Below are 56528 nucleotides of genomic sequence, written 5' to 3' on the forward strand. Positions count from 1 at the left end.
TGGCGCAAGCCGGATTTACCCCCGAACAGATCGCCCGCATCCATGCGCCGGTCGGGCTGGATATCGGGGCCAAAAGCCCGGCGGAGATCGGGGTGTCGATCATCGCGCAGGTGACCCGTGTGCTGAGGCAGGGGGCATGAAGTTCGGCCCTGTTCCGCTGGATCAGGCACAAGGCGCGATCCTGGCGCATTCGGTGCCGCTGCCACAGGGGCGGCTGCGCAAGGGCTGTGTCTTGGGTCCGGAGGATCTGGCCTGTCTGGCAGCGGTGGGCCTGACCGAGGTGACGGTGGCCCGGCTGGATGTATCGGACCTGCATGAAGATGCCGCCGCCCTTGCGATTGCGCAGGCCTTGGTGCCCCGGCCCGAGACGGTGGGCCTGCGGCTGCGCCCGGTGGGAACGGGTCGCGTGAATATCCACTCTGATGTAACTGGAATTGCAGAGGTTTTCGCAGATCGTATCCACGCCCTGAACCGGATCGATCCGATGATCACGCTGGCCACGGTGCCGCCATGGCACAGGCTGAAGCAGGATGAAATGGTCGCCACCGTCAAGATCATCGCCTATGGCGTGCCGCAGGCGGCGGTGGCCGCGGCCTGTGCCGCCGGTGCCGGGGCGCTGCGGATGCGCCCGGTCGCCCGGTCGAGGGCGGTGCTGATCCAGACTGCAACAGCGGATGACGACGGCGAAAAAGGCCATCGCGCGATCCACAAACGGCTGGAGGCGCTGCGGGTCGGGCTGAGCCACAAACAGGTGGTGCGCCACCACGAAGCCGATCTGTCACAGGCGCTGCTGGCAGTGGAAGGGGCGGAGCTTGTGTTGATCCTGACAGCCTCGGCCACGTCGGATATCGATGATGTGGCCCCTGCGGCGCTGCGCCGCGCCGGGGGCGTGGTGGAGCGTTTCGGGATGCCTGTCGATCCCGGAAACCTGTTGTTTATCGGTCAGTTGCGCGGCATTCCGGTGATCGGCCTGCCGGGCTGTGCCAAAAGCCCCGCGCTGAACGGGGCGGATTGGGTGATGGAGCGGGTGATCTGCGGTGTTCCCGTCACCGGTGACGATATCGCCGCAATGGGGGTTGGCGGCTTGTTGAAGGAAATCCCGCAACGCGGCCGTCTGCGCGAGGCGCGCCCCGAATGACAAAGGGGGCCGCTGCGGCCCCCTTTCTGCAATTCCGGTCGCTGACGCTTATTTCGGCGCGACCATCATCACCATCTGGCGGCCTTCCAGCTTGGGCATCGATTCAATCTTGCCAGCCTCACCCACATCGGCGGCGACACGGTTCAGCAGATCCAGACCCAGTTCCTGGTGCGCCATTTCGCGCCCACGGAAGCGCAGGGTGACCTTCACCTTGTCGCCTTCGCCCAGGAATTTCAGAACGGCGCGCATCTTGACCTGATAATCATGGTCATCCGTCCCGGGGCGGAACTTGATTTCCTTGATTTCAATGATCTTCTGCTTCTTGCGGGCTTCGGCTTCACGCTTCTGGGTTTCGTATTTGTACTTGCCGAAATCCATGATCTTGCAGACCGGCGGTTCCGCATTGGGCGAAATTTCCACCAGATCAAGCCCGGCCTCTTCGGCCATGGCCATGGCGCGAGAGGGCGTCACGATGCCCACATTCTCACCATCGGCCCCGATCAGGCGGATTTCCGGCGCGCGGATGCGTTCGTTCACACGGGGGCCCGTTTCGCGTTGCGGCGGGGCGTTGTGGGGTCTGCGGGCTATGGCTGTGATCCTTCTGGCCATTGATGATGCGCGCGCAAAATAAGGCCTGCGCGCGGTTACTTCAACCAGATTCCGGCAAGACGGCGCCGATGCGCCGCCAAAGGCAAAATTCCCCCCCGTGATCACAGTGCGCGGGCCTTTTCAATCCGGGGGGGCGATGCCATCTAGGGGCGGTACGCGGGGATGTGCCCCGCACTGACGGGAGTATCAGGATGAACAGCAAGGTTCTTATCGGTGGCGCAGTGATCGTGGCCGCTGCGGCGGGGTATTATTTCTTTGGGCAGGCCGAGGTCGAGAAGGCCGCCACCGCCACGACCGAAGCCGCAGGTGCCGCAGCCACCGCCACGACCGAAGCTGCCGGCGCTGCTGCGACCGCCACGACCGAAGCTGCCAGCACTGCCGCCGAAACGGCAACCGAGGCGGCAGGGGCTGCAGCAACGGCGGCGACTGACGCTGCCGATGCAGCCGCCAATGTCGCGGCAGATACCGCTGCTGCAGCGACCGCCGCCACAAACGAGGCCGCTGCGGCGACCACCGAGGCTGTGACCGCGGCGACCGAGGCCGCCAATGCTGCGGCCACCGCTGCCACCGAAACGGTTGAAGCAGCCACCACCGCCGCCACCGAAGCTGCAGACACCGCTGCGACCGCCGCCACCGAAGCTGCTGGCGCTGCCGCAGCGGTGGCCAATGATGCGGCCAGCGCGGCCACTGCCGCCGCGACCGAAGCCGCCGGTGCTGCGGCCACAGCCGTGACCGAGGCGGCAGGCGCTGCCAGCCAGGCCACCGACGCGGCTCTGGGCGATGCAGCGGCCCTGCTGAACCCGGCGCAATTTGATGCGGCAAAGATCACCGCCCTGATCGATGGGTCGTCGCTGGATGATGCCACCAAGACCACGCTGAAATCGGCAGTGGACGGGGCGGCGAAAAACCCGGCTCTGGTTGAGGCCGTGGTGACCCAGGTCAAGACCGCGCTTGGCATGTGATCGGCGCGTCGCACCAAAAGAAAGGGCCGCTCCGGGCATCCGGGGCGGCCTTTGCTTATGTGGAACGCGCTTCTGGTTCCCGGCGCGACGTGTCAGAAACTTCCGGTAATGAAATGAAATAGAACAGAAAAGCCGCAGATAGCAATCTGCGGCTTTTCTGATGTCGTTCGGTCAGATCACACGCCTTCGCCGACAAAGGCCTTTTCCACCACGAATTCGCGCGGTTCGGAATTGGCGCCTTCGCGCAGGCCAAAGCCTTCCAGAACTGCCATCACATCCTTGTTGAAGGCAAGGCTGCCGCAGACCATGGCGCGGTCTGTCGCCGGGTCCATTGGCGCGATACCCAGATCGGCAAACACCTTGCCCGAGGTGAGGTTGTCGGTGATGCGGCCCGTATGGTGAAACTCTTCGCGGGTGGTGGTGGGGTAGTATTTCAGCTTGTCGCCCACCAATTCGCCGATCAGCGGATCGTCCTTCAGGCTTTCCACCAGACGGCGGCCATATTCCAGCTCGGCCACCGTGCGGCAAGTATGCATCATGATGACTTCGTCGAATTTCTCATAGGTTTCCGGCTCGCGCATCAGCGAGGCGAAAGGGGCGATCCCGGTGCCGGTGGCCAGGAACCAGACCCGCTTGCCCGGCAGCAGCGCATCATGCACCAGCGTGCCCACTGGCTTGGGGCGCAGGATGATCTGTTCGCCCGGCTGGATATGCTGCAGCTTCGATGTCAGCGGGCCATCCGGCACCTTGATCGAATAGAACTCCAGCTCCTCATCCCATGCGGGCGAGGCGATGGAATAGGCGCGCAGCAAGGGTTTGCCATTGTCGCCCAACAGCCCGATCATCACAAACTCGCCCGACCGGAAGCGCAGGGATTGCGGGCGGGTCACGCGGAAGGAAAACAGGCTGTCGGTCCAATGCGTCACGGCAGTGACGGTCTGCGCATCGGGCAGGGTGACTTTGGCGGCGGCGATCTCGGACACGGGTTTTTGCTCGGTCATGGAATGTCGTTTCCTGAATATGTCAGGCAGGGGCGCAAGGAAAGCCGCAAATCAGGCGCGCAGGCGCGACTGATAGTCATGGGCCTTCCAGTCGGCGCGGAACTGCCACTGGCTTTCGGGTTGGCGGGCGGCCAGATCGTCGGGGATTTCGACCGCGTCAAAGCCCACCCGACGCGCCATCGCATATTGATCGGCAATCACCGGCCCAAGAGCCCGCAACTCGCCCACATAGCCCATCATCCGCAACCTGCGGGCAATGGTGAAGGCGCGGCCATCGTTGAAGGCGGGAAAGCCCACCCGGATCAGCGTCAGTTGCGCCAGAACGGGCGCCACCGCCGCCGGATCATCGGTATGGGCCAGATCGAGTGCCTGACCATCGCCCAGATCGGCCAGACCGGGGTTCACGCTATCTGCCACGGGGGTAAAGCCCGTATCGGTGACGATCACGCTCATACCGCGCTCTCCGTTGTGGTTTGGCCGCCCCGCACGGGCTTGCCGTTGATGAAATGGATGCCGCATTCGGTTTTCTGGCTGCCGCGCCAACGGCCCGCTCGCGGGTCCTCGCCGGGGGCAACCGGGCTGGTGCAGGGCGCGCAGCCGATCGACGGATAGCCCTTTGCCACCAGCGGATGCCGGGGCAGGCGGTTGTTGACCATGTACTCCTCAAGGTCCTCGCGGCCCCAATGTGCCAGCGGGTTCACCTTGATGCGGGTTTCGCCTTCGGCTTCGAAGAAGTCCACCTCTTGCCGCGTCGCACCCTGAAAGCGTTTGCGCCCGGTGATCCAGCCATCAAATCCCTGCAGCGCACGTTCCAGCGGTTCAACCTTGCGCACAGCGCAGCAGGCATCGGTGTTGAACTGGTGCAACGTGCCGTCGGGATCTTCGAACTCCACCTTCTTCGGATGGGCGCGGATCGTGCGCAGGTCGCACAGCGCCAGTTTTTCGGCCAGTTCACGCTGGTAATCCAGCGTTTCCTGGAACAGCATCCGGGTATCGACGAACAGAACCGGGGTTTCCGGGGCGATCACCGAAACCAGATGCAGCAGCACCACCGATTCCGCCCCGAAAGAGGACACCAGCGCCACGCGGCCCAGATCGGGGTCTTTCAGCGCATGTTCCAGCACCGCCGTCGCCCCGTGATGGCGATAGCGGGCATTCAGCGCCGCAACCCGCTCGGCCACGCTGCCCAGGGGCCCATGGGATGTGTCACGCGGCATCCTGTGTTCCTTCCGCCGGGTACAGGGCGGCCTTGAACGGCGCCAGACCCAGACGGCGATAGGCCTGCAGGAAGGTTTCGCCCGGCTCCTGACGCAGGTCCAGATAGGCCCTCACGATCCGTTCGATGGCAGGCACGATCTCGTCATAGGCAAAACCGGGGCCGGCACGTTCGCCGATCACCGCATCTTCGGTGCCATCGCCGCCCAGCGTGATCTGATAGTTTTCCACGCCCGCGCGATCCAGCCCCAGAATGCCGATATGGCCGACATGGTGGTGACCGCAGGCATTGATGCAGCCGGAAATCTTGATCTTCAGCGGTCCGATATCATGCTCGAGCTTCAGCGCGTCAAAGCGGGTGGCAATCTCTTGCGCCACCGGAATCGACCGGGCCGTGGCCAGCGCGCAGTAATCCATCCCCGGGCAGGCGATGATGTCGGAAATCAGCCCGACATTCGCGGTGGCCAGACCATGCTGCGACAGGATCGCATGCAGGGCGGGCAGGTCGGATTTGTGGACATGCGGCAGGATCACGTTCTGTTCGTGGCTGATGCGCAGTTCATCATGACCATAGCGTTCGGCCAGATCAGCCATGACACGCATCTGTTCGGCGGTGGCATCGCCCGGGGTTGCGCCATGGGCCTTCAGGCTGATGGTCACGATGGCGTATTGGTCATTGCGATGCCGGGCCAGATTGGTATCGGCCCAGGCCCGGAACACCGGATCTGCCGCATAGAAGGCGTCATAGCCATCAACCGGCGCATTGCGGAAGGCCGGAGGTGCGAAGGCCGCCTTGATCTCGGCCAGCAGATTTTGGTCATTGCCGCCAAACAGCGGGCGCAATTCGGCAAAGCGGGCTTCGATCATCCGGGTGATTTCGGCCTTGCCGGTTTCGTGCAGGGTGATCTTGATACGGGCCTTGTACTTGTTGTCGCGTCGGCCCAGCGTGTTGTACACGCTCAGCACAGCCTCGACATAGGGCAGCAGATCTTCTTCGGGCAGGAAATCGCGCACGGCCATGCCCACCATCGGCGTACGGCCCAGACCGCCGCCCACCAGCACGGTAAAGCCAAGCTCGCCTTGCGCATTGCGCACCAGCCGCAGCCCGATGTCATGCGCCCCGGTCACGGCACGGTCATTTGGCGCACCGGTGATGGCGATCTTGAACTTGCGCGGCAGGAACTGGAATTCAGGGTGATCCGTGGACCATTGCCGCAGCAATTCGGCATAGGGGCGGGGGTCTTCGACCTCATCCGCCGCGGCGGCGGCGAAATGGTCCGATGTCACGTTGCGCACGCAATTGCCGCTGGTCTGGATGGCATGCATTCCCACATCGGCCAGCGCCTGCAGCATTTTGGGCACATCGGGCAGCTTGGGCCAGTTGAACTGGATGTTCTGCCGGGTGGTGAAATGGCCATAGCCCTTGTCCCAGGTCTGGGCGATATGGGCCAATTGCCGCATCTGGCGCGGGTTCAGCGTGCCATAGGGAATGGCCACCCGCAGCATATAGGCATGAAGCTGCAGATAAAGCCCGTTCATCAGCCGCAGCGGACGGAACTCTTCTTCGGTCAGCGACCCGTCGATCCGACGCGCCACCTGCTGGCTGAACTGGTCCACGCGGGCCTGGACGAAAGCCTGATCGAATTCGGAATAGCTGTACATGTCGCTTGGGTCCTGGCCTTAATTCAGCTCGGTCTGCTTGCCATGGGCATAGTTCGAAGGGCCACGGGTACGGAACACTTCGCGGAAATGAACCGGTTCGGGGCCGTTGGGGCCGGGCCTGGCATCCGCCAGATAGGCCCCCACAACGATGTTCTTCTGTGCCATGCCGAACAGCAGCCGCAACTGGGCATGGGCCTCGTCCTCGATCAGCTCGGCCTCGTGATGGTGGCGCGACCAGCGGTCATCGGCGGTCAGATAGACCACGTCGCCATCAAGCAGATCGTTGGCGGTCACCACCTTGGGCGTGAAACGGGGCATGGCATGAGCCTTCGATAGAAGAATTTCCTCTTGCTATATAGAAGAATTTCCCTGATTTTGGCCAGATGCCCGCGCAGATAAGGACATTTGTTCTGTATATGCAGGCAAACTGAACCCTGTTCCCGCCAAAACGGAGATTTGCGGAATGTCGGCCCGTCTGGATGAAATCGACCGGAAAATCCTTGCCGAACTGCAGGAGGATGCCGAACAGTCGCTGGACGAAATCGCCCGCAAGGTGGGCTCCAGCAAGACCCCGGTCTGGAATCGCATCCGCCGCATGAAAGAGGCCGGGGTGATCCGCCGCCAGACCGCGATCCTTGACCCTGAATCGCTGGGGCTTGAGGCGTGTTTCTTCGTGCTGATCCGCACCAGCGAACATGAGGCCGACTGGCAGCGCCGGTTTCTGGAAACCCTGCGCGCCCGCCCCGAGGTGCTGGAGGCGCATCGGCTTGCGGGGGATATCGACTATATCCTCAAGGTTCGGGTCAAGAACGCGCGGGCCTATGACACCTTCTATCAGGCGCTGATTTCGCAGGTGAAGATCCACAATGTGACGGCATTGCTCAGCATGGAAGAGATCAAGTCGGAAACCGCGCTGCCCTTGTGACGCCCGATCCCCTTGACGCACGGCCCCTTGTGCCGTGCGCCCCTTGGGTCAATCCGCGCGGACCATCAGACGTGTCAGGCCATGGAAATGATACACATTGCCATAGCTGGGCGGCGCGGTCATGCGCAGGCGCGGCAGGCGGTCGAACAGGATGGGCAGGGCGGTCTGCAATTCCAGCCGTGCCAGCGGCGCACCGACGCAGAAATGCAGCCCCATGCCAAAGCTGAGATTGGGTTTCACCGGCCGCCCGGGCAGAAACTGGTCCGGCGCGTCCCATTGGCCCGGATCGCGGTTGGCGGCGGCCAGCAGCAGTTGCACCTCGGTTCCCTTGGGGATCAGGGTGCCCATCACCTCGACATCTTCATAGGCCCAGCGGGTGAAGATATGCAGAGGCGGGTCATGGCGCAGGATTTCCTCGACCGTCGCTTCCACGGAATCGGGGCGCAGCGCGGTGGGCGGTGTGGCCGTTTCCAGCAGGCGTTTCACCCCGTTGCCAAGGCTGTGCACGGTGGCTTCGTGCCCGGCATTCAGCAGCAGGATGCAGGTGGTGATCAACTCGTCGGTGGTCAGCTTTTCGCCTTCCTGTTCCGCCGCGATCAGGGCGGAAATCAGATCGTCGCGCGGCGTGCCGCGGCGGGCATCGACATAGCTGCGCATGAAGGCCACGAAGGCCTCGGTCGCGGCGACAGCCGCATCTTCGCGCGCGCGGTCGCGCCCGGCCATATACATGCCCACCATGGCATTCGACCAGCCCAGCAGATCATCTGCCATGTTTTCCGGTACGCCCAGAAGCCGGGCAATCACGATGACCGGCAGGCGCTGGCCGAACTGGCGCAGCAGATCAAATTCGCCTTCGGGCAGGGCATCAATCAGATCATGGGTCAGTTGCGCGATTTCCGGCTGCAAAGCCGCGATCCGGCGCGAGGTGAAGGCACGCAGCACCAGACTGCGCAGTCGGGTATGGCGGGGCGGCTCCAGTTCCAGCATGGAATGGGCTTCGACCGCATAAAAGGGTTTCAGATGATCGGGCACGGGGCTGCGTTTGTCGGCTGGCACCTCACGGCCAAAGCGCCGGTCGCGGAAAATCGCATTGCAGGCCGCGAAGTTGCCCGAACTGATCCGGTCATACTCCGCCCAGCGAAAGAACGGCCCCGCCGTACGGGCGCGTTCATAGAACGGATAGGGGTCTTGCACGAAAGCGGGATCGGTCGGGGATTGGGAAAGCGTTTGCATGCCGGTTCAGACAGGTTGGGATTGCGCGCGAGGGGCGCTTTGCGCGATCAGCACGCCCGCGCCGACAATGGCCGCGCCAAGCGCTTGGGTCCAGTTCCAATCGGCGCCCAGCAGCCAAAGGAAGATCATCACATAGAACGGGGCCGCGTTCATGTGCAGCGAGGCCTGCCCGATACCCAGATGGCCAACCGAGGCGATCCACAGAAGCTGGGTCAGCGACAGGCCAAGAATGGCAAAGACCGCCAATGCCAGGGCCTCGCGCGGGCCAAGCGCTTGCCATTGCACCCCCGGAAGGTCGGCCAGGTGGCCCACCAACGCCACGCCGATACAGGCGATGGCGGCTCCGGCCAGGGTCAATGTGGTGCGGCCCAGCGGTGTCAGCCCCGGCAGGACCGTGATCGTCAGCCGTGACCCCAAAGTATAGCACAGGATCGAGCCGAAGGCCGCCGCGGCCCCCAGCCCGAGGCGAAAGCTGCCCATCGCCTCGGCATAGGCCAGAAGCCCGCCGGTCAGCGACAGAACCAGCCCCGCCACCAGCCGCCCCGTCAGCCGCCGCCCGTCCAGCACACATTCCAGCGCGATGCCCAGCACCGGCATAGAGGCCGAAATCACCGCCACAGTCACCGCATCGGTGCGCGACTGCGCGATCACCAGCAGCACACCCGCCATGCCCAGCATCAGCCAGCCAATGGCGATGCCCCGGCCCCAGGGGGCAGCAGTCAGCGCCCGCCGCCCCTCGATGACCCACCACAGCGGCAAAAGCACCGCGGCTGCCAGCGCCATCCGCGCGGCAGTCAGTGGCAGGGGCGGCACCGGCCCGATCAGATAGTTCGCAGCAGGCAGGCCCATGGCCCAGACCAGCATGGACGACAGGCAAAGCAGATTGGCCTTCAAGGGCGACAAAATTTTTGACTTTCTTCAGGAAACCCTGACAACTTGGCAGACCTGCCGCCCCGTTGCTGGGCAGTGGGCGACAAGGAAAGTGCGGTTCCCGTCAGGCTGTCTGAGTGGCGCTTTCAGAAAGGGCCGCGACAATTGCACCGAAATCGGCGGCCTTCAAACTTGCCCCGCCCACCAGCGCCCCATCGACATCGGGCAATGCGAAGATGTCGGCGGCATTCGCCGGTTTGACCGACCCGCCATACAACAGCCGCATCCCGCCCGCCTCTGCACCAAAACGGGCGGTCAGCGTGGCGCGCAAATGGGCATGGACCTCGGCGATTTCGGGCAGGGTGGGCGTGCGACCGGTGCCGATGGCCCAGACCGGTTCATAGGCAATCACGCAGTTGGCCGCAGTCGCCCCGTCCGGCACCGATCCGGCCAATTGCCGCCCGACCACGGCCAGAGTGGTGCCGGCGTCCCGTTCGGCCTCGGTTTCCCCAACGCAGACCACCGCAACCAGACCGGTGGCCCATGCGGCGCGGGTCTTGGCGGCAACCTGATCATCGGTTTCATCATGATCGGCGCGGCGTTCGGAATGGCCCAGGATCACATGGCTGGCCCCGGCATCGGCCAGCATTGCGGCGGCAATATCCCCGGTATGTGCACCCGAGGGTGCGGCATGGCAATCCTGCCCGCCGATGCGCAGCGCCGATCCGGCCGCCAGATCAGCCAGCCGCGCGATCAGGGTCGCGGGCGGGCACAGCAGCATTTCGCAGGCCGGGGCAGGGTGGGCAGCCAGAAGGGCGCGCACCTCATCCAACGCGGCGGCGGTGCCATTCATCTTCCAGTTCCCGGCGGCCAGCTTCTGCATCGCGATCCCCTTCTGCATGCGGTCTGGCCTATATGCCATCACCACCCGCCAAGGGAAAGCGGTTGCGCAAACATCGGGCAGATCAGCCGGTGGGTTGATCCTTGAACTTGATCGATTCGCCGCAGCCGCAGGCCTCGGCCACATTCGGATTGTTGAACTTGAACGAGGCTTCCAGCGCGCTGACCTGATAGTCGATTTCCGTGCCGAACAGGAACATCTGCGCCATGGGGGCGATGGCCACGCGCGCGCCATCCTGTTCGACCACTTCATCCATCGGGTTCAGCTCGGCCACATAGTCCATGGTGTATTCCATGCCCGCGCAGCCGCCCTTCTTGACCCCGATGCGCAGCCCGCGCGCGCCCTGCCGTTCCATCAGGCGCGCGATCTGCTTTGCTGCCGCAGGGGTCAGGGTGACGGCCTGTTTGCCGGGAATGCCGAACATCGCAGTGATCCTTTTGCTATGCCGCAAAGATAGGATTTCGCGGATGGTTCCTCAAGGGGGCCGACATTTCGGCCCGCGCTGACGCTTACATGAAGCCCAGTTCCAGCCGCGCCTCGTCAGACATCATGTTCATGCCCCAGGGCGGATCGAAGGTCATCTGTACCCGCACATCCTGCACGCCCGGGACGGCCGAGACCGCATTTTCCACCCAGCCCGGCATTTCCCCCGCCACCGGGCAGCCCGGTGCAGTCAGCGTCATGATGATATCCACCATATTTTCTGATGAAATATCAATCGTATAGATCAGGCCCAGATCGAAGATATTCACCGGGATTTCCGGGTCGAATACCGTGCGGCAGGCCTCGACCACGCTGTCATACAGCGTGTGGTCGGTGCTGGAGGGCTTGATCAGGGGGGCGCCTTCAAGCGGCGGCTGGGCCTCGGTCATCTGCGTCTCGCATGTTTAGTTGACCGATTATATAGGGATTGCCGCAGCAAAGGTCCAGCGCCCGCCAGAAAAACTGTAGGCCGGGCTAAAGCAACCGCCGCGCAAGGCCCGACCGGATCAGGCCCCAGGTCATCACAAGCGCGATCCCGAGCGTCAGCGCAAAGATCACCGGGCGGCTCAGATCCTCGCGGAAATAGCGAAACAACAGGGCGCAGGGGGCAACATGGGTGAAATAGATGCCATTGGCATATTGCCCCAACTCGCGCCCCGCTGAGCCTAGGGGCAGGCGCAGTGCCAGCATCACCAGCGCAGGCGCAGCCAGAGCCAGCGACAGCAGGTTGTCATGCGCCACCCCATGCGGGGCAAGGGCAGACAGCAGCAGCGATTCCGCCAGAACCGCCACCACGCCAAGGCCCGCCATGAGGCCGAGTGCAGGCAGGGAAAAGCGCGCGGCCAGATCATGGCGGCGGATCAACAGCCCGGCCAGAAAGAACGGCAGACATAGAAACAGCCCGTTGCGGTGGTACCAGATCTTGCCCTCGATCCCCCCCCAGGAGACGGCCCAGGTAATCGCCAGGCCGCAGCCGAAACTGGTCAGCATCACCAGAACCAGCGCGCGCGTGCCCCAGCCGCGCATCAGGATGACTAGTGCCCCGGCGAGAAAGGTGCCGGACAGATACCACAAATGCCAATAACCCAGCACCGCATCGCGCAGGATGCCCGTCAGCGGCTGGGCTTCAAAGCTGCGCCAGCTGACCGGCAGATACAGCACCATCCACGCCACATACAGAAAACCCAGCCGCTTCAGCCAGGCGCGCATGGGTGCCCCTTCGGCAAGCTGGGCAAAGAAATAGCCGTTGATCACCAGAAAGACCGGCACCGCAATGCGAAACAGCCCGTCGCCGGTCAGCAGGATCGCCGTGCGCCCCAAGGGCGCAACCGGATTAGCATGGATGCCCACAACCGCGATGGCCATGGCGATTTTCAGCAGGTCCAGCGCCCGGCTGCGGGCAGGGTTGGTCATGGTGGGCTCTCCGGTCTGGCAGTGCCGTCAAACCACGGCGGCGCCGCGGCGGCAAGCCACCTGTCAGGTTTCGCGCCCCGCCAGCCTGCGCCGCACGATCCGCGTCAGTCGCCGATGCACGGGCGAGATCCGGTGGCGCAGATGCAGCGCGGCATAGACCGGCTGGCGCAGCACCGGCGCATCCTCGACCCGCCGGAACCGGCCATCGCCCAGCAGAGTTTCGGCAGTTTTTTCCAGCACATAGCCCGCGCCCCCCATGGCCCCCAGCAACGAGGCCACCGTTCCGCTTTGCCCCACGGAAATCGCCGCAGAGACCAGTTCCGGTGTGACCTGACGGTGCATGGCCTCGAATGCGGGCGAGAAATGCGCGAAGATGAAGCTTTCCGGCGCCACCTCGGCCAGCCGCGTGGTCTCTGACGACACCATCACATAGGGCACTTCGCCCACCGTTTCGAAATGCAGGTCGGGGTGGGGTTTGGGCGAAAACATCACCGCAAAATCCTGCACCCCGGTCAGCAGATCGGCGCACATCTGGTTGGAATAATCGGGTTCGATGTAAAAGGCGGTTTCGGGCAGGGCGCGGCGAAACTCGGCAACCCATTCGCCGATATGCTGGGCTGCCAGATCGTTCTGGATGCCCAGCCGCACCAGATGCGCCGCGCGGTCGGGCACCTGAATGCGCCGCCGGGCCTCGTTCCATTCATGGCGCAGACTGCGGGCATGGGCCTCGAACCGGCTGCCTTCCATGGTCAGATCGGTGCCTGCGCGCGACCGATCGAAGAGCCGCGCCCCGATTGCCCCTTCCAGCGTCGCGATCCGGGCCGAGACGGTGCTTTGCGTCACGCCAAGCCGTTCTGCGGTGCGGTTGAAGCTGCGGGTTTCGCAAAGGTCCAGAAAAGTGTCGAGAAGTTCGATCTGCATGGCGGCCCCTGATCGGTTTTATCGATCAATACCCCAGGTCGCGCCGAATTGAAACCCCGCATGCCTTGCCCGATACTGACCGCAATCAGGGAGCATGTCATGGCGGATTTTCCAACTTCGGCCCGGGTCGTCATCATCGGGGGGGGCGCCGTCGGGGCCTCGGCGCTGTATCATCTGGCCAAGGCCGGGTGGACGGATTGCGTGCTGCTGGAAAAGAACGAACTGACCGCCGGGTCCACCTGGCATGCGGCGGGCAATGTGCCCACCTTTTCCTCCAGCTGGTCGATCATGAACATGCAGCGCTATTCGGCGCAGCTGTATCGCGGCTTGGGCGCCGAGGTCGATTATCCGATGAACTATCACGTTACCGGATCGGTGCGCCTGGGGCATAGCCGCGAACGGCTGCAGGAGTTCAAGCGCGTGGTCGGCATGGGCCGCTATCAGGGCATGGATCTGGATATCCTGACGCCAGACGAGATCAAGACCCGCTATCCCTTTGTGGAGACCCATGATCTGACCGGCGCGCTCTATGATCCCAATGATGGCGATATTGATCCGGCCCAGCTGACTCAGGCGCTGGCCAAGGGGGCTCGGCAGATGGGCGCGCGGATCGAACGGTTCTGCCCGGCCACAGGCGTGCGCCGCGATGGCGATGACTGGGTGGTTCAGACGCCAAAGGGCGATATCCGCTGTGAAATCGTCGTGAACGCCGCAGGCTATTACGCCCGCGAAGTGGGCAAATGGTTCGGGCGCGATCTGCCGATGATGGTGATGAGCCATCAATACATGCTGTTCGACACGATCCCCGAAATCGAAAGCTGGTCGCGCGAGGTGGGCCACAAGCTGCCGCTCTTGCGTGATGTGGACAGCAGCTATTACCTGCGGCAGGAAAAATACGGCTTCAACCTTGGGCCCTATGAGGGCAATTGCCGCGCGCATTGGGTGACGCCGGATGATCCCTTCCCCGAGGATTTCAGCTTCCAGCTTTTCCCCGATGATCTGGAGCGGCTGGAATGGCACATTGCCGATGCCATGGCCCGCGTGCCGCTTTTGGAAAAGGCCGCGCTGACCAAGGTCATCAATGGCCCCATCCCCTATACGCCGGATGGCAACCCGCTGATCGGCCCGATGCCCGGCGTGCCCAATGCGTTTGAGGCCTGCGTCTTTACCTTTGGCATCTGTCAGGCGGGCGGTGCGGGCAAGGTTCTGGCCGAATGGGTGACCGAAGGTGCCACGGAATGGGATATGTGGTCCTGCGATCCGCGCCGCTTCACCGGGTTCGAGGATGCGGATTACTGCGTGAAAAAGGGGATGGAGGTCTATGGCCACGAATATGCCATCCACTTCCCGCATCACGTCTGGCCCGAAGGCCGGATGAAGAAACTGTCGGCGGTGCATGACCGGACGGCGGCGCTTGGCGCGCAATTCGGGCCGTATAACGGCTGGGAACGCGCGTTGTGGTATGCCCGCCCGGGCGATGATACTTCGGGGGACGCGCAGCGCACATGGGATCGTCAGGGGCCATGGTTCAACGCGGTCAAGGCGGAATGCGAAGCGGTGCGCGATGCGGCGGGTATCCTGGACCTGCCGGGCTTTTCGCGCTTCCGGCTGACGGGGGACGGCGCCGCCGATTGGCTGGCCCGGCAGATCACCGGCAAGCTGCCTTCGGTCGGGCGGCTGGGGCTGGCCTATTTCGCCGATGCCAAGGGGCGGATCGTCACCGAAATGTCGGTGGCCCGGCTTGCCGAAGAGGAATTCACCCTGATCACCGCCGCCACTGCCCAGTCGCATGATCGGGAATGGCTGCAAAAGCATCTGGCCCCGGGCCTGACCCTGACCGACCATAGCGATGAATGGTCCACCCAGATCCTGACCGGGCCCAAGGCACGGGAGATACTGGCGCAGGTCGCCACCGCCGATCTGGCGCGCGGCTGGCTGACCCATCAGACCGGCACGATTGCCGGGGCCGAGGTCTGGCTCTGCCGGGTGTCTTTCGCTGGTGAACTGGGTTGGGAAATCCATTCCCGCCGCGCCGATACGCCCCAAGTCTGGGATGCAGTGATGGCGGCGGGCACGCCGATGGGGCTGAAACCCTTTGGCATGTTCGCGCTGAATTCGCTGCGGGTGGAAAAGGGCTATCGGGCCTGGAAGGGCGATCTTTCGACCGATTACACCGTGCTGCAGGGCGGTCTTGACCGGTTTGTCGATTGGGCCAAGCCAGAATTCCGCGGCAAGGCCGCGCTGGAGGCCGAACGCCAGGCCGGGGTGGCCAAGCGCTTCTGCACGCTGGTAATCGACGCGGGCGATTGCGACCCGCCCTACATGTCTACCATCTGGCACAAGGGGCAGGTGGTGGGTGAACTGACCAGCGGCTATTTCGGCCATCGGGTCGGGGCCTGTATCGGGCTGGGTATGCTGCGCGCCGATCTGAACCAGCCCGGCACGTCGGTTGAGGTGGAAATCTTCGGCCAGCTTTATCCGGCCACGGTGCAGGCAGATGCCCCGCTGTGGGATCCGGCAAATGCCCGGCTGCGGGCATGACCGGCCTGCCTGACCGGATGTGCGGCGTGCAACTGACCGGCCATGGCGGGCCCGAGGCGCTAGTCTGGCGCGAGGATATCCCCGTGCCGCGCCCCGCTACGGGCGAGGTGCTGGTGCGCGTGCTGGCGGCAGGCGTCAACATGACCGATCTGAACACCCGCAAGGGGTGGTATGGGGGCGAAGGTCGTGCGGCGGGCTGGGCTGGAGAGATGGCCTTCCCCCGCATTCAGGGGTCTGATCTCTGCGGGCGGATTGTCGCCCTGGGCCGGGATGTGGCGGACCTGCCTCTGGGCGCGCGGGTGATCTGCCCGACCAATCAGCATGAACCGAATGCGGCAAACCCGATCCATTTTGTCTCTATCGGGTCCGAATTCGACGGGGCGTTCGCGCAATACTGCCTGCTGAAGGCGCGGCATCTGCATGATGTGACCGCTTCGCCGCTTAGCGATATCGAAATCGGGGCCATGCCCTGTGCCTATGGTACGGCCCACAATCTGCTGACCCGGGCACAGGTGGCGGTGGGTGAACGGGTGCTGGTCACCGGGGCTTCGGGCGGCGTCGGGCTGGCAGCGGTGCAACTGGCGCTGTTGCGCGGGGCCGAGGTGACCGCGCAATGCAGCCTGTCGAAATCCGCGCCCTTGCGGGGCTTTGGCGCGCAGATACTGGGCCGCGACACTGCGCCACCGCCCCGCGCCTTTGATGTGGTGATTGATGTGGTCGGGGGCGATGGCTGGCAGGACAGGCTGGATGCGCTGCGCCCCGGCGGACGCTATGCCACCAGCGGGGCCGTCGCGGGGCCGATGGTGAAGGGCGATCTGCGGCGGGTCTATCTGAATGACCTGACCATCCTCGGCGCAACCCATCAGCCGCGCGAGGTCTTCGCGGGGCTTGTCACGATCATCAATACCGGGCGCATCCGCCCCGTGGTGTCGAACACCTATCCGCTGCGCGACATTGCCCGCGCGCAATCCGATCTGGAGGCCGGGCGCTATCCCGGCAAGCTTGTCCTCATTCCCCCGGAGACCACATCATGACCCTGCCAAGCAAAGCCCGCGCCGTCATCATCGGGGGTGGGGTGTCAGGCTGTTCGGTGGCCTATCATCTGGCCAAGGCGGGCTGGACCGATATCGTCCTGCTGGAGCGCAAGCGGCTGACCTCGGGCACCACATGGCATGCGGCGGGGCTGATCGGGCAGTTGCGCGGTTCAGCCAACATGACGCGGCTGGCCAAGTATTCCGCCGATCTTTACGTCAAGCTGGCGGCGGAAACCGGGGTGGAAACCGGGATGCGGCAGGTTGGCTCCATCTCGGTCGCGCTGACGCGCGAACGGCATGAGGAATTGCTGCGCCAGGCAACGGTGGCGCGCATCTTCGATGTGGATGTGACCGAAATCAGCCCCTCGGATGTCAAGGCGATGTATCCACATCTGAACACCGATGGCGTGGTGGGCGCGGTCCATCTGCCCCTGGATGGGCAATGCGATCCGGCCAATATCGCGATGGCGCTGGCCAAGGGCGCGCGGATGCGCGGTGCGCGGGTTGTGGAAGGGGTCAAGGTCACCGGTGTCACCGAAAACATCGGACCAAAGGGCCGCCGGGTGACTGGCGTCAACTGGCAGATGGGCGACGAAGCGGGCCATATCGCCGCCGATGTCGTCATCAATTGCGGCGGCATGTGGGGGCGTGATCTGGCCGCCGAAAATGGCGTGACCCTGCCGTTGCATGCCTGCGAGCATTTCTATCTCATCACCGAACCGGTGGAAGGTCTGGGCCATATGCCGGTGCTGCGGGTGCCGGATGAATGCACCTATTACAAATCCGATGCGGGCAAGATGATGGTCGGCGCGTTCGAGCCGGTGGCCAAACCCTGGGGCATGGGCGGCATCCGTGAGGATTTCGAATTCGACACGCTGCCCGAGGATTGGGATCATTTCCAGCCCATTCTGGAAAATGCCATGAACCGGATGCCGCTGTTCCAGACCGCAGGCATTCATACCTTCTTCAACGGCCCGGAAAGCTTTACCCCCGATGACCGCTATTATCTGGGCGAAGCGCCGGAACTGGGCGGCTACTGGGTAGCGGCGGGTTACAATTCGGTCGGGATTGCCAGCAGCGGCGGCGCGGGCATGGCGCTGGCCCATTGGATCACCGAAGGCGAGCCGCCCTTCGATCTGTGGGAGGTGGATATTCGCCGCGCCCAACCCTTCCAGAAGAACCGCCGCTATCTGAAGGAACGCGTCACCGAAACGCTGGGCCTGCTTTATGCCGATCACTTCCCCTATCGCCAGATGGCCACGGCGCGGGGCGTGCGGCGCAGCCCGCTGCACGACCATCTGAAGGCGCGCGGTGCAGTCTTTGGCGAGGTGGCGGGATGGGAACGCGCCAACTGGTTCGCGCGACCGGGGCAAGAGCGGGACTATCGCTACAGCTGGCAGCGGCAGAACTGGTTCGACAACCAGCGTGAAGAACATATGGCCGTGCGCGAAGGTGTCGGCTTCTTTGACATGACCAGCTTTGGCAAGATCCGCGTCGAAGGTCCGGGGGCGCTGGATTTTCTGAACCGGCTGTGTTCGGCACAGATGGATGTGGCGGCGGGGCGGATCGTCTATACCATGCTGTTGAACGATCGCGGCGGGATCGAGGCCGACCTGACGGTCACGCGCCTTTCGGAAACCGCCTTCCTGCTGGTGGTGCCGGGGGCCACCTTGCAGCGCAACCTGGCCTGGTTGCGGGCCAATCTGGGCGATGATCTGGCCATCATCACCGATATGACGGCGGCGGAATCCGTGCTCTGTGTCATGGGGCCGAAGGCGCGCGACCTGATGGCGCGCGTGTCGCCAAACGACTTTAGCAATGCTGCACATCCCTTTGGAACTGCGCGGGAAATCGAGATCGGCATGGGGCTGGCCCGTGCCCATCGCGTGACCTATGTCGGTGAATTGGGATGGGAGCTTTATGTCAGCACCGACCAGACAGCCCATGTGTTCGAAGCTCTGGAAGAGGCCGGCGCCGATCTGGGGATGAAGCTGTGCGGGCTGCACACGCTGGACAGTTGCCGCATCGAAAAAGCCTATCGCCATTGGGGCCATGACATCACCGACGAAGATCATGTGCTGGAGGCGGGCCTGGGCTTTACCGTCAGCCGCAAGAAGGCCACCTTCCTTGGCCGCGATGCCGTGTTGCGCCGCGAAGAGGCCGGGCTTGCGCGCCGGATGCTGCAATTCCGCCTGAAAGACCCGGCCCCGCTTCTGTTCCATAACGAAGCGATCGTGCGCGATGGCAAGATCGTCGGCCCGGTGACCAGCGGGAATTATGGCCATTACCTCGGCGGGGCGATCGGGATGGGCTATGTGCCCTGCGCCGGGCAGTCAGAGGCCGAAATTCTGGGATCGCGCTACGAAATCGAAGTGGCAGGGGTGCGCCATGCGGCCGAAGTGTCGCTGGCCCCGCTGCATGACCCGCAATCGATGCGGGTACGCGCCTGAAGTCGGGCCGAAAAATTCAAGGCTGACGCGGTGTTGCAGCGTGTAGCTTTCAGAAAACATGAAGTTGAAAATGCAGGCGAGGAGATGGACATGACCGATCTGGGCGAAATCTGCGAACCGGCACGGGCGCGGCGATCCGGCGGGCGGGCGGCGCGGGTGGCGGAACGCGCGGCCCCCTTGGCCGAAGCACTGCGCCCGGTGCGGCCCGGCCTGCCGGGCGGCCAGTACCGCCCGCTGACCGATGATGGTGTGGCGCAGATCCATGCCGCAGCGCTTGACGCGCTGGAGGTGATCGGCCTGGCCAATGCGCCGAAATCGGGGGTTGAAATCCTGACGGGGGCCGGCGCTGTGCAGGGCGATGACGGTCGCATCCGCTTTCCCCGTGCGCTGGTCGAGGACATGCTGGCCAAGGCCGCGCGCGACATCACCCTGCATGGCCGCGACGAAAAATACGATCTGCACCTGTCGGGCACCAATGTGCATTTCGGCACCGCTGGGGCGGCGGTGCATATCGTCGATCCGGTCACGCATGAATATCGCGATTCCACGGCGCAAGACCTCTATGATGCTGCGCGACTGGTGCAGAATCTGGACAATATCCACTTCTATCAACGCACCATGGTCTGCCGCGATGTGGTGGACAATTTCGACATGGATGTGAACACGCTGTATGGCTGCCTTGCGGGCACCAAGAAGCATGTCGGCACGTCCTTCAGCGATCCCAGTCATGTGGCGGGGTGTTTCGATCTGCTGCATATGGTGGCAGGTGGCGAAGAAGCCTGGCGCGCGCGTCCCTTTGTCAGCAATTCCAATTGCTTTGTCGTGCCGCCGATGAAATTCGCCGAAGAAAGTTGCATGGTGATGGAAGATTGCGTGCGCCGCGGCATGCCGGTCCTGCTGCTGAGCGCGGGGCAGGCCGGGGCCACGGCCCCTGCGCCCATCGCACTGGCCATCGTGCAGGCCATGGCGGAATGTCTGTCGGGGGTGGTCTATGTGAATGCGATCAAGCCCGGCGCCCCGGCGATCTTTGGCACATGGCCCTTTGTCAGCGATCTGCGCACCGGTGCCATGTCGGGCGGCAGCGCGGAGCAGGCACTGCTTTCGGCGGGCTGCGCGCAGATGCACCGGTTCTACAATCTGCCGGGCGGGGCGGCGAGCGGCATTTCCGACAGCAAGCTGCCCGACATGCAGGCCGGGTGGGAGCAGGCCATCACCAATACGCTGGCGGGTCTGTCGGGCCTGAACATGTGCTATGAATCGGTCGGTATGCACGCCTCGCTGCTGGGCTTCTGCCTGGAAAGCCTGATCATGGGCGATGACATTCTGGGCCAGGTCATGCGGCTGGTGCGCGGCATTGATGTGACCACCGATTCCACCTCGATCGAGGCGATGAAATCGGTCTGTCTTGGCGGGCCGGGCCATTACCTTGGGTCGGATCAGACGCTGCAACTGATGCAGACCGAATATGTCTATCCGGTCGTGGGCAACCGCATGTCACCCAAGGAATGGAACGAAGCCGGCAAACCTGTCTTGCTGGATCGAGCCATTGCGCGCAAGAATGAAATCCTTGCCAAGGCGGGATGCCAGATCGCGCCCGAGATCGACGCCGCCATCCGCGCCAAATTCAACATCCACTTCCGGTGACCCAGATGATCCCTGCGCAAATTTCCAGATTCTATATCAATGGCCAGTGGGTCGAACCGCTGGGAACCGAACGGATCGGCGTTGAAAATCCGGCGACCGAGGATATCGTGGCCCAGCTTCCGCTGGGGTCCGAGGCCGATGCCGATCGCGCCGTTCTGGCGGCGCGGGCAGCCTTTGACGGCTGGTGCGCAACGCCTGTGGGCGACCGCATCGCCGCCGTGAAACGCATCCTTGCGATTTACAATGATCGCTATGAAGATTTCGCCCAGGCCATGAGCCTTGAAATGGGCGCCCCGATCGAATGGGCGCGAGGCGCACAGGCCTGGGCCGGGCAGGTGCATATCGAAAGCACCATCCAGGCGGCCGAGGAAATGGCCTGGGAATATTCGCGCGGAACGACCCGGATCATCTATGAAGGCATCGGTGTCTGCGCGCTCATCACGCCATGGAACTGGCCGATGAACCAGATCGCCTGCAAGGTGGCGCCTGCATTGCTGGCGGGCTGCACCATGGTTCTGAAACCTTCGGAAATCGCCCCGCTGTCAGGCGCGCTGTTTGCCGAGATCTGCGATGCGGCGGGCCTGCCGCCCGGTGTGTTCAATCTGGTGCAGGGCACGGGGCCGGTTGTGGGGGCGCGGCTGTCCTGCCACCCCGAGGTGGATATGGTCAGCTTCACCGGATCGACGCGCGCCGGAACGGCCGTTGCCGCGGCGGCTGCGCCCACTGTCAAGCGGGTGGCACAGGAACTGGGCGGGAAATCGGCCAATATCATCCTGCGGTCGGCCGATCTGCAGACCGCAGTGGCGGGCGGGGTCGAAGGCTGCTTTGGCAATACGGGCCAAAGCTGCGACGCCCCCACCCGCATGTTCGTGCCGCGCGAAAGCCATGATGCCGCGCTGGAGATTGCCCGCGCCACCGCCGAGGCCGTGGTGGTCGGCGATCCGGCGGACAGCGCCACCACCATGGGGCCGCTGATCAGCAAGCTGCAGTTTGACAAGGTGCAGGGCCTGATCGCCAAGGGGATCGAGGAAGGGGCCACGCTGGTCTGTGGCGGGCTTGGCCGCCCTGCGGGGCTGAACCGGGGCTGGTTCGTGCGGCCCACCATCTTTGGCCATGTGACCAACCAGATGACCATCGCGCGCGAGGAAATCTTTGGCCCCGTGCTGGCGATCATCCCCTATGACAGCGAAGACGAGGCCGTGGCAATGGCCAATGACACGGTTTACGGGCTTGCGGCCTATGTTCAGGGCGAAATTGCCGAGGCGCGCGCCATTGGTCGTCGCCTGCGCGCCGGTCAGGTGAACCTGAACTACCCCGACTGGGACACTTTCGCGCCTTTCGGCGGCTACAAGCAATCCGGCAATGGCCGGGAATATGCCGGCTGGGGCATCCATGACTTCTGCGAGGTCAAGGCGCTGGTCGGTTTTGGGGAGGACTGAATGCATTACGGCTATATCGGGCTCGGCAATCTGGGGGGCCATCTGGCGGCCAGCCTGATCCGGGAAGGGTTCGAGGTGACGGTCTATGACCGCGATCCGGCGCTGGCGGAACGCCACCGGGCCATGGGCGCGCATGTTGCGCAATCGCCCGCAGAACTGGGTGCGGCGGTGGACCATGTGTTCACCTGCCTGCCCTCGCCGCAAGTGTCCGAAGTGGTGCTGGCACAGTTGCTGCCTGCGATGAAACCGGGTGCCACCTGGATCGAAAACTCGACGCTGGGTCGTGAAGACGTTCTGCGTCTGGGCCAGCTGGCGGCGGAACAGGGTATCCGCATGCTGGAGGCCCCGGTAACAGGCGGGGTGCATCTGGCGGCGCGGGGCGAGATCACCGTGCTGGTGGGCGGCGATCGCGCGCTTTATGACGAACATCACCGCGCGCTTTCCGCCATTGGCGGCCAGCACTTCCACATGGGGCCGCTGGGCTCGGCGGCGGTGATCAAGGTCATCACCAATATGCTGGCCTTCATCCATCTGGTTGCAGATGGCGAGGCGCTGATGTTGGCCAAGCGTGGCGGGCTGGACCTGAAAACCGCGTGGGAGGCCATCCGCGCCTCCAGCGGCACCAGTTTCGTGCATGAAACCGAAGGCCAGCTGATCCTGAACGGCAGCTATGATATCGCCTTCACCATGGATCTTGCGCTGAAGGATCTGGGCTTTGCCATGGGCTTTGGCAAGGAATTCGGCGTGCCGCTGGACCTGGCGTCCCTGACCAATCAGACCTTCCTGAAAGGCAAGGCGGCCTATGGGGGGGCTGCGCAATCGACCCAGATCGTGAAACTGCTGGAAGACCTGCTGGGCACCGATCTGCGGGCCGAAGGCTTCCCGGCCCGGCTGACCTAGATCAGATCAACCAGCCGCGCGGCCTCGGCCCCGATATCGGCCAGCGCCGCGCGGTCCTCGCCCGGGAAGAACCGGGCGCGGGTTGCGGTGGCCATCGGGGCAGGGGTGGCAATCAGCACGCGGGGGCCGACCTTGGCTGTTTCCTTCTGCCAGCTGCGCGCCAGCGCCATCTGCGCGGCCTTGCTGGCCCCATAGGCCCCGAAATACATCTCTCCGGCCCGCGGATCGTCCAGAAACATCGCAGTGGCGCGGGTCTCTGCGGCTTGCAGCAGCGGCTCCACCATCGGGATCAGGATGCCGGTTGCGCGGGCATTGATGGCGACCGACTTGTCCCAGTCCTTCTGGTCGATGAACGGCGCCGGCGCCAAGGGTGCGGCATGGATCGCGGCATGAACCCAGAGATCAAGCTTGCCCCAGCGATCATGGATCGACCGGCAGAGATGGGACAGCGCGTCATCCTGCGTGATGTCCATCGGGGCCAGCGTCATTTCGCCCGCTCCGGGCTGGCGCTTGGCCTTGACCCGATCATCCAGATCTTCCAGCCCGCCCACGGTGCGGGCCAGCGCGACCACATGCCAGCCGCGAGCGGCCAGTTCCTCGGCCATGGCGAAGCCAAGCCCGCGCGAGGCACCGGTCACAAGGGCAATACGGCGGGCGGATGCGGTGGTCATGGGCGAAGGCTCCGGTTCGGCGGATGAGGCAAAGGCCGGGGGTGCCAGACCCGGGCCCCGGTTTCCGTGGGATATTGGGACGCGCAGCAAGAGGCAAGATGGCAATCAGGGACCGGTTGCCGCATCTGGGCAACCTGGCCCGAAACCAGCCTTCGCTGTCAATCGGCGGGCTGCAACATCTCGAAACCTTCGGCCAGCTTGTCCGAAGGCGGGATCGGATATTCGCCCGAGAAACAGGCATCACAGAAGCGCGGGGCCTTCGGATCGCGGCCTTGTGCTTCGCCAGCGGCGCGATACAGCCCGTCCAGCGAGATGAACTTAAGGCTGTTGACCCCGATCCAGTCGCGCATTTCATCTTCGGTCATGGTCGCCGCCAGCAGTTTGGATCGTTCCGGCGTATCGACCCCATAGAAGCAGGGCCAGGCCGTCGGGGGCGAGGCAATGCGGAAATGCACCTCGGCCGCGCCGGCATCCAGGATCATGTCCTTGATCTTGCGCGATGTGGTGCCGCGCACGACCGAGTCATCGACCAGGATCACCCGCTTGCCCTTGATGAGCGCGCGGTTCACGTTCAGCTTCAGCCGCACGCCCATGTTGCGGATCTGCTCGGTCGGTTCGATGAAGGTGCGGCCCATATACTGGTTGCGGATTATCCCCATGGCATAGGGGATGCCCGATTGCTGGCTGTAGCCAATGGCCGCCGGGGTGCCGCTGTCAGGGACGGGGCAGACCAGATCGGCCTCGACCGGGGCTTCCTTGGCCAGTTCCACGCCGATCTGGCGGCGCGTTTCATAGACCGACCGGCCCTGAAGAATGCTGTCAGGGCGCGAGAAATAGACCTGTTCAAAGATGCAGAACCGCGACGGGGCCTGGGTGAAAGGCCGGGTCGAGGTGATCTTGTTGCCTTCGATGATGACCATTTCGCCTGGGTCGATTTCCCGCACGAATTCGGCCCCGATGATGTCGAGTCCGCAGGTTTCCGATGACAGCGCCCAGCCGTGATCGGAAATCCGGCCCAGAACCAGCGGGCGCACGCCATGCGGATCGCGCACGCCGATCAGCTTGGTCCGGGTCATGGCGATGACGCTGAAGGCCCCTTCGACCCGGCGCAGCGCATCCTTGATCCGTTCGGCAATGTTGGTCTGGATCGAGCGCGCCATCAGGTGAATGATGCATTCGCTGTCTGATGACGACTGGAAGATCGACCCGCGTTCGATCAGTTCCTTGCGCAGGGCGCTTGCATTGGTCAGGTTGCCGTTATGGGCAATCGCCGCGCCGCCCATGGAAAATTCGCCAAAGAAGGGCTGCACATCGCGGATGGCGGTGGCCCCCTTCGATCCGGCGGTGGAATAGCGCACATGGCCGATCGCCAGTTCACCGGGCAGCGTGTCCATCACATCGGCCTTGGTGAAATTGTCGCGCACATAGCCAAAGCGGCGGGCGGAATTGAACCCCTGTTCCGGGTCATAGCTGACAATGCCGCCGGCTTCCTGACCGCGATGCTGCAGCGCATGCAGGCCGAGCGCCACGAAATTGGCGGCATCGGTCACACCGATCACGCCGAAAACGCCGCACTCCTCCTTCAGCTTGTCGTCGTCGAACGGGGTGCTGAGGAAGCGCGTCATCTGGCTCTCCGAATCCGAAGGGGCGGGTTGTGCCCCTAGTAATGCGAAGGGGCGTGAGTGTCACGCCCCATGCCGCAGTCTTTTGTGTCAGACCTCTGTCTGTGGTCAGCCGCCGGTACCCGGCGCCGCAGCCGGAGCCGTGCCTTCAGGTGCGGCGGCAGTGCAGATCGCGGCAAGGTTCAGGTATTTCTCGATGATCCAGCCAGGCGCGTCTGACGGGATCTGCTGATCCAGATTGCCCTGGAATGTGGCGAAAACCTTGGCCGAGCGGGATTGATCCACCATCGGCACCGCGTTTTCACCGACGGCGCGGTCATAGACGATGAAGGCCACGGCCACCAGAATGACCCCGCGCGCCACACCGAACAGGAAGCCAAGCGCCTGATCCAGCCCCCCCAGCACCGACTGGTTCACCCAGGTGGACAGCAGCGGCGTGAACAGTGCGGCGATGATAAGACCCACGGCAAAGACCGCGACAAAGGCGGCCAGCACCGACAATTCGCAGCTTGCGGACAAGAACTCGCCCACCACCGGGATTTCCTTGACCAGCGGCTGCACTTGCCCGGCAAAGACATAGGCGAGGATCGCCGCGCCGATCCAGCCGGCAATCGCCATCGCCTCGCGCACCAGACCGCGCGAATAGGCAAGGATCGCCGACAGGACAATGACAGCGGCAACCACGCCGTCGATGATGGTGAAGCCTTCCATTCCCTACTCCCCGAAGCGTTCAGCCCGCCCCGAACATTTCGCCCACGAAAGCCGTCAGATCGGCCATTTCGCGCAAGCGCATCCCCTCGGCCTGCCCGGATTTTGACCGGGCCGGCAGTGTCGCCTGTGAAAAACCAAGTTTCGCCGCTTCTTTCAACCTGTTTTCCGTCTGGCCCACAGGGCGCAGCGCGCCCGACAGGCTGATTTCCCCGAAAAGCACCATATCTGGCGGAATTGCCACATCTTCCCGCGCCGAAAGCAGCGCCGCCGCCACCGCCAGATCGGCGGCGGGTTCGGTGACCTTCATGCCGCCTGCCACATTCAGGAACACATCCAGCCCGGCGAAGGGGATGCCGCAACGCGCCTCCAGCACCGCCAGAATGGTGGACAGGCGGCCCGAGTCGAGCCCGACGACAGTACGGCGCGGGGTGCCCAGGTTCGAGGGCGCGACAAGCGCCTGAATTTCGGTCAGCACCGGGCGGGTGCCTTCGATCCCGGCAAAGACCGCCGATCCGGGGGTGGCGGCCTCACGATCCGACAGGAACAGGGCCGAGGGGTTTAGGACCTCTGACAGCCCGTCGCCCGTCATTTCGAAGACACCGATTTCATCGGCCGGGCCAAAGCGGTTCTTGACGGCCCGCAGGATGCGGAACTGGTGGCCGCGTTCGCCTTCGAAATACAGCACCGTATCGACCATATGTTCCAGCACGCGCGGGCCTGCGATCGCGCCTTCCTTGGTTACATGGCCGACGATCACCACCGCCACACCGCGCCGTTTGGCGAATGTCACCAGTTCGTGCGCTGCCGCGCGCACCTGGCTGACCGATCCCGGCGCGCTTTCCACATTGTCCAGCCACATGGTCTGGATGGAATCGATCACCGCCAGATCGGGGCGTTCGGCATCCAGCGTGGTCAGGATATCGCGCAGGTTCGTTTCGGCCCCCAGCCCGACCGGCGCCTGTGCCAGCCCCAGACGCTGCGCCCGCATCCGCACCTGCGCTGCGGCCTCTTCACCGGAAATGTAAAGACATTTCAGGCCATTGCGGGCAAAACTTGCAGTGGCCTGCAGCAGAAGCGTGGATTTCCCGATCCCCGGATCACCGCCAACCAGAATGGCCGAGGCCGGAACCAGACCGCCCCCCAGCACCCGGTCCAACTCGCCGATGCCGCTGCTGGCGCGGGGGGGCGGGGCTTCTTCGGTGGCCAGATCGGAAATCGGGATGGTGCGGCCCTTGGCGGTGGGCTTGGGGCCAGCGGACAGGGGGGCTTCTTCGACAATGGTGTTCCAGCCGCCACAGGCATCGCATTTCCCGGCCCAGCGGGTATGGGCTGCCCCGCAGGCGGAACAGGTGAAGGATCGGGTTTGCTTGGCCATCAGCGCCAGACCTCGGCAATCAGGGTGAGCGACCTTTGCCGGGGCGCGAAATCATGGGTATCGGTGACCAGGATCAGCTCATCCGCGCGGGTTTCGGCCAGGATGCGATCCAGACCGCTGCGCACCTGTTCGGCGGTGCCGACGGCCTGACAGGCCAGCATGCGGCGCACCTGGCGTTCTTCCATCGGGGTCCAGTCCAGCGGGCCGGGGGGCTGCTGATAGCGGCGGTTGTTGCGCACAAGGCCCAGAAAGCCCTTTTCGACGGTGGTGAACAGATGCCGCGCCTCGGCCTCGGTGTCGGCTGCCAGCACATTCACCGCAACCATCGCATAGGGCTGTGCCAGCCGTGCCGAAGGCTTGAACCGCGACCGGTAAAGTAACAGGGCCTCGGTCAGTTGGGCGGGCGCGAAATGCGCGGCAAAGGCATAGGGCAGGCCCAGTTCGGCGGCCAGCAAGGCCCCGAATTCGGAAGATCCAAGGATGATGAACCCCACATCCGCCCCGGCAGCCGGGACGGCAGTGATGCCAAGGTCGTTTTCAGCCGCGAACCAGCCCATCAGCTCCACCATGTCCTGCGGAAAGCGGTCCGCCGCATAGGGATCGCGGCGCAGCGCGCGGATCAGGGTCGCGCCATCGGTGCCCGGCGCGCGTCCAAGGCCGAGGTCGATCCGGCCCGGAAACAATTGCGCCAGGGTGCCAAACTGTTCAGCCACCACATAAGGCGCATGATTGGGCAGCATGACCCCTGCCGCGCCGACCCGGATGGTGGCAGTCGCCGCTGCGACATGGCCGATGACCACGGGTGTCGCCGCCGAGGCGACGCCGACCATGTTGTGATGTTCAGCCACCAGATAGCGGTGGAAGCCAAGGCTTTCGGCATGGGCGGCGATCCGGGCGGCATTGCGCAGGGCCTGGGCTGGCCCCTGATCCTCGCGCACGCGGGTCAGATCAAGCAGGGAAAGCGGTGGCAGGGTCATGGCGTCTTCAGAAACAGCGAGGCAAGGATGCAACCGGTGAACAGATACAACCCCCAGGCGGTTTCCACAGTGGCAAGACCGATGCCTTTCACCAGCACGACATAGAGCGCAATCAGGAAGATATCGGCCATCGCCAGTTTGCCCAGCACCGCCAGCGCCGGTTCGGCACGCGCATCCAGCAACCCGAAATCGCGCAAGGCCCGGCCCAGAACCTTCAGCATCGGTGCGAAAATCGCACAGAAGGTGACGACCAACGCCAGCACCACATCGCTTTGCCATAGCGATTGCAGCCCGGAAATGACCGAGACTTCATCCAGCCCGAACACCGGCAACAGCCCGGCACGCAGCAGCGGGGCAAACCACGCAATTGGGAACAGGATCACCAGTGCCAGATTGACATAGCGGCCCGGCGTGGCCGTGAGAGAGGGAAATTGCATGACAGACCTGCCTTTCTTGCCCCTTGGTGGCCCGATGCCCCGGCGCCGTCAATGCCTGCTTGCCGCATCTGCGCGGCGGGTCTAGTCTGTTTGCAGATTTTTCCTGATGACACATTTGACAGAGGTGGCGGCATGGCTGCGATCACAATGGAATTTCCAATGAACACGGTCCAGTTTCTGCTGGGCAGCCTCACCGCTGTCACACAGGTATCCGGGGGCGGCAACAACGTCACCGTCACGCATGGCAGCGATCTTGAACTGGTCTTCACCGGGCAGGGCCTCAGCCTTGACGGGCTTGATCCGGTGGCGGGGCGCGTCAGCCGGATTGATGCCTATCAGCTGATCGACGGGATCACGACACTGGTGGGAACACTGGAAGTGTCTGATCCCGAGGGCTGGTTGTTTTCACGCGACGGTCTTCATGCCGGATACCGGGCCGAAGGGCATCGCATCAGCGGATCGGCAGGGTTTGACGTAATCAGCGGCGGGGCGGGCGCAGATCGGGTTTTCCCACGAGGTGGCGAGGACCGGATCTTTGCTGGCGCGGGCAACGACAAGGTGTCTATCGAAGCCTTCGTTCTGGGCGGTGTCGCCCCGCCGATGGAAGTGGACGGCGGAACGGGCCGTGATGAACTTGAAATCTTCGGGTCGCAGGGCAAGATCGACCTGCGGTCAGTGCAGATCAGCGGGTTCGAAACGATCTCGGCCGATACCGGAACCGTCATAACCCTTGGCGCGCAGCAATTGCTCGACATCGGCAGCATCGGGTTTTTCGGCACAGGGGTCACCTGGCGGGTGATCCAGTCTGCGGCAAGGCTTGATCTGCGCCCCATCGACAGTGTGGTGTTCGATCTGCTTCAGTTTGAACTCGTTGGGCGCAACGGGGCGGATGTGCAATTCGCGCATGACCAGATCGGCGCGGTGATGAAGGGGCGCGGCGGGGCAGACAGGCTGACCGGTGGCAATGGGCGCGATGACCTGTATGGCGGTGCACAATCGGATCGGCTGGTCGGGCGCGATGGCGCAGACAACCTGATCGGTGGTCTCGGGGCTGATACCTTGATCGGGGGCGAGGGCAATGATCGGCTCTGGGGCGGATCGGGGCGCGATCTGTTCGTCTTCGGTGCAGAGAGCGGCGAGGATGAGATCGTCGATTTCTCGGCCTTCGGGCCGACCTCTGACCGGATCGATCTGCGTGGGGTCGCAGGAATTACCGGATTTCGCGATCTGATGCGCAATCATCTGGTTGTCGATGGCGATGATCTGATCCTGCAATTGGGCGGCGCAAATCGGGTAGAGCTGGAAAATACGGCCCGTGCCGATCTGGACGCCGGGGATTTTCTGTTCTCTTCCTAATGCAGCCCGTCGGATTTTGATCCCGCAAGCGGCAGGGCCACCACGTTGCCATCACGCGGGTCGTCGAAATCATAGCCCAGACCGGGCAGGATTTCCTTCAGATCGGCCTCAAGCCGCCGGATCTGGTCGTGGTTGCGGCGTTCTTCGGTTTCCACATCGACCAGCCAACGGCGCAATTCATCGCAGGTCATCCGTGCAAGCTTGATGCGTTCGGCCATCTGATCGGCCTCGGCCTGCCGGGCCTTCAGGAATTCGCGGGCGCGGCCGACCTTGTCATCGCTGTAGGCCCGCGCCAGATCACGCGACTGGAATGACATTTGCGCTGCCAGTTCCAGCAGCTCCGGTTCCACATGGGTCAGATCCGGGTGCTTGCGCAGCAGTTCCATCCGCTGGCGCATCGCTTCGAATTCGTTCGACAGGCTGAACACCCCGGTCCGGTCGGAGGCATGGGCCAGACTGTAGGCGCGTTTCACATCCTCCATCCCGATCTGGAAAGACCGATGGGTCCGTTCCAGCCGGGCCATGCGGGCATTGGCCGGCAGGAAAAAGCACACGCAGAGCATGATCACAGTCAGCGCCAATTGCACCCATTTGCCCGCGTCAGGCACCGCCACATCCCCCCAGGACAGGGCAAGCGAGGGCCAGGGCATCTGGCCCAGCGACGCAAGGGCGCTGGACAGGGCCAGAAACGCGGTGATCGCCACAATCCCCCCGAAGGCAAGGGTCTGGGCCAGCAGCTGGGCCTGACGCATCAAGTTCGGGGTGTCGATCATCGTTAATCTCCTGCACATATCCGTTTAACTTTCGTGCAGGCCCTTAAAAATCAACACATTTTCGCCACAATTTACCAAATCGCATCCGGGCAGGTGGCAAACTGAGGATTGTTGCAGAAGCGGAAACAGACATTCGCGCAAAGGTTGCGGCGCGCGTGATCTCTCAACGCAGCGATTCGATGGGGCCTTCGGCCCGACCGTGGATGAACTGCTGGACATAAGGGTCTGGCGTTGCATCCATTTCCGAAACCGGGCCTGTCCAGCGCACCTTGCCGCCATGCAGCATGGCGACCGTGTCGGCTATCGCCCGGACGGAAGACATGTCATGCGTGATCGTCATGGCAGTGGCACCCATTTCCACCACGATTTCCCGGATCAGATCGTTGATGACGCCCGACATGATCGGATCAAGCCCGGTGGTCGGTTCATCGAAGAAGATGATCTCGGGGTCGGCGGCAATGGCGCGGGCCAGGCTGACGCGCTTTTGCATCCCACCCGAAAGCTCTGCCGGGAAAAGATCAGCCACCTGCGGGCCAAGGCCCACCCGGCGCAGCTTTTCGATGGCAATCTCGTGCGCTTCGGCCTTGGGACGCTTCAGCGCGCCACGCATCAGACGGAAGGCGACGTTTTCCCAGACGCGCATGGAATCGAACAGCGCGCCCCCCTGGAACAACATGCCAAACCGCGCCAGAAAGGCATCACGGTCGCCGGTCGTCACATCCTGACCGTCCAGCGTGATGCTGCCCGCATCAGGGCGCACCAGCCCGAGGATGGATTTCAACAGGACCGATTTGCCCGTGCCCGATCCGCCGATGATCACCATAGACGTGCCGGTGGCGATGGTCAGATCGACCCCGCGCAGCACCTGATGCGATCCGAAGGCCTTATGCACAGCGCGGAGTTCGATCATGAGAAGAACAGCTCCGTCAGCAGGTAGTTCGCCGCAAAGATCAGGACCGAGGCCGACACGACGGCGGATTTGGTGGCCCGGCCCACCCCCTGTGCCCCCCGCGCAGAATTCATCCCGTGATAGCAGCCCATCAACGCCACGATGAAGCCGAAAGCGGCGCCCTTCAGCAGGCCCGAGGTCACATCCCAGAGTTCCAGAAAATCAACGGTGTTCTTGATATAGGCGGCAGAGTTGAAGTCGAGCCGGTTCACCCCGACCAGCCAGCCGCCCATGATGCCGATGCTGTCGCCCACCGCCACCAGCACCGGCACAGCCAGCGTGGCCGCCAGAACGCGCGGCACGGCAAGGTATTTCATCGGGTTGGTGGACAGGGTGACCAGCGCGTCGATCTGTTCGGTCACCTTCATGGTGCCGATTTCGGCCGCGATGGAAGATGCCACCCGTGCCGCCACCATCAGCCCGCCCAGAACCGGGCCAAGCTCGCGCGCCATGCCGATGGCAACGATGGCAGGCACCACCGCCTCGGCGCTGAAGCGCGCGCCACCGGCATAGATCTGCAGCGCCAGCGCGCCACCGGTGAACAGCGCGGTCATCCCCACCACGGGCAAGGAAAACCAGCCGATCTGCATCAGCGCATGCAGGAATTCGCGCGGATAGAAGGGCGGGCGGACCATGTGGCTTACGATCTGCGCAGCAAAGATCGCAACCCGCCCGATGCTGGCCAGCAGATCCAGCGTCAGGCGGCCAAGCGCGGCAACCGGCGACAGAGAGCTCACGCCTGACCCCGGACAAGGGTCGAGGCATAGCGCCGGGTATAGCGGTGGCCAAGCGTGGTCAGCACCTCATAACCGATGGTTCCGGCGATATCGGCCAGATCATCCACGCCCTGCATCGGGCCCAGAATATCCAGACTGCGGGGAATTTCGCGCAGATGGCTGACATCGACCGTGATCAGGTCCATTGATACACGCCCGACGACCGGGCAGGGGGTCTGGCCATCAAAGACATTGATCGCATTCGAATAACGCCGGGTCAGCCCATCGGCATAGCCTGCCGCGACCGTTGCGATCAGCCGGGGTTCCGGGGCGGTATAGCCGCAGGCATAGCCCACGATCTCGCCCGCCGCCACTTCGCGGATCTGGATCACCGGCAGTGACAGGGCGACGACGCGCTGTGCCTGAACGAAGGGCCGCCCGCCATAAAGCCCGATCCCGGGCCGGGTCAGTTCGAAATGGTAATCCGCGCCCAGCAGGATGCCCCCGGTCGCCGCAAGACTGCGCGGCACGCCGATCCCATCGGTCATCGCGTGAAATTCGGCCAGTTGCGCCGCGTTCATCGCGTGATCGGGTTCATCGGCACAGGCCAGATGGCTCATCACCAGTTCGGGGTTCTGCTCCAGCACCAGCGCGGCGACCGCTTCCCATTCGCCGGCTTCCAGACCCAGCCGGTTCATCCCGGTATCAAGCTGCACGCCGAAGGGATGGCCGGGCAGGCTTTCCAGATGCCGGGTGATCTGTTCGACCGAATTCAGCATCGGCGTCAGGTCCAGATCATGGATCATCTCGGTATCGCCGGGCATATGGCCCGACAGGATATTGACCTGCGGCCCGGGGCCAAGTGCCTGACGCACCACGGCGCCTTCTTCGGCCACGGCCACGAAAAAGCGCCGAGCCCCCGCTTCGGCCAGGGCGCGCACAACACGGCGGGCGCCAAGCCCATAGGCATCGGCCTTGACCACCGCGGCGGTCTGCGTGGTCGGGTGGCTCAGACGGTCCAGCGCGCGCCAGTTGGCGGCGATGGCGTCGAGGTCAATGGTCAGGGTTGCAGTAGCCATGATGCGGGTTTTGACAGGGCCTGAGGGAAGGTCAAGGGGAAATGCCGGGCGGTTATGTCACGTCGGGCGGGAAAAGGCGGCGATGGGTCAGTAATCGCCGCCACCTTCGCCCGCCTGCCAGGCCTGTACAAGGTTGCCAAAGCGGGTGAACTTGCCCTCGAACGACAGTTCCACCGTGCCGATCGGCCCGTGGCGCTGCTTGCCGATGATACATTCGGCCTTGCCATGCACCCGTTCGGCCTTTTCCAGCCATTCGGGAAAGCGCGGATCATCTTCCGGCGGCTTCAACCGTTCGTGATAATATTCGTCGCGATAGACGAACATCACCACGTCGGCATCCTGTTCGATCGACCCGGATTCGCGCAGATCGCTCAGTTGCGGGCGCTTGTCATCCCGGCTTTCCACCGTCCGGCTCAGCTGGGACAGGGCGATCACGGGGATGTTCAATTCCTTGGCAATGGCCTTCAGGCCCTGGGTGATCTCTGAAACTTCCTGCACCCGGTTGGTTTCGCCCCGACCGGTGCCTTTCAGCAGTTGCAGATAGTCCACCATCAGCACATCAAGCCCATGGGTGCGCTTCAACCGCCGCGCCCGCGCCGCCACCTGGCTGATCGGCAGGGCCGGGGTGTCGTCGATATAGAGCGGGCAGGCCTCCAGCGATTTCGCGGCTTCGACAAAGCGGCGGAATTCGGTTTCGGTCATGTCGCCACGGCGGATCTGTTCGCTGGGCACTTCGGACGCTTCTGAAAGGATACGCGCGGCCAATTGCTCGGCGCTCATTTCAAGGCTGTAAAAGCCCACCACCCCGCCATCCACGGCGCCCTCGCTCCCATCAGGCAGGCGCCCGCGCTTGTAGGCCTTGGCAATGTTGAAGGCGATGTTGGTCGCAAGCGAGGTTTTCCCCATCGACGGACGACCGGCCAGGATGATGAGGTCGGACGGATGCAACCCGCCCAGTTTGCGATCCAGATCAATCAGCCCGGTGGAAATCCCGGCCAGACCGCCGCCGCGCTGATAGGCGGCATTGGCGCTGTTCACCGCTTCGGTCACCGCTTTCAGGAACGAGGTAAAGCCGCGTTCGGCGACGCCCTGTTCGCCCAGCTTGTACAGCCGCTGTTCGGCTTCGGTGATCTGTTCGCGGGGTTCCGAGGTCAGTTCGACCTTGGTGGCCTTGGCGGCAATATCGCGGCCCAGCCGGATCAATTCGCGCCGCACCGCCAGATCATAGATCATCTGCGCATAGTCGCGGGCGGCAAAGCTGCTGATCGCGGCCCCTGCCAGACGGACAAGGTATTGCGCGCCGCCCAGTTCCTTCAGCCCCGGATCATCCTCCAGAAAGGCCTTCAGCGTGACGGGCGAGGCGAGAGCGTTTTTCTGGATGCGTGCGGCCGCGATCTCGAAGATGCGGGCATGGACCGGATCGAAGAAATGCTCGGCCTTCACAAGGCTCGCGATGCGGTCATAGACATCGTTATTGGTCAGGATTGCGCCAAGAAGCTGCTGTTCGGCTTCGGTATTGTGCGGCAGCGCCTCGGTCTCGAGACTATCCGGAAGGGCGGCCGGCTTCAGCGCCGTGATCTCGTTCATATGCCTCGTCCCGTTTCTGCTTTTGTCGTTCCCGCTCTGCGATAGCCGCAGATGCCCTTGCAGGCAATCCGCGCACAACTCTGTGGACAAGATCAATGTCCCGTCCGCAGGTAGGGGTGGCCCCGTCCAACCCTACCATATTTCGTGGCATCATTGCACTTTAACCACGGCCCTGCGATTCGGGGCAGCGGTTATCCGCAAATTGCCCACAGCTTTGCCCACAGCCCGGCAGGGCTCTGGGCGGAAAGCCGCCGGGTCATATGGTCTGTCGGTCAGCCCTTGCTGCGTGCCGCCTGCCAGGCGCGGGGATCGCGCAGGAACTCTTCCACCCCGGCCAGGGTCTCGGCGTCAAAGCTGCCTTGGGCACGGGCCTCGGCCAGCATGTCCCACCAGGTGCAAAGGTGGATCAGCTTCACGCCATGATCGGCCAGACGCGCCTCGGTTTCGGGGAATATGCCGTAGTAGAAGATCACCGCCGTATGGCCACAGGTTGCGCCGGTGTCGCGGATCGCATCGACGAAAGACAGTTTCGAACCGCCATCGGTGGTCAGATCTTCCACCAGCAGCACACGCTGCCCCTCGGTCATCGCACCTTCGATCCGGGCATTGCGGCCATAGCCCTTGGGCTTCTTGCGCACATAGGTCATCGGCAGGGCCAGCCGTTCGGCCACCAGTGCGGCAAAGGGGATGCCCGCCGTCTCGCCGCCCGCGATATTGTCAAACGCCTCGAACCCCGCTTCGCGCATCACGGTGACGGCCATGAAATCCATCAGGGTGGAGCGGATGCGCGGGTACGAGATCAGCTTGCGGCAATCGATATAGGTCGGCGAAGGCAGGCCCGAGGCCAGCGTGAAGGGCTCGCGCGCATTGAAATGCACTGCGCCGATTTCCAGAAAGGCGCGCGCGGTCAGGCGGGCGATTTCTTCCTTGGGCGGAAATGAAGTCGGGATCATGTCGGTCCTTTCTGCCGGAGGGCGGCTGCGACCGGCTTAGCCGAGCCCGGGCCGGAAGAAAAGACTGCCGGGGCAGCGTTGGCTGCTCCGGCAGATGGGATCAGAACAGGAAATCGCCCGCCGAAAGATCAGAGATTTCAATCCCGATTAGGGTGATCGTGTTGCCCCTGCCATCATTGATGACGGTATCGCCATTCTCTTCTGTCAGGTGATTGCGCTTCAGATCGCGGAAGGAGGTGATGGTGGAAACTCCCGCAAGGCTGATCTTTTCAATCCGCGACTCGAAGCCAAAGCCGGTAATGACGTCATCGCCGAAACTGCCGCGGAAGATGAACAGATCCTCGCCGATATTGCCGCGCAAGGTGTCATTGCCCGCGCCGCCTTCCAGCGTGTCGTTCCCATCGCCGCCATCCAGAGAATCGTTCCCGGAAAGGCCGGAAAGGCGATCATTGCCCAATTCGCCTTCCAGCGTGTTGGCAGAGCGGGTACCGGTCAGCCTGTCATTGAAATCACTGCCGCGCGCAGATTCAAAACTGCGCAGCGTATCGCGGTCCCCGAAGCCATCTATGGCAAAGCCTTTGCCCAGATTGACCGTGACACCATTCTCGCCACCTTCATGACGGCTGTCACGATCATAGCGGACCTGATCGCGGCCTTTGCCGCCATCGAGTGTATCTGCACCAGCCAAGCCACGGATGATGTTGTCACCTGAATTTCCAGTCAGCCTGTCCGCATGGTTCGAGCCGCGCAGCATCTCGATGCTGGAAAGAACATCCCTGTTCCCCCAGCCATCAACCGCACGACCCGTGGCAAGATTGGCAATCACACCGTTCGGGTCATGTTGGAACGTCACCTGATCGTAACCCGTGCCACCCAGATAGGTATCATTTCCCTGGCTGGAGTAGAAGTAATCGTCGCCTACACCGCCCGAGAGCCGGTCACGACCGACGGTGCCGATCATCTCGTCATCTTCGGTGATGCTCTCGGGGTTCAGGCTTGACCAGCGGATCGAATTGCCTGCCGCAAAGTCTCCGGTCGCCGCCCCGATCGCCGAAATGCTGTCATCAAGCCTGTTCCATTCACTTACAGTCAGATCAGTCGGGATCGGGTCACCGGCCAAGGTGAAGATGTGGAGGCTGTCACTGTTGGGACCAGTTTCGATATCAAGAACCAGGACAGTCGATCTGTTGCCACCCCAGGTAACAGAGACAATGCTGGCGGTTACGTCGCTGGTTTCTTCAAGCGCATTCAGCGACTGCCAATCCAGCAGGATCTGAGGCATTGCGCCATCAAGTTCCAAAACTGGCAAATCATCTTCGATGCCGGTAATGCTGTAACTGAATGTCGTGTCGCGGCTTGGCACCGTGATCATGAGTTGCGTTTCGCCCGTTGAGACAGTGCTGTCCCCACGATGTTCCACCCTGAGCCCGGTCAGTGTTACTGTGGTCATCTGCGCCTCATGAAAACCGGAAAGCCGCGCTTGAATAGCTTGCAGCCCTATATCCGTGCGATCATAGAAGAGGGTGGTCTGTGCAATGGCGCGCTGTCAACCAGAAATGCAGGGTATCAGTGCAAATTGGCCCAGTCAGGCAACCCCCCAGAAAAGCGGGAAACCGGGATCGAAGACCGTTACCGGCCCCGCCTCGGTCATGATTTTTGAGGGATAGACGTGCGGGGTGTCCTGCTTCACCAGCCGGATCGTGCTGTCATTCACCGGCAGGCGATAGAAGGCCGGGCCATTGAGCGAGGTAAAGGCCTCCAGCCGGTCCAGCGCGCCTTCTTCCTCGAAGACATGGGCAAGGCAGGACATGGTATTGGTGGCGGTGAAGCAGCCGGCGCAGCCGCAGGCATGTTCTTTCAGCGCGTCCACATGCGGTGCGGAATCGGTACCAAGGAAGAAGCAGGCCTCGCCGCTGGTGGCGGCAGCGCGCAGAGCAAGCCGGTGCTTTTCGCGCTTGGCCACAGGCAGGCAATAGTAATGCGGCTTGATCCCGCCAACCAGAATGTGGTTGCGGTTGATGATCAGGTGATGGGTGGTGATCGTCGCACCCAGATCGGGGCCGCCCGCGCGGGCATAGGCCACGCCTTCCTCGGTGGTGATATGTTCCATCACCACGCGCAGGCCCGGCGTCGCGCGGCGCAGCGGATCCAGCACGGTGTCGATGAACACGGCCTCACGGTCGAAGATATCGACCTCATGGGTTGTCACCTCGCCATGAACGCAAAGCGGCAATCCGATTTCCGCCATGGTTTCAAGAACCTGCCGGACATTGTTGAAGTCGCGCACCCCGCCATGGCTGTTGGTGGTGGCGCCTGCCGGGTAGAGCTTTACGGCCTTCACCAGCCCGCTGGCATGGGCGGCGCGCACATCTGCCGGATCGGTGGCTTCGGTCAGATACAGCGTCATCAGCGGTTCGAACCGCGCGCCCTCGGGCAGTGCCGCCAAGATCCGGTCGCGATAGGCAGCAGCCTGATCACCGGTCACCACAGGCGGCACCAGATTGGGCATGATGATCGCGCGGCCAAAATGGCGGGCGGTTTCGGGCAGGACACCCTTCAGCATTGCGCCGTCGCGCAGATGCAGGTGCCAGTCATCGGGGCGGCGAAGCGTAAGCGTCTGGGTCATGCTCTGCCGCTAGCATCCTGCTTGCGGTTTTTCCAGTGGGCTCTGGCTTTGCGTGCGCAAATCTGCTGGATTGGGGCGCAACCTGAAGGAATACCCGCCATGCGTCTGATCCCCGCCGCCCTGATCTGCCTTGCCCCGCTGACCTTGCCCGCTTTCGCGCAGCAGGTCGATTGCACCAATGCCAGCAGCCAGAACGAGATGACCTTCTGCGCCGAGCAGGACTGGATGGCCGCCGATGCCGATCTGAACGCCGCCTACAAAGCCGCGCGTGACCGGATGCGCGCGGTGGATGCCGACCTTCCCAAAGACCAGCAGGGGGCTGAAGCGCAGCTGAAACAGGCGCAGCGCGCCTGGGTGACCTTTCGCGACGCGGCCTGCGCCGCCGAAGGCTACATGATGCATGGCGGATCAGCCGAGCCGATGGTGATCTATGGCTGCCGGGCCTTCCTGACGCGCCAGCGCGCCGAAGGGCTGTGGGGGCTTGCTGATTTCGAAGGCTGACGGGGCGGGCCCGGGTCAGCTTTCGCCGCCGGGCAGACGACCGCTGCTTTTCAGCCAGGCCAGATAGCGACGGAATTTCGGTGCGCCCGACCGCGCGATCACCGAATTGCAGATCATCACTTCGCGGTGATGCTTGCCTTCGGCATGGTTGGCGGCCAGCAGGTCGCGCAGATAGGGGCCAAACACCCGCCGTTTGCGCCAGAGCTGATGGAACATAGCGGGCGTCAGGCTGCCCTGTCCTGCTGCGGTGAGGAGTTGCGGCAGGATTTCCATATTGGCCAGCGCGCTTTCCACCCGGTCGCCCAGAAAGGGTGTCCGCAGTTTGTGGACATAGGGCGCGGCCAGAAGTGCAGCATGCATCGCATCTTCGGCCTGCCGGGGGTCGAACACCACGAATGTCTGCGCTGTGCCTTCGATCATCGCCGGGGCATAGCCGAAGCGGTCTGTAAAGCACAGTTTGCGCGCGGACAGATGGCGACGATCCCAGCCGGCCTGATCGGGGTTCAGCGTGGCGCGGGGGGAAATGGCCAGAACGGTGGCCCCCGGCGCGCAGACCGAAAAGGCACAGGCCGCATAGCCGCCGATTCCCGCCCCATAGAACAGGACCCGGTCAAAATCCTCGAAGAAGGCGTCATCGACCAGCCGGTCGAAATAGCGATAGACATAGGGGTCGCGATACCAGGTTTCGCCTTCTGCGATCAGGCACAGATGCGACCATCCCTGGTCATCGGCCACGGCTTGTGCGCCCGGCACCTGAGTTGGGCGCGCGCGCACCGAATCGTAGCTTTCAAAGCTGACAAGAAGGGTCGGGCCCTGATCCGCGAACCAGGCATGATGGCGTGGCCCGACCGGATCAAAATGGCCGTCCTCTTCGAAAATTACCTCCATCCGCGCCAGCCAATCCTCGCGGGCCTGGGCGCCGGAGGCATCATAGCGGCTGGTGGGTTCCACGGTTTCGGCGGTCATGGCTGGCAGGCCTTCTTGTCGGTCGATGCTGTTATCTGCCCTGTTCTGCCCGGATTGCGTGTCGAAACCGGGCAGACAAAGGGGCAAGCCCGTGGCGATGTGCCGTGAAACAGGAAACAAATCCGGGGCATTGTTTCATGGCTGCAGTGTCAACGCGCCTCGGTCTCTTCCGCCACGTCACCATCCCCGGCATAGGCCACGTCTTCAGGCTGATCGCTGTCGTCTGCGGCGGCCATCCGGGCGCGATGCGCCTCGATCCGGGCAATCATCTTGCGGAAATCGGGGGCGGCATGCAGTTCGGCGATCTTTTCCTGATGCCAGCGGACGGCGCGCTGATGCAGGGTGTTCAGTCGCCGGTCCTCCAGCAATTCCGACATCCAGCTTTCGGTCGCGGTGTCATAGCGGCGGATCAGATCGCAGCTTTCCTCGTTGCTGTCATTGCGCGCCCAGTAACCGAATTCCATCTTGTCATTCACATGGTTCACCTTGCCGCGCGCCGATTTCACCAGAAAGCTGTCCATCGACCGCAGCTGATAGTGGTTCACCTGCGCCACTGAATAATCGGCCTGCACATGCAGCATCGACCGGCCCGGGATCACCGGTTTGCCGCCCGGAACCTCGCGGCGGAAATCGCGCCCGAAATCGGGGCTGACCAGCGGGATATGTACCCCCAGCCGGGTGACATGGGGGATGATTTCCGCGCGGAACAGGGTCTTGGGAAAGGCATCGGGAACCCATTTGGGCCCTTGGGTCGCATTGGCCATGGTGAATTGCTGCGAAATGCGGCCTTCGCGGAATTCTTTCTGACCATTGGTACCGAAGGTGCGCCACGGCACCGAGATCGCCTCGACATCCGGGCTTGCCGCCTTCACCAGATCGCGCACCGATCCGTCACCGGCGCGGCTGGCCAGAAATTCATCGGCATCGCAGACATAAACCCAATCCGATGTGCCGACCTCTTCATATTGCATGGCCTGGCGCAGGGCGCGGCGCTGGATCGACTGGCCGGGCCGGTAAACCGTGGCATGGTGGCGGGCCAGCCCCAGCTTTTGCAGCCGCACCACCATCTGGCTGGTCGTGTCTTCGCAATCATTGGTGCAGATGATGAGATTGTCGAAGCCAAGCGCCTTGTGATGCGCCACCCATTCCAGAAGGAAGGCGCCCTCGTTCTTCATCGTCGTGATCAGCGTATAGACATCGTTACCCATGGAACCTCCGGGGCGTCAGTGCTCGGCTTCGCCGTGGAACTCCACGGTAAAGAAATAATCGGCGGGCAGGTCGCGTTCGTGCAGATCGGCCGGGATGACCCCCGGCCCGGCGGCAAAGACATTCGATCCGAAATGATGCTGCAACCGGCAAAGCTTTTCCATGCGCGCGCCGGTCAGTTCGGCATAGAAGGCCTGATAATTCGGGGTCTGCATCAGCTCGGCGATCTTGGCGCGGTGGCAGGCGACCGAATGTTCATGCGCGGCGCGAATCTCGGGATCGGCCATCAGCCTGTCAAATTCGGCCTGCGCGGCCGGGATCATCCGCTGGATCGACCGATCCTCGTCGATATTGTGGTTCATGCGGAACCAGTAGTTCAGCCCCTGGTCGCGATCCACATGGTTCACCCGGCCCCGGTCGCGTTTGACCAGAAAGCTTTCGGCGCTGCGCACCGCGTAATGGTTCAGCTGCACCCAATCATAGCCATAGGTGTCGGTCGTCGAACGCCAGGCATTGCGATAGGCCTCTTTCGGCATGGGGCGGCCCGACCCGTTCAGCCAGCGCACCTCGCTCCACAGATCGGGTTTCAACCCCTTGGGGCGATGAACGCCATATTTCTTGTAAAGCTCGATATTGCGGAACAGCGTCTTGAAGCCCCAGGCCTGATGCGGCTTGCGGATCAGTTCCGGTGCGCAGCGGGTGAACTGGTCGATCAGGAACCGGTCTTCATAGGCATGAATGTCGGAATTGCCGAACAGCCGCCATGTCAGCGAGATCATGTTCGCCTCACCCATCGCGGTGTAAAGCGCGCGCAGGGTGCCATCGCCGATCTTGATGTCGATGAATTCATCGACATCCATGCAGATGCCCCAGCCGCAATTCTGCATCACCGGTTCCTTTTCGGCGGCCTGCAGCGCGGCATGCTGGGGCTTCAGATCCGTCTGCCGGAACGGGTTTTCGCGCCATTGGCAGATCCCCTTGCGTTCCAGCATCTGCAGCATGGTATCGGTGCCATCGGTGCAATCATTGGTGTAGATGAGAAAATCATCCACCCCGATCGCCCGGTGATAGGCAATCCATTCCAGAATGAAGGGGCCTTCATTCTTCATCGTGGTCACGATGGCGGTGCGCCCGGCCTCAACCGCCAGCCCCGGCGCAGTCCGCGGCTTGGATACCGGTGCCCGGATCGGGCGATGGCCAAAGGGGCCGGTTGCCAGGGCGATCAGGGCTTCATCCTCGATCAGCGAGGATTTGGGTGCCAATTCACCCGAGGCCCGGCCGGGCACCTTGATCGCCATGGCACGGTAGAAATGCGCCACGCCCTCTTCATCGGGCTTGGCATAGCTGACGCGGATCAGCCGCCAGCTGTTTTCCAGCCCGGCCTTGCGCGGGACAACCCCCCAGCGGGCGATGCCACGCCGCCCGTCGAACTGACGGCAGATGTGATCGCCAAATCGGGCCTCGCGGCCCGGTCGTACGCGCCAGGGATAGATACGATGCCCGACCAGCAGGATCACCCCTCCCGGCGCGGTGGCCAGCATGTCGAACACGCCGGGCGCATCCGCCTGACGTGGGGCAAGGATGTCGGTCACGTCCAGCAGCAGCACTGCGCGCGCCTTGGCCAGAAATCGCCACTTGGCGATTTCAAGGATCAGGCCTTCGCCCAACGGGCTGCGCCAGGGGTCGGGGGCGGGGTGTTCCATCCGGTCCTTGCCCGGCGCATCGGGGGCCAGAAACACATGGCTTTCCGGCCCAAGCCCGGGCTTGCCCAGGGGCAGGGGGCAATCCAGCACCACGACCGTGATGTTGTGGCGGTTCAGCGCGGCGGCCAGATCTTCGGCAAAGCGATCCTCAGGCCCGCCGGGGACACGGTTGAAGATCAGCGCCCCGTCCAGCCCATGCACGCGGGCATTGTGGATCAGCCCTTCGGCCACCTGTTCGGCGCTTTCTTCCAGCCGGAACCCCATGGAGACATTCAGTCCGGCCAGCAGATCGGTTTCGTCACAGGTGGCTTGCAGGTCCAGCGTGCTGCCATCTGCCAGTGCCAGCCGATGCAGCCCCGGGCCACTGCTTTCGGCCACCACCATCAGCGATCCTGAAATCTGGCGCAGTTCCAGCGGCAAGGCGCAACCCGGCGCCCCGTCGGGTGCAAAGGCTGTGGCTTGGCTGCCCTGACCGAAAAAGGCGCGCAGCTTGCCGTCGCTGACCACGGCGTCCAGCCCATCGCCCAGCCCGTTCATTGTTGCGCAAAACACAGCAAGTCGGCGGCGAATCACTGTCGCGCGCCCTTCGGGGCGCTGCTTTGCCCCAGCCTTGCCTGATTGGTCCTTCGGCATGTTGCCGCGGCCCTTTTTCACCTGCATCGCACCCCTGCCGGCAAAATATCCGCCAGCCTTTTCCAGATGCTTAACACAACTCTTGCAGATTGGCCAAGCTTGCAGGCCATCCCCAAGTCCCGTCTTGGCAAATCACGCGAAAATGCGCAGTGTCTGGTTTGAAAACGGGAAACAATCGGCACTGGGCCGGACCCGTCGGGCCAGACCCCGGACCACGGGGCGCCGATGCGCAGGGGCAGAACCCTGAGAGCAGGAAGTGAGGAGGCAGTAGATGGTGCGCGTGCGTGAAGTCGGGTCGCTGTGGATCGGCGGAAACCTGAGCTGGATGGAACAGCTCTGTCTGAAATCCTTTGTCGATGCCGGTCAGAAGATCACGCTGTTCCATTATCAGCCCATCGCCAATGTGCCCGAAGGCGTGGTGATGCGCGACGGGCGCGAAATCCTCGATACTGACAATTTCATCAAATACGAGGGCAAGGACAGTTACGCGCTGTTCGCCGATCTGTTCCGCCTGCACATGATGAAGAAATGCCCCGGCATGATCTGGGTCGATACCGATGTCTATTGCTGGCGTCCGCTGGATTATGACAGCGACTATGTCTTCGGGTTGGAACTGCGCGAGGTGAGCCAGGGCAGCCCGCGCATCAACAATGCCGTGCTGGGCCTGCCCGCCGACAGCCAAATGCTGAACGAGATGCTGGAATTCACCAGCGACCAATATGCGATTCCGCCCTTTCTGAAACCGCGGATCAAGGCCGAATACAAGGCGCTGGCCGATGCGGGCACGCCCTTGCATGTCAGCCAGCAGAAATGGGGGGTCTGGGGCCCGACCATGGTGTCCTATTTTGCCCGCAAACTGGGGCTGACCGATCTGGCGCTGCCGGTCGATGCCTTCTATCCTGTCACCTTCCCCGAACGGCTGGATATCATCCGGGCGGCGCGGCGTGTTCATGCAAGGATCACCGATCAGACCACCGGGATGCATCTTTGGGCATCGAACAAGCGGGAACTGTCACTGCGTCACAATGGCGTGCCGAGCAAGGGCAGCTTCATTCTGGAACTGATGCAGAAACACGGCTTGCGGGCCGAAGATGCGCCGCTGCGCAGCCGCGGCTGGCGGGTTCTGGATGGCGAATTGGCCGAACAGGTCAATCTTGAAAAGGTGGGGGTCTTTGCCGATCTGGGCGGCCGGTCGCGCCCGCTGGCCTATGAAATCTGGAAGCGTTTCGATGCCGAGGTGCTGATTGTCGATATCGACAAGGCCGGGCGCTTCCCGGACACCCCCAGCCCCAGCCTGATCGAATATCGCGATTACCTGATCGAACAGGGGATGGACCCGGCACGGGTGACGCTGGTCTCGGATCCTGCCGCATTGCGGGCGGCGGATGTGGTGGCCTATCTGACGGGCTTTGACCGTGACAGCAAGCTGAAGGACATGATGCCGGTTCTGGGGCACCTGATGCGCCCGGGCACGCTGCTGTTCACCGATATCCGCAAGGGCTCGGGCGGGTTCGGGGTTCTGCGGGGCATGGGCAGCTCTGAAATCCTGTCGGAACGCGAAAGCGATGCCACCCATGTCAGCCGCATCCGGTTCCGCGCTGGTGACAACCTGCCCGCCATTGCCGCGCCCATTGCTGGCGCAGCCGCGAAACCTGCCACCAACAGTGACGGCTGGGCCGAGATTGCCGCCACCCTGACCGGCAAGGACGGCTGGTTCCGTGACAGCCCCGACCACAGCTTCCTCTATGTGCCGCGCGGGTCGGATACGCTGGTTGTGACCTTCGACAATCTCGATATTGCGATGGAAAAGCGCGAAGAGCGCCGCCCATGGGGCTTTGGCTTCATTGAAAAGCAGGGCTGGTCCATGCTGGGGGTGATGGCCAATGGCTGGACCTGGTATCGCGACCCCTGGGTCTGGGATCAGTTCGACGATCTGGCCACATCGGATTTTTTTGATCGCTACAAGCGCGTGGTGTTCTACGGTGCCTCGATGGGGGGCTATGCCGCCTGCGCCTTTTCCGCCGCCTGCCCGGGCTGCGAGGTGGTGGCGATCAGCCCGCAATCGACGCTGGACAAGACCCTGGTGCCTTGGGAAACCCGCTATGTCACCGCCTGGAACCGCGATTTCAGCGGCCCCTATGGCGATGCGGCGCAGGTCTCGGCGGCGGCGCGGCGGGTCACGCTGCTCTATGATCCCTATGAACCTCTGGATGCCGGTCACGTGGCGCGGTTCGAAAATCCCAATGTGCTGAAACTGCGGGCACCGCTTCTGGGGCATCGGCTTGGGTCAAGCCTGCAGCAGATGGGCATCCTGTCGCCGATCACGCTGGGGGCCCTCAACGGCACGCTGAGCGAGGTGGAATTCTATCGCACGCTGCGCGCCCGCAAATCTTCCAGCCGCTACCAGAAGGAACTGTTCAAGAAGGTTCTCGCCCGCGGCCATGTCGGGCTGGCACGGCGGATGGGCCGCTGGGTTCTGACCCGCGGCGACAACCGGTTCATCCGCAAGGAACTGGCGGCCCTGGGCTGACCCGATCCAAAAGTCGTAGGGCCGCGCTTGGGGCTTGACCCCGGCGCGGGCGCGGCCTTTGCTGGCATCATGCCAGCAGGAGGGCCGCGCATGACCGCCATTCCCCAATCCATCGACGGCGTCGCGGCAATGCTGGCCGGGCAGGGCTATGTGTCGTCCCGCGCGCTGGCCACGGTGGTGTTTCTGGCGCTGCGTCTGGGGCGTCCGCTGTTTCTGGAAGGCGAGGCCGGGGTCGGCAAGACCGAAATCGCGAAGGTCATCGCCGCAGCGCTTGGCCGCCGCCTGATCCGTCTGCAATGTTACGAAGGGCTGGATGCGGCTTCGGCGGTGTATGAATGGAATTTTGCCGCGCAGATGGTGGCGATCCGCACGGCCGAGGCGGCGGGGGGCGCCGATCGGGCCAAGCTGAAATCCGAACTGTTCACTGAAGATTACCTCGTTGAACGCCCGCTGCTCACGGCCATGCGCCCGCAACCGGGGGGGGCGCCTGTGCTGTTGATCGACGAGTTGGATCGCACCGATGAACCGTTCGAGGCTTATCTGCTGGAGGCGCTGTCGGATTTTCAGGTCACCATTCCCGAGCTTGGCACGGTGCAGGCGCCCGAGCCGCCCATTGTGATCCTCACATCCAACCGCACGCGCGAGGTGCATGATGCGCTGAAGCGGCGCTGTCTGTATCACTGGGTCGATTATCCCGATGCGGCGCGCGAACTGGCGATCCTGTCGGCCCGCGCGCCCGAAGCGCAGGCTGCGCTCAGCCGCGAGATCGTGGCCTTTGTGCAGCGGCTGCGCAGCGAAGACCTGTTCAAGAAGCCCGGTGTTGCCGAAACCATAGACTGGGCGAAATGCCTGCTGGCACTGGATGTGATCTCGCTCACGCCCGAGGTGATTGCCGATACGCTGGGGGCGATCCTGAAATATCAGGACGACATCCAGAAAATTCAGGGGTCCGAGGCGAAGCGGCTGCTGGATGACATCCGCAAGGAGCTTGCCCCGGCATGACAAAGGCGCTTGGTCCCGTCACACCATGCATATCGCGAAAGGTGCGGGGGGCGTAGCGCCCTCTGCTTGCGCGCATGGCCCGGTTTGCCGATCTCGACCTGCCCGAAGATGGCCAGATCAGCCGCAACATCCTGTGGTTCGCCCGGGCGCTGCGCAAGGCCGGGCTGCCCATCGGGCCGGGCCGGGTGATCGACGCGATCCATGCCGTGCAGGCGGTGGGGTTCACCGAACGGCGCGATTTCTACTGGACCCTGCACGCCTGTTTCGTCAGCCGTCCGGAACATCGCGCGGTCTTTGCGCAGGTCTTCCGGCTCTATTGGCGCGACCCGCGCTATATGGAACACATGATGAGCCTGATGCTGCCGGCAATCCGGGGCGTGCAGGAAGAAAGGCCCGCCGAGGCCGCCGCCAAACGGGCCGCCGAGGCGCTGCTGGATGGGGCCAACCGTGATCTGCCCGATGCGCCCGAGACGCCCCCGGGCGAGGAGCAGGTGGAAATTGACGCCTCCAGCACCATGGCGCGCGAAGAACGGCTGAAACATCTGGATTTCGAACAGATGTCGCTGGCCGAAATCGCCGAGGCCAAGCGGATGTTGGCGCGGCTCTCGCTGCCGGTGAAACCATTGCCTTCGCGCCGCCGCGTGGCCTCTGCTGCCGGAACGCAGATCGATGCGCGTGCCACGCTGCGGGCGGCGATGCGGCGCGGCGGTGAGATTGCCGCCCTTGCCCGCGCGGAACCGGCAACCCGTTGGCCCAATCTGGTGGTGCTGTGCGATATTTCCGGGTCGATGTCGCAATATTCGCGCATGGTGCTGCATTTTCTGCATGCAGTGGCCAATCGCAAGGGGCAGGGCTGGGCGCGGGTGCATGGCTTTACCTTTGGCACAAGGCTGACCAACATCACCCGCCACCTGCGTCAGCGCGATGTGGATGCCGCGTTAAAGGCGGCCGGGGCCGAGGCGCAGGATTGGTCTGGCGGCACGCGGATCGGGGCTTGCCTGCATGGTTTCAACCGCGATTGGTCACGCCGTGTTCTGGGGCAGGGGGCGGTGGTGCTGCTCATTACCGATGGTCTCGACCGCGACGATGCGGGGCAATTGGCGCGCGAGATGGAGCGGCTGCATCTGTCGGCCCGCCGCCTGATCTGGCTTAACCCGCTGCTCCGCTGGGAGGGATTTGCCCCCAGGGCCACCGGCATCCGTGCCATGCTGCCTCATGTCGATGCGTTCCGTGCAGGCCATTCCATCGCCTCGCTGGAGGGGCTGGCTCAAGCGATTTCTGACCCGGGCGATGCGGGGCAAAAGGCCCGGATGCTGGCCAGTCTGCGCAGCTGACACAGACGCGTGACTGCCGCATGCGCGGTGGCGCAGATGTGATGGTGCGTGATTGAACAGCCGCTGTTCGGCTTTGGCGAATTGTGCGCAGGCTGCGCTGCACGCATCTTTGCCGCCATGCAGCATGGGCTGCGCGCAGACGATCCTTTCAGACGGAGTTTCCGATGATCCGCCTTTCGACCCTTTCGCTTCTTGGCGCCCTGATCGCCGCCCCCGCACTGGCCGCGCCCGAGGCCTATGTGCTGGACCCCAGCCACAGCCAGATCGTGTTCAGCTACAACCATCTGGGCTTTTCGACCAGCTACGGCATGTTCTCGGGCTTTGAAGGCAAGATCAGCTTTGACGCCGAAGCCCCTGCCGCCTCTAGCGTCGAAGTGTCCTTCCCGGTGAAATCGATGCTGATCGGCTGGCAGGAACGCTTTGACCACTTCATGTCGCCCGATTTCTTTGGTGCCAATGCCGACAGCATGGTCACCTTCAAATCGACGGCCATCGAAGTGACCGGCGAAAAGACCGCCAAGATCACCGGCGATCTGACCCTGAACGGCGTGACCAAGCCGGTCGTGCTGGATGCGGTGATGACCCAGGCTGGCGAACATCCGATGGCGAAAAAGCCCTGGATGGGCTTTACCGCCACCACCGAAGTGAAGCGCACCGATTTCAACCTTGGCCAGTTCGCCCCCTATGTGAGCGACGAGGTTGCCATCCAGATCTCGATCGAAGCCGCCAAGGCCGAGTGATCGCAGGATCGTCATGCGTTTGGAAGGCCGGGCATTGCCCGGCCTTTTGCTTTCCAGGGGTCTTTGGATCGGACCGCGAGCCGGTAAAAAAACGCCGCCCCGAAACCGGGGGCGGCGCTGATCAGTGTGCCTGCCTTCTGGTGTGGGTCAGCGGCGTTGGGCTGTCAGGTCCACCGAGACCTGAACGGCGAACCCCACGCTGCTTTCATCGCCATAGCTGGCACCCATGCCAAAGGCGCGGCGGTCCAGCGTGGTGCTGCCGGTCATCCGGGCGGTATCACCCTGCAGATCAAGCGTGAAAGGCAGTGTCACCGCTTCGGCCTTGCCGCGCAGGGTCAGCGTTCCTTGCGCCTCATATCCGCTGGCGGCAGGCAGGATGTCGGCTTCGAACAGGGCAGTGGGATGGGTGGCGGTATCGAAGAACTCGGCCCCTTTGGCCTGATCCGTGACCGATCCCAGTGTCAGCGTGGCGGTATTGATTTCAACCCGCACCTTGCCGTGCCGCCCATCGACGGGTGTTTCGTCAAAGGTGATCTCGGCCTTCCAGTCGGGCAGGTTGCCTTGCACATCGGCGCCCATCTGCTTGACTGTGAAGCCCAGGCTCCCCGACAGGACCTGCCACCCACCGGCGGCAACAGGGGCGCCGGCCTCGGCAGGGGCGGCTGCGGTAGCTGTGATGTCAGAGGCCGGGGCCAGCAGCGTGACTGCGGCGCCGGCGGCCAGGGCATAGATGGCGAGTGCCGTCAGGGCCGGGGCCAGCGCATGGCTTGCGCCCGGCTGGCCGGCTTCGGTGCCGCGGGTCATCCGCGCCAGTGTCGCGTCGCGGTCGATGACCGCATGTTTCACCGCACCCGCGACATGCAACAGGATTGATGCGATCAGCACCTTGGAAAACAGCCAGTGCATCGCCCCAGCCAGTGCCGCAGTGCTTTCGGATTTCGGAACCATGGGCAGGTTCTGGCCAAAGGGCCACAGGATCGGCGCAAATCCATCGACGGCAGCGTGATGCACCCAACCCGCCAGAGGCACCATCAGCATGGACCCATACAGCGCCCAATGCACGGTGTCGGCCGCAAAGGTTTCCAGCCGCCGTTCGGGGTGCAAGGGGACCGGGCGCGGCTGGGTTAGCGCCCAGAGGATGCGGGCCAGCGCCACAAAAAAGGCGGCAACCCCGATGGTCTTGTGCAGGGAAAAGACCTGTGCCTTGGCCGCCAGCGTCTCGGACGTGTCATAGGGCAGGTTTTCGGCATAAAGCCCAAGGCCGATGGCAGACAGGATCAGCAGCGCGGTCAGCCAATGCAGGCTGCGGGCGACGCCGCCATAGGATGTGGCGGTATTCTGGGCGGGCATGGTTCACTCCGGTTCACAACAGTTTCGGGGTCACAACGGTTTGGACCAGCAGATAGCAGTTTTTCCCGGGATGCAGTATCTCGGGGTATCGCACAGCACCTGTGCATCCCGCCACGGGGCGCGCCCATCGGGGGGCAAAGCACGGGGTGATTGCGCCCCGGGGCGTCGCGGGGTAATCCGGAACAAAGGATCCTTGGAGGAAGCATGAGCCGCGCATTCGTTTTTCCCGGTCAGGGGGCACAGACCATCGGCATGGGCAAGGCCCTGGCAGACAGTTATCCGGCCGCACAGGCCGTGTTCGACGAGGTGGACGATGCCTTGGGCGAAAAGCTGTCGGCGGTGATCTGGGAGGGCGACATCGCCACCCTGACCCTGACACAGAATGCCCAGCCCGCGCTGATGGCCACGTCGATCGCCGCCCTGCGCGCCCTGCAGGCCGAAGGGATCGACCTTGATCAGGCGCAGTTTGTGGCCGGGCACAGCCTGGGGGAATACTCGGCTCTTTGCGCCGCCGGGGCGATCAGCCTGAGTGATACGGCGCGGCTGCTGCGCATCCGGGGCCAGGCGATGCAAGAGGCGGTGCCGGTCGGTGTGGGGGCGATGGCAGCCCTGCTGGGGCTGGATTTCGCGACGGCGACCGAAGTGGCGGCGGAAGCGGCACAGGGCGAAGTCTGTCAGGCGGCCAATGACAATGATCCGGCGCAGGTGGTCGTATCGGGGCACAAGGCGGCGGTGGAACGGGCGGTGGAGATTGCCAAGGCGCGCGGTGCCAAACGCGCCCTGCTGCTGCCCGTCAGCGCGCCGTTCCATTGCGCGCTGATGCAGCCTGCGGCCCATGTGATGGCCGAGGCTCTGGCTGCGGTGAACATCGTCAACCCTGCGGTTCCGGTGGTGGTGAATGTGCGGGCCGAGGCGGTGATGGAAGCCGATCGCATCCGCGATCTGCTGGTGGCGCAGGTCACCGGATCGGTGCGCTGGCGCGAGAGCGTGCTGTGGATGGAACAGGCGGGTGTGACCGAATTCTGGGAAATCGGAGCAGGCAAGGCACTGTCGGGCATGATCAAGCGTATCGCCAAGGGCGTGGAAACCCGCGCCATCGGCACGCCCGAAGACATCGCCGCCCTCAAGGGTTGACGGCGTTCTGACGGAGATCGGGGCGGGGGGCTGTCTGCCCCCCAAGGCCTGCGGCCTTTCCCCCCGAGGATATTTGGGAACAGATGAAAGTGCGCGCCTGCGACTTTCGGAAAAGGGACAAACCATGTTTGATCTGAGCGGAAAAAGCGCCCTTGTGACCGGGGCTTCGGGCGGGATCGGGGGCGAGATCGCCCGCGCGCTGCACAAGGCGGGGGCGACGGTCACGCTGTCGGGCACCCGGTTGGCCCCGCTGGAGGCGCTGGCCGCAGAACTGGGTGAGCGGGCGCATGTGGCGACCTGCGATCTGTCGGATGCAGCCAGCGTCGAGGCATTGCCCAAGACCGCCATCGAGAAGATGGGGGCGATCGACATTCTGGTTAACAATGCCGGGATCACCAAGGACAATCTGTTCATGCGGATGTCGGATGCCGAATGGCAATCGGTGATCGATGTGAACCTGACATCGACCTTCCGGCTGTGCCGTGGCGTGCTGCGGGGCATGATGAAGGCCCGTTGGGGGCGCATTGTGAACATCAGTTCGGTTGTCGGTGCGACGGGCAATCCCGGCCAGGGCAATTATGCGGCGTCCAAGGCCGGGATGGTCGGCATGTCGAAATCACTGGCGGCCGAAGTCGCAAGCCGGGGAATTACTGTCAACTGTGTTGCACCGGGGTTCATCACCACGGCGATGACCGAAAAGCTGAACGATGACCAGAAGGCGCGCATCCTGACGCAGGTGCCGGCGGGTCGCATGGGCGAAGTGCAGGAAATTGCCGCGGCTGTGCTGTATCTTGCCAGCCCCGAGGCGGGCTATGTGACCGGCACCACGCTGCATGTGAATGGCGGCATGGCGATGCTGTAATGCAGCCGTGGCAGGCAGGCGGATTGGAAAGGGTTTGCCAAGCCCCCGCCCGCTTGCTATAGCCGCGAACGGAACCACCGGGGCCGCAAGGTCCGGGTGCCCTGCCACACGCGGGGGAAACAGCCAAGGGTCGAACCTGCGGCAGGGACACCAGACCGGGGCCGCGCGCCCCGCAACGATATGAGGAAGTGACATGAGCGACATCGCAGATCGCGTGAAGAAGATCGTCGTCGAGCATCTCGGCGTCGAAGAGGACAAGGTGACCGAGAACGCCTCGTTCATCGACGATCTGGGCGCGGACAGCCTCGACACGGTCGAGCTGGTTATGGCCTTCGAAGAAGAATTCGGCATCGAGATCCCCGATGACGCCGCCGAGACCATCCAGACCTTCGGCGATGCCGTCAAGTTCATCTCGGGCGCCGTCTGATCGCCCGAGCGTTATCGCCGCCGGGCAACCGGTGCGACAGGGCCTTCCTTCGGGAAGGCCCTTTTCATTTGGTCTGCAGCCGGGCAGCGAGGCTTTCCAGCGCGGCGATGCTTTCGGCATAGGCTTGGCCGGATTTCGGGAAATCGACCGGCTGGCGGCGGTAGAATTCGAGCCAGCGGTCCAGATCGGCCAATGGATAGGTGTTTGACCAGGCCCCGCGTGTGAGCGTGAAGCCGGTGCCGTCGGGGGTGAGTTCTGCCTTCATGGCGCGGTTTTTCCCGATGCGGCGGCGGCGGTCAAGCAGGCATGGTGCATCAGCGCGCAAGTCCCGCGCGGCCATGGGCGATGACGCAGGGCTGATCCGCGCCTATCTTCGGCCAAACCGCAACAGGAGGCCAAGATGAGCTGGAACCCCGCGCTTGATCCGACCATTCCCACCGGCGATGCGGTGGACAGTATTGAAACCGTTATCGTGGCCCGGGCGCGCGATCTGGGCGGGTTCGAGGTGCGCCGCGCCTTGCCTTCGGTCGCACGGCAGATGGTCGGGCCGTTCATCTTTTTCGATCAGATGGGACCGGCCGAGTTTCTGACCGGGCAGGGGATCGATGTTCGGCCCCATCCGCATATCGGTCTGTCAACGGTCACCTATCTGCTGAAGGGGCGGATGCATCACCGCGATTCCCTTGGTACAGACGCCTGGATCGAACCGGGCGCGGTGAATCTGATGACGGCGGGCATTGGCATCACCCATTCCGAACGCACCGATGGTGACATGCGCAGCCGTCCCCATGCGCTGTTCGGGCTGCAAAGCTGGATGGCGCTGCCCAAGGATCGCGAGGATGATCCGGCGGCATTTCACCACGCCGCACGCGAGACGCTGCCCGAACTGGAGGGGGAGGGGAAGCGGTTGCGCTTGATCCTTGGCCATGGTTGGGGCGAACGTGCGCCTGTGCCGGTGGCGACCGAAACCCTGTATGCCGATGCGGTCTTGCATCCGCATGCAAGGCTGCCTTTGCCCGACGATCACGAAGACCGTGGCGTCTATATCGTGGAAGGTGCGGTGTCGCAGGGCGGGACAGAGTATCAGGCAGGCCAGATGCTGATCTTTCGGCCCGGCGATGCAATCAGCGTGACAGCCGGTGCGCAAGGCGCGCGTGTGATCGTGCTGGGCGGGGCCACGATGGATGGGCCGCGCCATATCTGGTGGAATTTCGTGGCCTCCAGCAAGGAGCGGATCGATGCCGCGAAAGAGGCGTGGCGGGCCGGGGATTGGGCGCATGGCCGTTTTCGCCTGCCGCCCGGTGATGATGCCGAATTCATCCCCGCGCCGGAAAAGTGACGCGGTTGCAGGGATTTGCGCCTTGGGCAAAAATTATGTGACCGGGCGCTTGACGCCGCCCGCACCGCCCCGTAAACAGCGCGCACATCCGGGCGCTGGCTCGGGCGGCATGCGGTGGTAGCTCAGTTGGTTAGAGTACCGGCCTGTCACGCCGGGGGTCGCGGGTTCGAGCCCCGTCCACCGCGCCACCGCCCAAAGCCAGCCCCGGATATATTGCGCGGTGGTAGCTCAGTTGGTTAGAGTACCGGCCTGTCACGCCGGGGGTCGCGGGTTCGAGCCCCGTCCACCGCGCCACTTTCAATAAGCCCTCGCGCAAGCGGGGGCTTTTGGTTTTCTGGCGCTGCGGGATGGAAGGTCGGCTTGCGCAGTTCTGCGCGAAGACTGGGCGCGCCGGGCAGATGAATTCGCGCTTGACGGCCTCCCGGCCTTCCCTTATCCACCCCGTCAGCCGCGCGGTGGTAGCTCAGTTGGTTAGAGTACCGGCCTGTCACGCCGGGGGTCGCGGGTTCGAGCCCCGTCCACCGCGCCAGCTTCAGAACCGCCCCCTCGGGGGCGGTTTTTGTTTGTCTGGGACGCTGCCTAACCTTGCAGCTTCAACCGATAGCGCACATGGCCGTCGTAGGGGGCATAGCTGTCATAAAGCGCGCGGGCGCGCGCATTGCCTTCATCGGTATGCCAGTAGAGCCGGTGCCAGCCCCTTGCCCGGGCCAGCGCAGCCAGATCGTCGATCAGGGCGCGCCCGATCCCGAGCCCGCGTGCGGTATCGGCCACAAACAGGTCTTCGAGATAACAGTCGTCGCCGGCCACCCAGGTGGAACAATGGTGGTGAAACAGCGCAAAGCCCTGCATCACCCCATTCACAAAGGCAAATCGGCCCGACATTGGCGAAGCCGGGTCCATCAACCTATTCCAGGTATGGGCCGTGACGGCGGGGGACAGATCCACCTTGTAAAACCGCAGATAATCTGACCACAGCGACTCCCATGCCGGGCGGTCCTGGGGGTTGGCATCGCGTAGTTCCATCATGGCTTCCCTTGCACGCATCAGGCCAGCCGGTCCAGCAGCCGCGCCCAGCTGCGGATGCCCTTGTGGAAACACTCCAGATCGTATTTTTCATTGGGCGAATGGATCTGGTCATCGTCGCGGCCAAAGCCCAGCAACATCGCATCCATGCCCAGATGGGTCTTGAAATAGCCCGCAATCGGGATCGACCCGCCGCAGCCGACATAGGCCGCCGCGCGGCCCCATTCATCGGCCATGGCTGCGCGGGCAGCTTCAAAGGCCGGGTGGGTGATCTGCATCATCCCTGCGGGCGAGGCACCGTGATCGGCGAATTCGGCGGTGCAATCGCCGGGCAATTGGGCGCGGACCCAGTCGCGGAAAGCGGCGCGGATCGCCTGTGGGGCCTGATCGCCCACAAGGCGGAAGCTGACCTTGGCATGTGCCTGCGCAGGCAGCACGGTCTTGAACCCGTCGCCGGTATAGCCGCCCCACAGCCCGTTGATTTCAGCGGTCGGGCGCGACCAGATCATTTCCAGCGGCGTGCGGTCGATTTCGCCCGCAGGCAGCGCGAGGCCGACATCCCCCAGGAATTTCGCATGATCGAAGGCCAAGGCCTGCCATTGTGC

The 56528-nt window shown here is 63.5% G+C and carries 54 protein-coding genes and 3 tRNA genes (2 of these 57 cut by a window edge); 23 read left to right on the forward strand and 34 right to left on the reverse strand.

Annotated features, from left to right (window positions below):
* Window positions 1–140, forward strand: the 3' portion of a protein-coding gene (locus V6590_RS00825) for an XdhC family protein (RefSeq protein WP_335418123.1). 850 nt of this gene lie to the left of the window's left edge; only the last 140 of its 990 coding nucleotides appear in the window; the start codon falls outside the window, past its left edge; its stop codon occupies window positions 138–140.
* Entirely contained in the window at window positions 137–1138 is a 1002-nt protein-coding gene (locus V6590_RS00830; protein WP_335418129.1) for a molybdopterin-binding protein, read from the forward strand. Before V6590_RS00825 ends, V6590_RS00830 begins: the two co-directional genes overlap by 4 nt.
* 48 nt (window positions 1139–1186) lie before the next feature.
* Here V6590_RS00830 and infC read toward each other — a convergent pair whose 3' ends face one another.
* Window positions 1187–1675, reverse strand: a complete 489-nt coding sequence (gene infC, locus V6590_RS00835; RefSeq protein ID WP_335418131.1) for a translation initiation factor IF-3 — start codon at window positions 1673–1675, stop codon at window positions 1187–1189.
* A gap of 263 nt (window positions 1676–1938) precedes the next feature.
* Between infC and V6590_RS00840 the strand changes: the two genes are divergently transcribed.
* Window positions 1939–2709 carry a hypothetical protein gene (locus tag V6590_RS00840; protein ID WP_335418134.1) on the forward strand — a complete coding sequence of 257 codons (771 nt, stop codon included), beginning with the start codon at window positions 1939–1941 and terminating at the stop codon, window positions 2707–2709.
* Between the two features lie 176 nt (window positions 2710–2885).
* On the opposite strand, the gene V6590_RS00845 is transcribed toward V6590_RS00840, so the two are convergent.
* From V6590_RS00845 to V6590_RS00865, 5 genes are read right to left on the reverse strand one after another with little or no spacing between them, the layout of a single operon-like run.
* Window positions 2886–3710: a ferredoxin--NADP reductase gene (locus V6590_RS00845; protein WP_335418137.1), complete on the reverse strand. Its 825-nt coding sequence runs from the start codon at window positions 3708–3710 to the stop codon at window positions 2886–2888.
* A gap of 51 nt (window positions 3711–3761) precedes the next feature.
* Window positions 3762–4163: a DUF934 domain-containing protein gene (locus V6590_RS00850; RefSeq protein WP_335418140.1), complete on the reverse strand. Its 402-nt coding sequence runs from the start codon at window positions 4161–4163 to the stop codon at window positions 3762–3764.
* A complete protein-coding gene (locus V6590_RS00855) occupies window positions 4160–4927 on the reverse strand; it encodes a phosphoadenylyl-sulfate reductase (RefSeq protein ID WP_335418143.1) in 768 nt (255 codons plus the stop codon). Before V6590_RS00855 ends, V6590_RS00850 begins: the two co-directional genes overlap by 4 nt.
* A complete protein-coding gene (locus tag V6590_RS00860) occupies window positions 4917–6587 on the reverse strand; it encodes a nitrite/sulfite reductase (protein WP_335418146.1) in 1671 nt (556 codons plus the stop codon). Before V6590_RS00860 ends, V6590_RS00855 begins: the two co-directional genes overlap by 11 nt.
* An 18-nt stretch (window positions 6588–6605) precedes the next feature.
* On the reverse strand, window positions 6606–6905 hold the full coding sequence (locus tag V6590_RS00865) for a DUF2849 domain-containing protein (RefSeq protein WP_335418148.1): 300 nt from the start codon (window positions 6903–6905) through the stop codon (window positions 6606–6608).
* Window positions 6906–7050: 145 nt separating this feature from the next.
* On the opposite strand from V6590_RS00865, the gene V6590_RS00870 reads away from it, so the two are divergent.
* Window positions 7051–7512 carry an Lrp/AsnC family transcriptional regulator gene (locus tag V6590_RS00870; RefSeq protein ID WP_335418151.1) on the forward strand — a complete coding sequence of 154 codons (462 nt, stop codon included), beginning with the start codon at window positions 7051–7053 and terminating at the stop codon, window positions 7510–7512.
* 48 nt (window positions 7513–7560) lie between these two features.
* Here the strand turns inward: V6590_RS00870 and V6590_RS00875 are convergent, their stop codons facing one another.
* From V6590_RS00875 to V6590_RS00905, 7 genes are all read right to left on the reverse strand, one after another.
* Window positions 7561–8745, reverse strand: coding sequence for a cytochrome P450 (locus tag V6590_RS00875; protein WP_335418153.1), 1185 nt, complete (start codon window positions 8743–8745; stop codon window positions 7561–7563).
* 6 nt (window positions 8746–8751) lie between these two features.
* Window positions 8752–9639, reverse strand: a complete 888-nt coding sequence (locus V6590_RS00880) for a DMT family transporter (protein ID WP_335418156.1) — start codon at window positions 9637–9639, stop codon at window positions 8752–8754.
* A 100-nt stretch (window positions 9640–9739) separates the two neighbouring features.
* Window positions 9740–10498 (reverse strand): triose-phosphate isomerase, encoded by a 759-nt coding sequence (gene tpiA / locus V6590_RS00885; protein ID WP_335418159.1) that lies wholly within the window; start codon window positions 10496–10498, stop codon window positions 9740–9742.
* Between the two features lie 82 nt (window positions 10499–10580).
* Complete coding sequence (locus tag V6590_RS00890) at window positions 10581–10940, reverse strand: HesB/IscA family protein (protein ID WP_335418161.1); 360 nt, start codon at window positions 10938–10940, stop codon at window positions 10581–10583.
* A gap of 85 nt (window positions 10941–11025) precedes the next feature.
* Window positions 11026–11388, reverse strand: coding sequence for an SUF system Fe-S cluster assembly protein (locus V6590_RS00895; protein ID WP_335418164.1), 363 nt, complete (start codon window positions 11386–11388; stop codon window positions 11026–11028).
* Between the two features lie 85 nt (window positions 11389–11473).
* The gene (locus tag V6590_RS00900) at window positions 11474–12412 is read right to left on the reverse strand and encodes an acyltransferase family protein (protein ID WP_335418169.1); all 939 of its coding nucleotides are present in this window, start codon (window positions 12410–12412) and stop codon (window positions 11474–11476) included.
* A 63-nt stretch (window positions 12413–12475) separates the two neighbouring features.
* Window positions 12476–13333, reverse strand: coding sequence for a LysR family transcriptional regulator (locus V6590_RS00905; protein ID WP_335418172.1), 858 nt, complete (start codon window positions 13331–13333; stop codon window positions 12476–12478).
* 99 nt (window positions 13334–13432) lie between these two features.
* Between V6590_RS00905 and V6590_RS00910 the strand changes: the two genes are divergently transcribed.
* The 6 genes from V6590_RS00910 (at window position 13433) to V6590_RS00935 (ending at window position 23341) form a co-directional block, all read left to right on the forward strand.
* Window positions 13433–15874, forward strand: a complete 2442-nt coding sequence (locus V6590_RS00910; RefSeq protein ID WP_335418175.1) for a GcvT family protein — start codon at window positions 13433–13435, stop codon at window positions 15872–15874.
* Window positions 15871–16908 (forward strand): zinc-binding dehydrogenase, encoded by a 1038-nt coding sequence (locus V6590_RS00915; RefSeq protein WP_335418178.1) that lies wholly within the window; start codon window positions 15871–15873, stop codon window positions 16906–16908. Before V6590_RS00910 ends, V6590_RS00915 begins: the two co-directional genes overlap by 4 nt.
* Window positions 16902–19358 (forward strand): GcvT family protein, encoded by a 2457-nt coding sequence (locus tag V6590_RS00920; RefSeq protein ID WP_335419342.1) that lies wholly within the window; start codon window positions 16902–16904, stop codon window positions 19356–19358. Before V6590_RS00915 ends, V6590_RS00920 begins: the two co-directional genes overlap by 7 nt.
* Before the next feature lie 90 nt (window positions 19359–19448).
* A complete protein-coding gene (locus V6590_RS00925) occupies window positions 19449–21002 on the forward strand; it encodes a trimethylamine methyltransferase family protein (protein WP_335418181.1) in 1554 nt (517 codons plus the stop codon).
* Between the two features lie 5 nt (window positions 21003–21007).
* Entirely contained in the window at window positions 21008–22441 is a 1434-nt protein-coding gene (locus V6590_RS00930) for an aldehyde dehydrogenase family protein (protein WP_335418183.1), read from the forward strand.
* Complete coding sequence (locus tag V6590_RS00935) at window positions 22442–23341, forward strand: NAD(P)-dependent oxidoreductase (RefSeq protein ID WP_335418187.1); 900 nt, start codon at window positions 22442–22444, stop codon at window positions 23339–23341. It begins immediately after the preceding gene.
* Here V6590_RS00935 and V6590_RS00940 read toward each other — a convergent pair.
* The 6 genes from V6590_RS00940 to V6590_RS00965 form a co-directional block, all read right to left on the reverse strand.
* Complete coding sequence (locus tag V6590_RS00940; RefSeq protein ID WP_335418190.1) at window positions 23338–24012, reverse strand: SDR family oxidoreductase; 675 nt, start codon at window positions 24010–24012, stop codon at window positions 23338–23340. The genes V6590_RS00935 and V6590_RS00940 overlap by 4 nt on opposite strands.
* A 158-nt stretch (window positions 24013–24170) precedes the next feature.
* A complete protein-coding gene (gene purF, locus V6590_RS00945; protein ID WP_335418193.1) occupies window positions 24171–25637 on the reverse strand; it encodes an amidophosphoribosyltransferase in 1467 nt (488 codons plus the stop codon).
* 105 nt (window positions 25638–25742) lie between these two features.
* Window positions 25743–26345 carry a CvpA family protein gene (locus V6590_RS00950; protein ID WP_335418197.1) on the reverse strand — a complete coding sequence of 201 codons (603 nt, stop codon included), beginning with the start codon at window positions 26343–26345 and terminating at the stop codon, window positions 25743–25745.
* Window positions 26346–26364: 19 nt separating this feature from the next.
* Window positions 26365–27720: a DNA repair protein RadA gene (gene radA / locus V6590_RS00955; protein ID WP_335418200.1), complete on the reverse strand. Its 1356-nt coding sequence runs from the start codon at window positions 27718–27720 to the stop codon at window positions 26365–26367.
* On the reverse strand, window positions 27720–28697 hold the full coding sequence (locus V6590_RS00960) for an LLM class flavin-dependent oxidoreductase (RefSeq protein ID WP_335418203.1): 978 nt from the start codon (window positions 28695–28697) through the stop codon (window positions 27720–27722). Before V6590_RS00960 ends, radA begins: the two co-directional genes overlap by 1 nt.
* A complete protein-coding gene (locus V6590_RS00965; RefSeq protein ID WP_335418206.1) occupies window positions 28694–29134 on the reverse strand; it encodes a paraquat-inducible protein A in 441 nt (146 codons plus the stop codon). The genes V6590_RS00960 and V6590_RS00965 overlap by 4 nt, the downstream gene beginning before the upstream one ends.
* A 132-nt stretch (window positions 29135–29266) precedes the next feature.
* Here V6590_RS00965 and V6590_RS00970 point away from each other — a divergent pair, with 132 nt between their 5' ends.
* Entirely contained in the window at window positions 29267–30490 is a 1224-nt protein-coding gene (locus V6590_RS00970; protein WP_335418208.1) for a calcium-binding protein, read from the forward strand.
* On the opposite strand, the gene V6590_RS00975 is transcribed toward V6590_RS00970, so the two are convergent.
* From V6590_RS00975 to pyrC, 8 genes are all read right to left on the reverse strand, one after another.
* Entirely contained in the window at window positions 30487–31263 is a 777-nt protein-coding gene (locus V6590_RS00975) for a DNA repair protein (protein ID WP_335418211.1), read from the reverse strand. The genes V6590_RS00970 and V6590_RS00975 overlap by 4 nt on opposite strands.
* A 163-nt stretch (window positions 31264–31426) precedes the next feature.
* Window positions 31427–32173, reverse strand: a complete 747-nt coding sequence (locus V6590_RS00980) for an ABC transporter ATP-binding protein (protein WP_335418213.1) — start codon at window positions 32171–32173, stop codon at window positions 31427–31429.
* Window positions 32170–32940 (reverse strand): MlaE family ABC transporter permease, encoded by a 771-nt coding sequence (locus V6590_RS00985; protein WP_434063219.1) that lies wholly within the window; start codon window positions 32938–32940, stop codon window positions 32170–32172. The genes V6590_RS00980 and V6590_RS00985 overlap by 4 nt, the downstream gene beginning before the upstream one ends.
* A 5-nt stretch (window positions 32941–32945) precedes the next feature.
* Window positions 32946–34007 carry an alanine racemase gene (alr, locus tag V6590_RS00990; protein WP_335418218.1) on the reverse strand — a complete coding sequence of 354 codons (1062 nt, stop codon included), beginning with the start codon at window positions 34005–34007 and terminating at the stop codon, window positions 32946–32948.
* A gap of 87 nt (window positions 34008–34094) precedes the next feature.
* The gene (locus V6590_RS00995; protein WP_335418221.1) at window positions 34095–35594 is read right to left on the reverse strand and encodes a replicative DNA helicase; all 1500 of its coding nucleotides are present in this window, start codon (window positions 35592–35594) and stop codon (window positions 34095–34097) included.
* 272 nt (window positions 35595–35866) lie between these two features.
* A complete protein-coding gene (locus V6590_RS01000) occupies window positions 35867–36547 on the reverse strand; it encodes an orotate phosphoribosyltransferase (RefSeq protein ID WP_335418224.1) in 681 nt (226 codons plus the stop codon).
* 100 nt (window positions 36548–36647) lie between these two features.
* On the reverse strand, window positions 36648–37997 hold the full coding sequence (locus tag V6590_RS01005) for a calcium-binding protein (RefSeq protein ID WP_335418228.1): 1350 nt from the start codon (window positions 37995–37997) through the stop codon (window positions 36648–36650).
* A 135-nt stretch (window positions 37998–38132) separates the two neighbouring features.
* Window positions 38133–39173, reverse strand: coding sequence for a dihydroorotase (gene pyrC, locus V6590_RS01010; protein WP_335418230.1), 1041 nt, complete (start codon window positions 39171–39173; stop codon window positions 38133–38135).
* Between the two features lie 99 nt (window positions 39174–39272).
* Here pyrC and V6590_RS01015 point away from each other — a divergent pair, with 99 nt between their 5' ends.
* Window positions 39273–39674, forward strand: coding sequence for a lysozyme inhibitor LprI family protein (locus V6590_RS01015; protein ID WP_335418233.1), 402 nt, complete (start codon window positions 39273–39275; stop codon window positions 39672–39674).
* Window positions 39675–39689: 15 nt separating this feature from the next.
* Here the strand turns inward: V6590_RS01015 and V6590_RS01020 are convergent, their stop codons facing one another.
* The 3 genes from V6590_RS01020 to V6590_RS01030 form a co-directional block, all read right to left on the reverse strand.
* Complete coding sequence (locus V6590_RS01020; protein ID WP_335418235.1) at window positions 39690–40640, reverse strand: phosphoadenosine phosphosulfate reductase; 951 nt, start codon at window positions 40638–40640, stop codon at window positions 39690–39692.
* Window positions 40641–40789: 149 nt separating this feature from the next.
* Entirely contained in the window at window positions 40790–41848 is a 1059-nt protein-coding gene (locus V6590_RS01025) for a glycosyltransferase family 2 protein (RefSeq protein WP_335418237.1), read from the reverse strand.
* 15 nt (window positions 41849–41863) lie between these two features.
* Window positions 41864–44086, reverse strand: a complete 2223-nt coding sequence (locus V6590_RS01030) for a glycosyltransferase family 2 protein (protein ID WP_335418239.1) — start codon at window positions 44084–44086, stop codon at window positions 41864–41866.
* 367 nt (window positions 44087–44453) lie between these two features.
* On the opposite strand from V6590_RS01030, the gene V6590_RS01035 reads away from it, so the two are divergent.
* The 4 genes from V6590_RS01035 to V6590_RS01050 all read left to right on the forward strand — a co-directional run bounded on the left by V6590_RS01035 (window position 44454) and on the right by V6590_RS01050 (window position 49788).
* Entirely contained in the window at window positions 44454–46712 is a 2259-nt protein-coding gene (locus tag V6590_RS01035; RefSeq protein WP_335418241.1) for a glycosyltransferase family 32 protein, read from the forward strand.
* A 90-nt stretch (window positions 46713–46802) separates the two neighbouring features.
* Window positions 46803–47714 carry an AAA family ATPase gene (locus tag V6590_RS01040; RefSeq protein WP_335418243.1) on the forward strand — a complete coding sequence of 304 codons (912 nt, stop codon included), beginning with the start codon at window positions 46803–46805 and terminating at the stop codon, window positions 47712–47714.
* Between the two features lie 74 nt (window positions 47715–47788).
* Window positions 47789–49048, forward strand: coding sequence for a vWA domain-containing protein (locus tag V6590_RS01045; RefSeq protein WP_335418245.1), 1260 nt, complete (start codon window positions 47789–47791; stop codon window positions 49046–49048).
* Window positions 49049–49212: 164 nt separating this feature from the next.
* Window positions 49213–49788 carry a YceI family protein gene (locus tag V6590_RS01050; RefSeq protein WP_335418247.1) on the forward strand — a complete coding sequence of 192 codons (576 nt, stop codon included), beginning with the start codon at window positions 49213–49215 and terminating at the stop codon, window positions 49786–49788.
* Window positions 49789–49935: 147 nt separating this feature from the next.
* On the opposite strand, the gene V6590_RS01055 is transcribed toward V6590_RS01050, so the two are convergent.
* Window positions 49936–51138 (reverse strand): cytochrome b/b6 domain-containing protein, encoded by a 1203-nt coding sequence (locus V6590_RS01055; RefSeq protein ID WP_335418249.1) that lies wholly within the window; start codon window positions 51136–51138, stop codon window positions 49936–49938.
* A 204-nt stretch (window positions 51139–51342) separates the two neighbouring features.
* Here V6590_RS01055 and fabD point away from each other — a divergent pair, with 204 nt between their 5' ends.
* The 3 genes from fabD (at window position 51343) to V6590_RS01070 (ending at window position 53561) form a co-directional block, all read left to right on the forward strand.
* The gene (fabD, locus tag V6590_RS01060) at window positions 51343–52272 is read left to right on the forward strand and encodes an ACP S-malonyltransferase (RefSeq protein ID WP_335418251.1); all 930 of its coding nucleotides are present in this window, start codon (window positions 51343–51345) and stop codon (window positions 52270–52272) included.
* Between the two features lie 124 nt (window positions 52273–52396).
* Window positions 52397–53134, forward strand: coding sequence for a 3-oxoacyl-ACP reductase FabG (gene fabG / locus V6590_RS01065; RefSeq protein WP_335418252.1), 738 nt, complete (start codon window positions 52397–52399; stop codon window positions 53132–53134).
* A gap of 193 nt (window positions 53135–53327) precedes the next feature.
* A complete protein-coding gene (locus V6590_RS01070) occupies window positions 53328–53561 on the forward strand; it encodes an acyl carrier protein (protein ID WP_091300786.1) in 234 nt (77 codons plus the stop codon).
* A 64-nt stretch (window positions 53562–53625) separates the two neighbouring features.
* On the opposite strand, the gene V6590_RS01075 is transcribed toward V6590_RS01070, so the two are convergent.
* The gene (locus V6590_RS01075) at window positions 53626–53826 is read right to left on the reverse strand and encodes a hypothetical protein (RefSeq protein ID WP_335418258.1); all 201 of its coding nucleotides are present in this window, start codon (window positions 53824–53826) and stop codon (window positions 53626–53628) included.
* A 135-nt stretch (window positions 53827–53961) separates the two neighbouring features.
* On the opposite strand from V6590_RS01075, the gene V6590_RS01080 reads away from it, so the two are divergent.
* The 4 genes from V6590_RS01080 to V6590_RS01095 all read left to right on the forward strand — a co-directional run bounded on the left by V6590_RS01080 (window position 53962) and on the right by V6590_RS01095 (window position 55429).
* Window positions 53962–54900, forward strand: a complete 939-nt coding sequence (locus V6590_RS01080; protein ID WP_335418260.1) for a pirin family protein — start codon at window positions 53962–53964, stop codon at window positions 54898–54900.
* A 111-nt stretch (window positions 54901–55011) separates the two neighbouring features.
* Window positions 55012–55088, forward strand: a tRNA-Asp gene (locus V6590_RS01085).
* 29 nt (window positions 55089–55117) lie between these two features.
* Window positions 55118–55194: transfer RNA gene (locus tag V6590_RS01090), tRNA-Asp, on the forward strand.
* Between the two features lie 158 nt (window positions 55195–55352).
* A tRNA-Asp gene (locus V6590_RS01095) sits at window positions 55353–55429 on the forward strand.
* Between the two features lie 50 nt (window positions 55430–55479).
* On the opposite strand, the gene V6590_RS01100 is transcribed toward V6590_RS01095, so the two are convergent.
* Together V6590_RS01100 and V6590_RS01105 are read right to left on the reverse strand one after the other, a co-directional pair.
* Entirely contained in the window at window positions 55480–55923 is a 444-nt protein-coding gene (locus tag V6590_RS01100) for a GNAT family N-acetyltransferase (protein WP_335418263.1), read from the reverse strand.
* Between the two features lie 20 nt (window positions 55924–55943).
* Window positions 55944–56528 carry the 3' portion of a M20/M25/M40 family metallo-hydrolase gene (locus tag V6590_RS01105; protein ID WP_335418266.1) on the reverse strand. It continues 786 nt past the right edge of the window, so the window shows 585 of its 1371 coding nt (coding positions 787–1371); its start codon lies beyond the right edge, outside the window; it ends in the stop codon at window positions 55944–55946.

Source organism: Gemmobacter denitrificans (assembly GCF_036964905.1).
Taxonomy (GTDB): Bacteria; Pseudomonadota; Alphaproteobacteria; order Rhodobacterales; family Rhodobacteraceae; genus Gemmobacter; species Gemmobacter denitrificans.

Bases quoted from the DNA above. Each gene is read 5' to 3' on its own strand.
- V6590_RS00830 (WP_335418129.1), top strand. From the start codon at position 137: ATGAAGTTCGGCCCTGTTCCGCTGGATCAGGCACAAGGCGCGATCCTG.
- V6590_RS00840 (WP_335418134.1), top strand. From the start codon at position 1,939: ATGAACAGCAAGGTTCTTATCGGTGGCGCAGTGATCGTGGCCGCTGCG.
- V6590_RS00845 (WP_335418137.1), bottom strand. From the start codon at position 3,710: ATGACCGAGCAAAAACCCGTGTCCGAGATCGCCGCCGCCAAAGTCACC.
- V6590_RS00850 (WP_335418140.1), bottom strand. From the start codon at position 4,163: ATGAGCGTGATCGTCACCGATACGGGCTTTACCCCCGTGGCAGATAGC.
- V6590_RS00855 (WP_335418143.1), bottom strand. From the start codon at position 4,927: ATGCCGCGTGACACATCCCATGGGCCCCTGGGCAGCGTGGCCGAGCGG.
- V6590_RS00860 (WP_335418146.1), bottom strand. From the start codon at position 6,587: ATGTACAGCTATTCCGAATTCGATCAGGCTTTCGTCCAGGCCCGCGTG.
- V6590_RS00865 (WP_335418148.1), bottom strand. From the start codon at position 6,905: ATGCCCCGTTTCACGCCCAAGGTGGTGACCGCCAACGATCTGCTTGAT.
- V6590_RS00870 (WP_335418151.1), top strand. From the start codon at position 7,051: ATGTCGGCCCGTCTGGATGAAATCGACCGGAAAATCCTTGCCGAACTG.
- V6590_RS00875 (WP_335418153.1), bottom strand. From the start codon at position 8,745: ATGCAAACGCTTTCCCAATCCCCGACCGATCCCGCTTTCGTGCAAGAC.
- tpiA (WP_335418159.1), bottom strand. From the start codon at position 10,498: ATGCAGAAGCTGGCCGCCGGGAACTGGAAGATGAATGGCACCGCCGCC.
- V6590_RS00890 (WP_335418161.1), bottom strand. From the start codon at position 10,940: ATGTTCGGCATTCCCGGCAAACAGGCCGTCACCCTGACCCCTGCGGCA.
- V6590_RS00895 (WP_335418164.1), bottom strand. From the start codon at position 11,388: ATGACCGAGGCCCAGCCGCCGCTTGAAGGCGCCCCCCTGATCAAGCCC.
- V6590_RS00900 (WP_335418169.1), bottom strand. From the start codon at position 12,412: ATGACCAACCCTGCCCGCAGCCGGGCGCTGGACCTGCTGAAAATCGCC.
- V6590_RS00905 (WP_335418172.1), bottom strand. From the start codon at position 13,333: ATGCAGATCGAACTTCTCGACACTTTTCTGGACCTTTGCGAAACCCGC.
- V6590_RS00910 (WP_335418175.1), top strand. From the start codon at position 13,433: ATGGCGGATTTTCCAACTTCGGCCCGGGTCGTCATCATCGGGGGGGGC.
- V6590_RS00915 (WP_335418178.1), top strand. From the start codon at position 15,871: ATGACCGGCCTGCCTGACCGGATGTGCGGCGTGCAACTGACCGGCCAT.
- V6590_RS00925 (WP_335418181.1), top strand. From the start codon at position 19,449: ATGACCGATCTGGGCGAAATCTGCGAACCGGCACGGGCGCGGCGATCC.
- V6590_RS00930 (WP_335418183.1), top strand. From the start codon at position 21,008: ATGATCCCTGCGCAAATTTCCAGATTCTATATCAATGGCCAGTGGGTC.
- V6590_RS00935 (WP_335418187.1), top strand. From the start codon at position 22,442: ATGCATTACGGCTATATCGGGCTCGGCAATCTGGGGGGCCATCTGGCG.
- V6590_RS00940 (WP_335418190.1), bottom strand. From the start codon at position 24,012: ATGACCACCGCATCCGCCCGCCGTATTGCCCTTGTGACCGGTGCCTCG.
- purF (WP_335418193.1), bottom strand. From the start codon at position 25,637: ATGACGCGCTTCCTCAGCACCCCGTTCGACGACGACAAGCTGAAGGAG.
- V6590_RS00950 (WP_335418197.1), bottom strand. From the start codon at position 26,345: ATGGAAGGCTTCACCATCATCGACGGCGTGGTTGCCGCTGTCATTGTC.
- radA (WP_335418200.1), bottom strand. From the start codon at position 27,720: ATGGCCAAGCAAACCCGATCCTTCACCTGTTCCGCCTGCGGGGCAGCC.
- V6590_RS00960 (WP_335418203.1), bottom strand. From the start codon at position 28,697: ATGACCCTGCCACCGCTTTCCCTGCTTGATCTGACCCGCGTGCGCGAG.
- V6590_RS00965 (WP_335418206.1), bottom strand. From the start codon at position 29,134: ATGCAATTTCCCTCTCTCACGGCCACGCCGGGCCGCTATGTCAATCTG.
- V6590_RS00970 (WP_335418208.1), top strand. From the start codon at position 29,267: ATGGCTGCGATCACAATGGAATTTCCAATGAACACGGTCCAGTTTCTG.
- V6590_RS00975 (WP_335418211.1), bottom strand. From the start codon at position 31,263: ATGATCGACACCCCGAACTTGATGCGTCAGGCCCAGCTGCTGGCCCAG.
- V6590_RS00980 (WP_335418213.1), bottom strand. From the start codon at position 32,173: ATGATCGAACTCCGCGCTGTGCATAAGGCCTTCGGATCGCATCAGGTG.
- alr (WP_335418218.1), bottom strand. From the start codon at position 34,007: ATGGCTACTGCAACCCTGACCATTGACCTCGACGCCATCGCCGCCAAC.
- V6590_RS00995 (WP_335418221.1), bottom strand. From the start codon at position 35,594: ATGAACGAGATCACGGCGCTGAAGCCGGCCGCCCTTCCGGATAGTCTC.
- V6590_RS01000 (WP_335418224.1), bottom strand. From the start codon at position 36,547: ATGATCCCGACTTCATTTCCGCCCAAGGAAGAAATCGCCCGCCTGACC.
- V6590_RS01005 (WP_335418228.1), bottom strand. From the start codon at position 37,997: ATGACCACAGTAACACTGACCGGGCTCAGGGTGGAACATCGTGGGGAC.
- pyrC (WP_335418230.1), bottom strand. From the start codon at position 39,173: ATGACCCAGACGCTTACGCTTCGCCGCCCCGATGACTGGCACCTGCAT.
- V6590_RS01015 (WP_335418233.1), top strand. From the start codon at position 39,273: ATGCGTCTGATCCCCGCCGCCCTGATCTGCCTTGCCCCGCTGACCTTG.
- V6590_RS01020 (WP_335418235.1), bottom strand. From the start codon at position 40,640: ATGACCGCCGAAACCGTGGAACCCACCAGCCGCTATGATGCCTCCGGC.
- V6590_RS01025 (WP_335418237.1), bottom strand. From the start codon at position 41,848: ATGGGTAACGATGTCTATACGCTGATCACGACGATGAAGAACGAGGGC.
- V6590_RS01030 (WP_335418239.1), bottom strand. From the start codon at position 44,086: ATGAACGGGCTGGGCGATGGGCTGGACGCCGTGGTCAGCGACGGCAAG.
- V6590_RS01035 (WP_335418241.1), top strand. From the start codon at position 44,454: ATGGTGCGCGTGCGTGAAGTCGGGTCGCTGTGGATCGGCGGAAACCTG.
- V6590_RS01040 (WP_335418243.1), top strand. From the start codon at position 46,803: ATGACCGCCATTCCCCAATCCATCGACGGCGTCGCGGCAATGCTGGCC.
- V6590_RS01045 (WP_335418245.1), top strand. From the start codon at position 47,789: ATGGCCCGGTTTGCCGATCTCGACCTGCCCGAAGATGGCCAGATCAGC.
- V6590_RS01050 (WP_335418247.1), top strand. From the start codon at position 49,213: ATGATCCGCCTTTCGACCCTTTCGCTTCTTGGCGCCCTGATCGCCGCC.
- V6590_RS01055 (WP_335418249.1), bottom strand. From the start codon at position 51,138: ATGCCCGCCCAGAATACCGCCACATCCTATGGCGGCGTCGCCCGCAGC.
- fabD (WP_335418251.1), top strand. From the start codon at position 51,343: ATGAGCCGCGCATTCGTTTTTCCCGGTCAGGGGGCACAGACCATCGGC.
- fabG (WP_335418252.1), top strand. From the start codon at position 52,397: ATGTTTGATCTGAGCGGAAAAAGCGCCCTTGTGACCGGGGCTTCGGGC.
- V6590_RS01070 (WP_091300786.1), top strand. From the start codon at position 53,328: ATGAGCGACATCGCAGATCGCGTGAAGAAGATCGTCGTCGAGCATCTC.
- V6590_RS01075 (WP_335418258.1), bottom strand. From the start codon at position 53,826: ATGAAGGCAGAACTCACCCCCGACGGCACCGGCTTCACGCTCACACGC.
- V6590_RS01080 (WP_335418260.1), top strand. From the start codon at position 53,962: ATGAGCTGGAACCCCGCGCTTGATCCGACCATTCCCACCGGCGATGCG.
- V6590_RS01100 (WP_335418263.1), bottom strand. From the start codon at position 55,923: ATGGAACTACGCGATGCCAACCCCCAGGACCGCCCGGCATGGGAGTCG.